A 57671-nucleotide genomic window follows, 5' to 3' on the forward strand; every position below is an offset into this window, starting at 1 on the left:
AGACCTCCATCGTCTCCATACGGGACAGAGCGCCTGTGCTGAGCACACCTTCCTGTTCGTGGTGGAAGACAAGAGCCTGGGCAAGGCCGTGCATGTCCTCGTGGCCAGGAGGTGCGGGTGAGGCGGTGATACGGCAGCCCTCGGTGTCCGCTCCCTGGCTGATGTGCTCGATGGTCGAGTGGAGAGCTTCCGGAGCCGGGGGCGAGTCACTGTCATGCCACAGGTAGATGTGTTCGATCCGTCGGCCCACACCTTCTGTCCGCTGCAGCACATGCGGTGCGCCGTTCCTGGCCGCGAGGTCCCGGTCGTAGATCATCACAGCCTCAGGACACCCGCACTGCTGGCAGGCCTTGACGACGGGCTTGTTGTGGACCGGGCGAGCAGCCTCGCACCCGGCGGAGACCCGCCTCCAGCACCTCACGGCCACTTCCCTCCCTGACCCATGCCAGGCGCACCCACCGAGCAAACTCGAAGGCGTCGACACACCCGTCGTTGGCCCGGTTGCGGAAGGTCTGAATGGGGTCGGCTTGAGCGGCTGCCGACGCTGTCCCGGCAGTAGTGCTGGCGATCAGGCAGAGCGCGGCCACCGCGCCCATGCGGCGCAAGGTGCGATACATCCGGCAAATCTGCCAGGTGGCAGTGCGTCTGGGCAGAGTTGCGTTCGTCGCGCAGCAGGCCGAATTCACAGGCGGTCACCGACAACAGGAGCGATGCCGTACAGGCGCCGTAGGTGGCGGTGCCGTACAGCAGGGAGGCGAGCCGGTCGGCACGATCGACCGGGTGAGGTATTCGACGATTCACCCCAATATGCGGCCTTCCGATCGGCACATTACCTTTGGTGTCGTTATGTGATAGTTAGTCCACGGAGAGTGAGTGTCCATGACTGAGCAACCTAAGAGGTTCGGACTGATCGGCGAATTGTCGGCTGAGTTCGTGGGCACGATGATCCTGATCCTCTTCGGCTGCGGCGTGGTGGCCCAGGTAGCAGCAGGAGGAGCCCTCACGGATCCAGCAGGCGGCCTCGGTGACCACGACAGCATCGCCTGGGCCTGGGGCCTTGGCGTCACCCTCGGCGTGTACGTGGCAGCCCGGCTGAGCGGTGCCCACCTCAACCCCGCAGTGACCGTCGCCCTCGCCACGTTCAAGGGATTCCCGTGGCGCAAAGTGGCGCCCTACGCGCTGGCCCAGACCCTCGGTGCCTTCGTGGCAGCGCTGCTGGTCCGCTGGAACTACAGCGAAGCGCTGGCCAAGGCTGACCCCGGCCACACCATCAAGACCCAAAGTGTCTTCTCCACCCTCCCGGCCAACGGCAACCCCGGTCTCCCCGTCCATGAATGGGGCGCCTTCCGCGACCAGGTCATCGGTACCGCCATCCTCCTCCTGCTGATCCTGGCCATCACAGACCTGCTCAACACACCGCCCGGCGCAAACCTGGGCCCCTTCATCACCGGCCTGATCGTTGTCGCGATCGGCATGGCCTGGGGAACCAACGCCGGCTACGCGATCAACCCGGCACGTGACTTCGGGCCCCGTCTGGCCAGCTTCATCACCGGATACGACGGAGCATGGCGAGACCAGTACGGGAATCTCTACTTCTGGGTTCCCATCGCCGGACCGCTGGTCGGCGCCCTGCTCGGCGCCGGCCTCTATAAGGGCTTGATCGGACGGTTCCTGCCGTCTGCGGAGCCCGAACCCACGGGACGCATCCCCGCATCCAAGACCTGACGACACCAGCTGGAGAGGTGGCACACCATGGCGGACTTCATCGGCGCGGTGGACCAGGGCACCACGAGCACCCGGTTCATGATCTTCGATCACGGCGGCAACGAAGTCGCCAAACACCAGCTGGAGCACGTCCAGATCCTGCCCCGCTCCGGATGGGTGGAGCACGACCCGGTAGAGATCTGGGAGCGCACCAACTCGGTGATGCAGAACGCTCTGCGCCACGGCGGACTCTCGGCCAGTGATCTGGCCGCCATCGGAATCACCAACCAGCGTGAGACCACAGTCGTCTGGGACCGGCGCAACGGACAGCCTTACTACAACGCCATCGTGTGGCAGGACACCCGTACCGACGCCATCGCGGCGAACCTCGAACGTTCAGGGCGCGGCGACGTCATCCGCCGCAAGGCCGGTCTGCCGCCTGCGACCTACTTCTCCGGCGGCAAGATCCAGTGGATCCTGGAGAACGTCGACGGCGTACGGGCGGCAGCGGAGGCAGGTCATGCCCTCTTCGGCAACACCGATGCCTGGGTTCTGTGGAACCTGACCGGCGGCCCCGAGGGCGGCATTCACGCCACCGACGTGACCAACGCAAGCCGCACCATGCTGATGGACCTGGAGACCCTTGACTGGGACGACGAACTCCTGAGCTTCTTCAACATCCCGCGGGCGATGCTTCCCAAGATCAACCCCTCGTCGCACCCGGAGGCCTACGGATCAACCCGCACCTCCCGTCCGCTGCGTGCCGCCGTTCCCATCGGCGGTGTCCTCGGCGACCAGCAGGCCGCCACCGTCGGGCAGGTCTGCTTCTCCCCCGGAGAAGCCAAGAACACCTACGGAACCGGTAACTTCCTGCTGCTCAACACCGGCACGGAACTGGTCCGCTCCCAGCACGGGCTTCTCACCACCGTGGCATACCAATTCGGAGACAGTCCCGCGGTCTACGCGCTGGAGGGATCCATCGCGGTGACCGGCTCAGCGGTCCAGTGGCTGCGCGACCAGATGAAGATCATCAAGACCGCCGCCGAGAGCGAGGATCTCGCCCGCACCGTCGACGACAACGGCGGCATGTACTTCGTTCCCGCCTTCTCGGGCCTTTTCGCGCCGTACTGGCGTTCCGACGCCCGCGGGGCAATCGTCGGACTGGCAAGGTTCAATGACAACGCGCATCTCGCACGAGCGACTCTGGAGGCCATCTGCTACCAGAGCCGTGACGTCGTCGAAGCGATGGAACAGGACTCCGGAGTCCACCTCGACGTTCTCAAGGTCGACGGAGGGGTCACTGCCAACGACCTCTGCATGCAGATCCAGTCCGATGTCCTCGGTGTCCCCGTCAGCCGTCCCGTCGTCGCGGAGACAACCGCCCTCGGCGCCGCCTACGCCGCGGGGCTGGCAACAGGGTTCTGGGAGAACACCGATGAACTGCGCACCCACTGGGCCGAATCCAAGCGCTGGTCGCCCCAGTGGTCCGAGGACCAGCGCGAAGAAGGCTACGCGGGCTGGAAGATGGCCGTGGAACGCACCCTCGACTGGGTGAAGGTTCCCTGAGGCCTGCGGCTCCTCAAGCGCCTGGGTGGCTACATCCATGCGCTGCGCGGAATGGCAACCGCGGAAACAGCCACCCAAGGACGGCCAGACAAGGCTCGTCGTATACCCGGCAGTTGGCGACCTCCGCGCCGTTCACTGCCGGGTATCTCGTCAAGTTCCTGCGACCGAACAGCCCTTCCCCACGGCATCATGGGACTTCGGCGCCGCCACGGACGTCGACCTGGACCGAGTTCGCGGTTCGTTACGGCCGGTGGTTGCCCTCGGCTGGACTGCTAGGCGTCGGTGCGGGCTCGGGCCGAGGCGAGGAGGCTCGGGTCGTGGGCGTTGACGAGCATGAGGTCGGGGTCGCCGGCCTGCCACAGTTCGGCGAGTCGTTGGTGGTTGGCCCGCACCTTGCTCCAGTCGTGTGCGAAGGCTCGTTCCATCGCGAGCAGTGACTTCGGTGCCTTCGCCGAGCCGTCGACCTGGCCGTGGTGGTAGAACGCGTCACCGGTGTGGAGCACCCAGTGGTCGCCGGCATCGACGGCGACCGCCGCGTGCCCTCGGGTGTGTCCGGGAAGGCTGATCAGCACGATGCCCGAAGAGATCTCGGTGAGCTCGGTGGCGGCCTCGAACCCGCGCCATGACTCGCTTCTCCCGGGCGTGTGGCGAACGAGTGTCGGACCGTGCGCGCGTTGGGCGGGCTTGTAGCGTCCCTTCTCGATCCGGGTGGCCGGTCGGAGCGCTGCTGTGGCTTCAGCATGGGTGAGGTGTACCCGCGCCCACGGGAAGTCGGCCAGTCCCCCGACATGGTCGGCGTCGAAGTGGGTCAGTACGACGTCGCGCACGTCCTTCGGGTCAAAACCCAGCGACTCCACCTGCCGGACGGCCGCCTCGGCCTCGTCGAACGCCGGGCGCACGACATGCCGGGCCGGTCCGAACCGTCGGCCGGGTGAGACCCGGTCAAGGAGGCCGAGACCGGTGTCGCAGAGCGCGAGTCCGGTGTCGGTCTCGATGAGCAGCACGTGGCAGACCAGCCCCTCAGGCGCACCCCAGGGACGCATGCTGCCGCAGTTCACATGGTGGACCTTCACTCGAATCCCTCCGTCATATCGGCCATGCCAGGGCGAAGTGTGCGAACGCACCGGTGGTGATCCCCATGACGCGGGCTCCCGCGGGCAGGTGCGGCGACGGCGGACTCCCGGCCTCGACGACGCCGGCGACCTCCATGCCGGCGGTGAACGGACCTTCGCTCTGAGAGGTGGCGCGGCCTCTTGCAGGTTCCGGTCGGCGCCACGGCCGCCGATGCGTGTGCGCGTGGTGGCCGAAGCCGACGTTGTGGTCGGCGAGTTCACGGACCGCCTGCCTTGATCAGTGGTCGTCAACGGACGAAATCAGGTGGTGTGGTCTCCGCCAGGCGTGGGTCAGGCGCGCTCCCGGACATCGCGAGGAGACCTTTGATGACGCGACCGAGCTTGAGCAGACCCCTCGGGCCGCGTTTGTCGATGCCGTCGACGAGCTGCTTGACGATGGTGAGTTGATCGAAGTAGATCCGCTCGGTGACGAGGTTCTCCTGCTCGTCGAAAATGAAGTACGCCGTCATGCGGGTGCGGTGCTTCGACCCCGTCGGCGGTATCTTCCCGAGCGGCCCCTTGTGGGTGCCCAGCAGCCAGAACTCCACGATCACGGCATCGACGCTGTGCCGGAACGCGATGATCTCGTGGTCTTGGTCGGGGAACGCCACGCGCGTGTCGTGGTAGTACTCGCGGACCTCTCCGTCGCCGTCGTGGACGGTCATCTGGGCGATCAGTTCGTAATGCGGGTGCGGGAACGTCTCCAGGGCGGCGTCCCAGTCCTGGCGGACCTCGTCGCGGAAGTGATCGAGCACGAGCTTCTCGCGGGCACGCAGAACGTCCTCGGGCGGCAGAACGAATCGCGACATGGTGCGCCTCCTCAAACCGGCTGGATGCCGTGGGTGATGTGTCCGTGGCTGAACGTGGGGGTGGTGCCGGGGTTCGTCCAGGCGCCGGTCAGCTCGCTGGAGGGGAAGAACTGCACGAACCGGGAGTCGGCCTGGCTGCGGTCGGCCAACGTCTTCTCCAGGACGACCGAGTTGTACTGATCCGCGGTCGTCTCGATCGTGTTGGCGTTGAGCACCACCTCCTGCTGCCACTGCCGCGACCACCTGGCGATGCCCGGAAGTCCGGAGTGCTCGGGGGCGAGGGCTTCGGCGGCGATGACGTTCTCGCTGCTGACCCACATGCCGGTCGAGGTGTTGACGACAAGACTCTGGTTTCCGAAGACGTGCCCCGGCGTCTTGATCACCGCCACGCCCGGGCCGAGGACGACGGAACCGCTGATCGGCAGGAACGCCTCGGGCGGGACATCGCGGTAGGCGGCCGGCTGGTACCAGGGTTTCTGCAGCGGGTGCAGCTCAGCCATGCCGGCAAGCTCGTCACGCTGGACGATGACCTTCGCGTTGGGGAACGCGGCTCGCGGGTGTGCGTCGAGGTCGTCCTGGTGCGCGGTCGTGCCGACCCAGCGGCGCAGGTCCTGAGTGTGCAGGTGGTCGAACATCAGGTAGTCGACGTCGCTCGGCCGGATACCGAGACCCGCGAGGTGCCCGAGCACGGTGCCGTGCTCGCGGACCATCCGGCGCTGGAGGACGCCCGGTGTCTTCTGGGCGAGGTTGTCGAAGTACGGGGTGTAGCGGCCCAGTTCGACGTCACTCGGCTCGAAGAGCAGCACCCGCGGGCACCCGTCGCTCTCGTGCCATCGGATCACCAGCATGCGGTTGGTGATCGACAGGAACGGGGCGATCGCGCGCGACGCGCGGAACAGGCCGAACCGCGTGGGGTACGGCAGCGTGACCAGATCGCGCGTGACAATGCTGTCCGGCATGCCCGTCAGGGCGAACTCCCCACGAAACGCGAGGGCTTGGGCACGGGCCGTCCGTAACCGGACACCCGGCGGCTCGTCCGACCTCGACAGGTCGGGCAAGGTATCGACGCCGACACCGATCGTCGGCAGGTCGGCCACCTCCACGGAACCCCACGGAAACCGCATCGCCGATCCCTCCTTTACCCACGCCGTGGGTATTCACCGAGGCCAACCAATATACCCACGTTGTGGATTAACACAAGGGCGGGCATCATGAGGTCATGACCGCGAAACGAGAACCCCGACGGGGCCGCCCCCCCAAGGGGGCGCCGCAGCTGAACCGCGACGCGATCGTCGCGGCCACCCTCAAGGTCATCGACCTCGACGGCATCGACGCGGTTTCCATGCGCGCTGTCGCCGCTGTCCTCGGCGTCGATCCGAAGAGCCTCTACAACCACGTCGCGGGCAAGGACGGCCTTCTCGACGCGGTGGCCGAGCAGATCCTCGGATCGATGCGTCTGCCCGAGCCCACCGGCGACGTGCGCACCGACCTGCCGGCCATCGGGCACGCGTTCCGCGACAGCGCTCTGGCCCATCCCCGGGCCGCACCGCTCGTACTCACCCGCCAACTCACCTCGTTCAAGGCACTCGCCCCGGTCGACGCGGTCCTGAACGTGCTCCGCGCCGCAGGCTTCCCGCAACACGACGCGGTCCCGATACTGCGCGTCCTCGTCGCCACCCTGATCGGCACTCTGCTCCGCGAGGTGCAGGCGGGACCCACCTACGGCATGACCGACGCTCCCGGCATCGCACAGCGCCGAGCCGTGCTGGAGCAGTCAGGTCTCCCGCGGCTCGCCGAAGCAGCCACCGACCTCGCGCACTTCGACAGGGACGCCGAGTTCGCGTTCACCCTCGGCTTCACCCTCGACGCCGTCATGGCACGGCTCGCCACGCGGTAGCCGAACGCGACGCATTCCGCTCCGAGGGGACCGGGGATTCAGTCCGTGAGCCTTCCGGGACGGCCCCGGTGTCGGCGAGTTCGGCCGAAGCGACGCCTTGGCCGCCGGGCTCGCCGGCACCGTGTCAGCCCGTGAAACGTGTCTCGATGCGTGATGCGTTCGAGGTGTGGCTGTGGGCCCTCATCAGTTCTTCGGCCCGGTCTCCGTCACCTGAGGCGATGGCGTCGTAGATGGCGCGGTGCTGCTTGAAGCGCTCGTCCACGACCTTTCGGTCCTCACCTCGGACCTGGGCCAGAACGCTGCTCTGCCGCTCGTCCGAGCCGAAAGCGTCGACGGTGCTCAGCATTTGAACGAGTGTCGCGTTACCGCTGGCCTGGTCCACGAGCGAGTGGAAGTGCCGCATGAGCTGTTGGATCTCGATGACGAGATGCCGCTCCTCGTCGCTTCCGGCGACGCCGTTGTGCAGGTCGCCGCGCAACTTGTACGCCTTCTCAAGGCAGTTGGACATCTCGCGTCGCTGCGCCGCCGTCGATTTCTCGGCAGCCAGACGGGCGGAGAGAGCTCGGAGCACGTCCTCGATCATGGTGAACTCACGGAGCTCGTCCTTGTCGAACTTCGCGATGCGGACGGTTCGGGGGCCGGTCCGCTCGACCAGACGGTCCTGCTCAAGGCGCCGGAGTGCTTCACGGACGGGAGTCGCGCTGATGTTGAGGGACTCGGCCAGGCCCCGCTCCGTGACCTTCTCTCCACGCTTCAACGTGCCCGTGACGATGGCCTCGCGGATGGCTGCATAGGCTTGATCGCCGAGAGTCGCCGGTGACGTTAGACGGGGTAGCTGACTCATGTGGGGCATGGTATTTGCTACAGCATGACGAGTCAACTAAGGTGCACTCGGCGTGACGGCGCCGGCGCGGACGTGACGGTGCCAGGACGCTGCTGGTCGCGGAACCCCTGTACTGCATTGCGCGGTTGCACGGGGACGGGTCGGCACCCCTCGCCCGGGCACCCAGGACGCGCGGCGCTTGGCGCGCCGCCCTCGAATGCACCCCTGAGCGGCTGCCACATGCACCGCCGTAGACATAGGCGCAGGGCCTGCGTGCGTGTCCGCTCACGACCGCCGGCCCGCGTCACCCCGCAGGGTCCATCACTGACGGCGAGAGCGAGACCATGGACATCAGAGATCGAATAGACCCGCAGGTGCGTGTGAGTCTCGACCGATATCTCGACGTCGTCGGTCCGTCCGGGCTGAGCGGCATCGAGGACGTCGCGGAACGCCGCCGGAGACGGCAGGAGTTGGCGGCATACAGCCCAGAGGCAGCCGCGCCGCATGACGTCACCATCCGCGACGTCTCGATCCCGTCGACCACGGACGCACAACCGGCCGTCCAGGTGCGGGTGTACCGCCCCCATGACCACGGTCCGGCGATGCCCTGCGTGTTGTACATCCACGGCGGAGGCATGGTCTCCGGGAGCGTTGCCGACGACGACGGGAAGGCCATGGAACTGGCTCGGGCGACCGACTCCGTGGTCGTATCGGTGGACTACCGGCTCGCGCCGGAGGACGCCTACCCAGCGGCGCTGGACGACTGCTTCGCGACCCTCACGTGGGTCGCGGACAACCAGCAGGACCTGGGAATCGAAGCGCACCGTATCGCTCTCTACGGCCCCAGCGCGGGCGGATGCCTGGCGGTCGCCACCGCACTGCTCGCCCGGGACCGCGGTGGCCCGGAGATCGCCTGCCTGACGCTCGTGTCACCGATGCTGGACGACCAGCCCGCCACCCCCTCGAATCTCATGAACACCGGCTTCGGGGCGTGGAGTCGGGAGGCGAATCGCCGGGCCTGGCAGGCGTACCTGGGCGACCTCTACGGCACCGGCCTCGTACCGCCCTACGCGGCTCCGGCACGCGCCACCCGCCTCGCGGGGCTCCCGCCGACCTACGTCGACATCGGCGACCTCGACCTCTTCCGCGACGAGGCGATGGACTTCGCCCAGAGACTCATGTGGGCGGGAGTGCCTGTCGAGCTGCACGTCTATCCCGGTGGGATCCACGGCGGGGAATCGCTGGCGCCCGAGGCGGAGTTGAGCGTGCGCACACGGTCCCGCCGGTTCGCCGCCCTGCGGAGGACGCTCGCCGTGCCCCCGCCCGATTCCACCGCCCCATCCGGAGCCTGAAGTACCCCACGCACCCGAACTCCGCCTGATGCTGTCGCAACTGGTTGACAATAATGCTGTAGCAAATAACATACCGTCCAAGTGAGCACAGCCGCCCTCGTCACCCGGTGAGCGCCGACACTCGATCGACGCGCCACCCCTCAAGACCTCGCCAGAGCCAATACCTGATCCAAAAGTGACGTGTCAGCCGCGCACGTCGAGCCCGAGCCGGCTTGCAGCTCTCCGCCATCGCCAGCCGTTCCCACCAGGGCCCCAGACCACAGAGGCGCCCCTTTTTGCAGGTTTTGCGCTATAGCAAATAGTGGAGGATCAATGATGATCTCGCTTTCCAGAGCTTGCGTCCTGACAGCCGCCTGCACGGTTGTTCTGACCGCGTGCGGCGGCTCGACCGGGACGGGCGGGTCGGCGACACCGACGTCCTCGGTCGACGTCGGCAAGGCCTCAGCGGTGACGCCACTCGACTCGGCGACGATCGCCCGAGCCGAGAAGCAGGGCTCGGTCCTCCTCTACACCAACGCCGATGCCGAGCAGATGGCGCCTGTGACCAAGGCGTTCGAGGCGAAGTACAGCGCCATCGATGTGCGCGTGCTGAACATGACCGACCCCCAGACCTTCCAGCGCTACGCCACCGAGACCGCGACGGGCGTCCGTACGGCGGATGTCGTCATGGCCACCGACGCCGTCGGCATGCTGAACTTCGTCAGCAAGGGGAACGTCCTCGACTACAGCGACCCCAATCTCAAGAATCTCCCCGACTACGCACGGCTCGCCCCAGGCGTGGTCGCGATGTCCGAGGACCCGGTTGTCGCCGTCTACAACACCGCGCTGATCCCCAAGGACAAACAGCCCAAGGACCTCAAGTCCCTGGCAGAGCTGTCGAAGTCCATCAAGGGCAAGGTCGGAACAACGGACATCACCAATCCCATGTCGTTCGGGTCCGTCAGCAACTACACCGCCAAGCACGGTGACGCAGGGTGGAAGAACCTCGAAGTGCTCGGCCAGAACAGCGGAGTCGAGTCCGGCAACGGCAACCTGATGCAGAAGCTGGCTCAAGGGCAGTACCAGGCGGCCTACTTCGTCGCCGGCTCGGTCCGGGCACTGATCGAGGGAGAGGAGGCGGCGAAGGTCCTCAACTACACCTATCTGACCGACGGAACTCCCATGCTCCCCCGCGCCGTCGCCGTCACCAAGAAGGCGAGTTCACCGGACGCGGCCAAGGTCTTCGTCAACTTCCTGTTGTCGGCCGAAGGCCAGGAAGCCGCGTGCGCAGGCGGATTCACCCCTTACCGTGACGGTGTCGAGTGCGCCTACGGGCTTCCAGCGGTCGAAGCCGTCGTCGGCGCCGACAACATGATGCTCGGCGGCTACCTCGAAGGCATCGTGAAGAACAAGCCGGAGATCGTCACGAGGTGGAAGTCGGCGTACGACCGATGAGCCTCGTCCGACTGCGACCGCCGCCAGTCCACGCCACCGAACTCGCACCCAGCCCTCGACGCCGGTCACTGTCCACCAACGCGAGCCACTACCTCGTGTGGGTACTGGCGCTCCTGGTCATCGTCGGCCCCGTCGTCCCGGTCGTGGCCGCCTCACTGTGGTCCACAGCCCTGTACGAATCCGGCGGCCACCTGACCCTGGACAACTTCCACGCCCTCCTCACGGACGACGGCTGGTGGACGGCGGTGGTCAACTCGATCCTGTTCGCAGCGCTCAACACCGTCGGCTCCGTACTCGTCGGCGTGGCATGCGCGGTGTTCCTCACGCGCACGAACATCCCTGGGCGCCGGACACTGACCACGCTCCTGCTGGTTCCGATCGCGCTGCCGGGCCTGGTCCTCATCATCGGATGGGCGGCCATGTGGACCCCCGCGGGGTTCGCGTCCTCTTGGCTGAGGACGAACACCTTCCTGGGCATGCCCGTCGACCTCTACAGCATCCCAGGGATGGCCATGGTCGCCATGAGCGTCGCCGCTCCCACCATCTTCCTTCTCTGCCGCGGCACCCTGTTGTCCATCGACCCCGCGCTCGAGGACGCGGCACGCACTCTCGGGGCCGGCCCGCTGCGCAGCCTGGTCTCCGTCAGCCTCCCGCTGCTGCGCCCCGCGATCACCAACGCGGCACTCCTGGTCTTCGCCCTCTCCATGGAGGTTCTCGGCCTGCCCCTCATCCTGGGATTCTCGAACAAGATCAACCTGATCTCCACCTACCTCTACGACCACTGGGTCAACGAGGCACAGCAGGGCCTGGTCTCCGCCGGCGCCGTGTTCCTCCTCGTGGCCGTCTCCGGACTCCTCGTCCTGCGCAACCGCCTCGTCGGAGACACCGCCCGGTTCACCACCACGACCGGCAAACCCACCGGTGTCCGGACGCTCAGGCTGGGACCGTCGCGCTGGATCGTCGCGGCCCTGATCGGGCTCTTCCTCCTGGTCTCCGTGGTCGTCCCGCTGGCCGGCGTCTTCCTGACGGCGTTCACCTCCATCCTGTCGCCGTTCATCTCCCCGTGGAGCGTGCTGACGCTCGGCAACTTCTCCGCGGTCTTCGAGAATCCGCTCTACACGAACTCGATCGTCAACAGCCTCCTCATCGCAGCGATCGGCGGCGCCCTGACGACCGTCGCCATCGCCGTGCTGTCGGTGATCGCGCACCGGTCCCGCTTCAGATTCCGCGGCTCGCTCCAACAGGGAATGATGTGGCCCCGCATGATGCCGGCTCTCGTGACCGGCATGGCGTTCTTCTGGAGCTTCGCCCTGCTCGACAAGTCCGGGGCCGTACGCGCCAGTTTGTGGGGCATCGGCATCGCGTTCGCCGTACGGAGTCTCGCTCTCGGGTACAGCGCCTTCTATCCCGCGCTGACCGGAATCGGCGCGGACCTCGACAACGCCGCCCGTACGTCGGGCGCCACCTGGTGGAAAGCGATGCGGACCGTCATTCTCCGCCTCGTGACTCCCGCCATGGGCGCGTCCTTCGTACTGCTCTTCGTGGCCATGCTCAACGACGCCGAACCCGCGGTCTTCCTCGTCACCGACCAGACACCCGTTCTCGGTCTCACCATGCTGCAACTCGCGGCGACAAGCATCGGCGGAAGCGTCGCCGCCTTGGGAGTCATCCAGATGGTCATCACCCTGGTCGTCCTGGGTGCCGGACGTGCCCTGCTGGGGGTGCGTCCCCGTGCCTAGCCTTCACCTCGAAAAGATCACCAAGAAGTTCGCCGAGCGAACCGTTCTCCACGACCTCTCGCTGACCATCAAGGACGGCGAGATCTTCACCCTCCTCGGGCCCAGCGGCTGCGGCAAGTCGACCACCCTGTGGTCCATCGCGGGACTGCACGAGCCCGACTCGGGAAGCATCGCGTTCGGCGACCGGGTCATGTTCGACCACGGCCGCGTCAACGTCGGCCCCGAGCACCGCAACTGCGGCGTCGTGTTCCAGTCGTACGCCATCTGGCCCCACATGTCGGTCGCGGACAACGTCGCCTACCCCCTGAAACTGCGCCGGACGGCGAAAGCCGAACGCGACCACCGGGTGCAGGAGGTCCTGGACCTGGTCGAACTCGGCGACCACGCCCGCAACTACCCGCACGAACTGTCAGGCGGTCAGCAGCAGCGCGTCGCCATGGCCCGTGCTCTCGCCCACCCGCCCGACCTGCTGCTTCTGGACGAGCCGTTCTCGAACCTGGACGCGAAGCTCAGAGACCGGTCCCGCCAGTGGCTCAAAGCGCTCCAGGAACAGGTCGGTGTCACCACCGTCTTCGTGACCCACGACCAGGACGAGGCACTGTCCTTCAGCGACCGGGTCGCCGTCATGAACCGCGGCAGGGTCCACCAGATCGGCACCCCCCACGAGATATACGAGAACCCGGCGGACCTGTTCGTGGCCGACTTCGTCGGCACGGCCAACATCCTCGCCGCCACCGTCACCGAGGCCGACGGCAAACACGCGCTGGTACGCGTCGACGGCATCGGCGCACCCCTCACGATCCCCCACACCGACAAACGGTCGGGCCGCGTGAAGATCTGCATCCGGCCCGAGAACATCAGCGTTCACCGCGTCGGCGACACCAGCCCGCCGGCGCACGCGCTGACGGCCAGGGTGGAGAACCGCGCCTACCTCGGCGACCACTACCGCTACATCATCCGCATCGCCGACACGCCTGTGGTGGTGACCACCACACGCCCCGTCACCGACGGCGAACTCGTGGTCAGCCTTGCCCCGGACGACATCCGGATCTTCCACGAGGAAGCCACCCCGAACGAGGAGAACCCGCATGCCCCCGTCCAGTGACGCGGCCGCCCGCGTCGGAGTCCTGACTCCCTCCGGCATGCTCGGTGCCGGCTTCACCCCGGAGAGCATCGAGCGAGGCCTGACTCTCGGCCCCGACGTCATCGCCATCGACGGCGGCTCCACCGACTCCGGCCCCTACTACCTGGGCGCCGGTCTCGCGAAGACCACAGCCGCCGCAGTACGCCGAGACCTGCGCATCCTCCTCAAAGCGGCCGCCACCGCACGCATTCCGCTCATCGTCGGTTCCTGCGGGACCAGCGGAACGGACTCCGGAGTCGACTGGGTCGCCGAGATAGCCGAGGGCGTCATGGCGGAGGAAGGCCTGGATCTGAAGGTCGCCCGCATCTACAGCGAACAGGATCCCGGATTCCTCAAGGAGCAGCTGAGCGCCGGACGAATCCGGCCGCTTCCACCGCACGGCCCGCTCCAGCCGGAGACGCTCGAAAGCTGCACTCACATCGTCGGCATGATGGGCCACGAACCGATCGCCGAAGCGATTCGGGACGGCGCGCAGGTCATCCTCGCCGGACGGGCCACCGACACCGCTCTCGCGGCAGCCGTCCCGCTGATGCTCGGCATGCCGGCCGGCCCCACCTGGCACGCCGCCAAGATCGTCGAATGCGGTGGACAGGCGACCACGGACCCACGGCTCGGCGGAGTCTTCGCCACCATCGACCACGACGGCTTCGTCATCGAACCCCTCGACCCCACCAACATCTGCACACCCATCTCCGTCGCGGCACACATGCTCTACGAGACGGCGAACCCCTACCGGATGCGCGAACCCGCGGGCACACTCGACGTCTCGGACGCGACCTACACCGCCGTCGACGAACGTCGCGTACGCGTCGAGGGTTCCCGCTTCGAAACGGCCGAACAGCACACCATCAAACTCGAAGGCGCACGCGTCACCGGCTACGAGACCGTCTCCTTCACCGGCATCCGCGACCCCCGCATCACCGCCGGAATCGAGACTTGGGCCTCCTACCTGCGCACCGTCCTCACCGACCGCATCCAGCAGACCCTGGGCCTGAGCGACGACGACTACGGCCTGGACATCCGCCTCTACGGCCACAACGCCATCCTCGGCGACATCGACCCCGATGCCACGCCACCCCGGGAGGTCGGCGTCATGCTCCTCGTCAACGCCTCGACGCAGAACGCCGCAACCGCGATCGCCAAGGTCGCCAACCCGCTGATGCTGCACCTCCCGCTCCCCGACATGGCGTACCTCCCCAGCTTCGCCTTCGCCACATCCCCGGCCGAGATGGAACGCGGGGCGGCCTACGAGTTCGTCCTCAACCACGCCGTGGACGTCGACTCACCCGCCGGCATGTTCCGCACCCATCACTCCCGCGAGGTTTCCCATGTCTGAGAGCACCACCGCCCCACCCGAGCTCGGTGACTACGCCATCGAGGTCCGTTCCAAGAACGCCGGCCCCTTCTGGGTCACCATGGAGACCTTCATGAGGGACGCCGCCGGATACGCCATCGCGGCGGACGACACCTTCCTCAACGAACAGGTGATCGCGAACCTTTACAAGGTCGATGCCGCGCAGGTGCAGATCTTCCGCATCCCCGCGCTGAACGTCGTGAAGATCTCCTTCCCTCGCCCCGTCACTCAGGCCAGCCTCCGGGACCGGGACATCCACGCCGGGCAGCACCACGTCCCTCTGGCCACCCTGCGCGTTCCTTCACGGCATCTCACGGCCGACGCGTGAGCGCGCCTCCGTACGTCGGCACACAACGGCAGAGCTGACCACACCCGGCCCCACGACCCGCCGTACCCCATCCGGATTCCCGACCTCAGACGACGAGGAGAACGCTGTGATCCATGAAGTGAGCCGATCGGACGACACCATTGCCGAACCGCTGGCCCTGAAGGACCTCGTGCCCATTCCCGAGGAGAAGCTGATCTTCCGTCTCCCCGCCCCTTTCACCGATCCGGCCATCGAACGACGGCACCGCAAGGAACGACTCGCGGGCGCTCTGCGTCTCTTCGGACGCTTCGGTTTCGAGGAGGGCGTGGCGGGCCACATCACGGCACGCGACCCCGAGTTCCCCGACCACTTCTGGGTCAACCCGTTCGGCGTCTCCTTCAAGCACGTGAAGGTCAGTGATCTCCTGCTCGTCAACCACGACGGCGACGTCGTCCAGGGCCGTCACCGGGTCAACCGTGCCGCCTTCGCCATCCACTCGGCCGTTCACGCGATGCGACCGGACGTGGTGGGGGCTGCCCACAGCCACTCCGTCTACGGCAAGGCGCTGTCGGCGACGACCCAGCGGCTCGAACCCCTCACGCAGGACGCCTGCGCCTTCTACGAGGACCACGGCTGCTACGAGAACTACTCGGGCGTCGCCAATGATCCGGAGGAAGGCCGACGTATCGGTGAGGCGCTCGGGACACACAAGGCGGTCATCCTGCGCAATCACGGCCTGCTGACCGCCGCCGGGTCGGTCGACGCCGCCGCGTACTGGTTCATCACGATGGAGCGCTCGGCGCAGGCTCAGCTCGCCGCGAAGGCAGCGGGTCCCACCGTCCAGATACCTCACGAGGAGGCGAAGTCGACCTACGAACAGGTGGGTTTCGACCTGGCCGGCTGGTTCCAGTTCCAGCCCCTCTTCGACCAGATCTCCCACACGGATCCCGACCTCTTCGACTGAGCGTCGGCGGGGCCCCGCTGAAGGCGGCGGGCGGGGCAACGCCGCCTTCGGTGCCAGGCCCTTGAACCAGGTGAGGCCGCCGGTCCCGTTCTCACGGACGGACCGGCGGCCTCGCGTGGTCGTGTGTTCTCAGGTGACCGCGAACCGAGGGCGTCCCTCCAGGGCGGCGACGAGTTCCTCGGCACCGGCGAGGCCTGTCGCACGGCGTGCCTGCGCGGTCTGGCCGGCGAGGTGAGAGCAGACGGTGATTCCCTTGATCCCTCGCAACGGGCTCTCCGCCGGCATCGGTTCCTCGGTCACCACGTCGAGGGCCGCGCCGGCGATGGTGCCCGACCTGACAGCGGCGGCGAGCGCGTGCTCGTCGACGATGGCCCCTCGCGCGGTGTTGATGAGGATGGCCGTCTTCTTCATCCGCGCGAAGGCGCTCGCGTCGAAAAGTCCCCTCGTCCTGTTGGTGAGGGAGCTGTGGATCGAGACGTAGTCAGCTGTGGCGAGCAGTTCGGCGAAGGACACGAAACGGACTCCGGTGGCGTCGCGCTCACTCTCTGGGCTCCTGGTGGTGCACACCACGTCCATGCCGAAGGCCTGGGCGAGCGGCAGGACGGCACGTGCGGCCGCGCCGAAGCCGAAGAGACCGAGTGTCGCGCCCCGAAGTTCGTTGCCGTCCTCCCGTGGCCAGGTCCCGGCGGCCACGCCCGTCGCGCTGTCGATGAGGCGGCGCGCGGAGGTGATCAGCAGGCCCAGCGTGTACTCGGCCACGGCGTTCGCGTTGACGCCGGGCAGGTTGCTCACCGTGATCCCCAGCCCGCGTGCGGCCTCGACATCGACGGAGTCGTAGCCGACGCCGGTGCGGACCACGACTTTCAGCTGTGGAGCGCGGGCCAGGAGGTCGGCGCTGAAGGGCTCGTTCGCGATGAGGGCCGCGTCCATACCGGCCAGCGCGGACACCAACTGTTCCGGATCGCGGGGGCCGGTCATCGGGTCGTGTCGTGTCGTCAGCCCGGCGGACCTGAGGTACTGGTCCACCTCGTCGCCGGGGCGCAGATAGTCGGTGGTGATCAGGACGCGTGACACGTACTTCCCTCTTCCTTCCGCGAGGTACCGGTGATCCGCCTCGCGATGGCTGTTCCCAGTGCTTCCGTCGTCGCGGTTCCACCGAGGTCCGGGGTGAGCACCTCTGGCTGCCGCTCCAGGACCGACTCGATCGCAGCGATGATCCCAGCCGCGGCCGCGGTCTCGCCCAGGTGGTCCAGCATCATCGCCCCGCTCCAGATCTGCCCGACCGGGTTGGCGATGCCCCGCCCGGCGATGTCAGGAGCCGATCCGTGCACGGGTTCGAACAGGCTGGGGTGGCTGCGCTCGGGGTTGATGTTCGCACTGGGCGCCACGCCGATCGTGCCCGTGCAGGCCGGGCCGAGGTCGGAGAGGATGTCGCCGAAGAGGTTGCTCGCCACGACCACGTCGTAGCGGTCGGGCCGCAGCACGAACTTGGCCGCCAGGATGTCGATGTGGTCCTTGTCGGCCCGCACCTGGGGATAGCGCGAAGCCATCTCAGCGGCCCGTTCATCCCAGTAGGGCATGGATATCGAGATCCCGTTGCTCTTGGTCGCCCAGGTCAGGTGTCCGGCGGGCCGGGCGGAGGCCAGTTCGAAGGCATAGCGCAACACCCGGTCGACGCCGATTCGGGTCATCACCGTCTCCTGAAGCACGGTCTCACGGTCGGTGCCCTCGAAGATGCGTCCGCCGATGCTGGAGTACTCGCCTTCCGTGTTCTCCCTGACCACGTAGAAGTCGATGTCGCCCGGCTCGTAGTCACGCAGCGGGCTCCGAACTCCTCGCAGGAGACGGACCGGCCGCAGATTCACGTACTGGTCGAAGCCACGTCGCATCTGCAGGAGGCTTCCCCACAGGGACACGTGGTCGGGCACCACCTCGGGCCACCCGACCGCGCCGAAGAAGATCGCGTCGAAGCCGCCCAGTACGTCGCGCCAGTTCTCGGGCATCATCCGGCCGTGTCGCGTCCAGTAGTCGGCACTGGCGAAGTCGAACTCGTCGACTTCCAGAGTGAAGCCGTGTGCGTCGGCAGCGGCGCGGAGACATCGCAGTCCTTCCGGAACGACTTCCTTGCCGATGCCGTCCCCCGGTACGGCGGCGATGTGGTATCGCTGTGGCACGACTTCGACTCCTTGCTGGTCGGGCTGCTGCACCGGCCCGGCCGGCTCGCACGGCTCTCCACTCTGGTCCGCCGAGACGCCCACCACAACGCGCGAACAGGCAAGCTACCCTTTCCAGTTTGGAAAACCTCCCGCAGATCGAGGACCCGATGAAGACCTCCGTCGACGACTTGCAGTTCTTCCAGGTCATCGCGGCCAGCGAGACGCTCACGGAGGCATCACGCCGGCTCGGCTGCTCGCTTCCCGTGATCAGCAAGAGATTGAGCGCCCTCGAAAAGCGCCTCGACGTCCGGCTCGTTCAGCGCGGCAGCCGACGACTCGTCCTGACGTCAGAGGGCACCTTGTACGCCGGAAGACTCAACGCCATCCTCGACCAGCTCCGCGAACTCGAGGATCTCGTCACCCATGGCTCGGGGGAACTGCGCGGCTCCCTGGTCGTACAGTCGACCCTCGGTCTCGGCAGGGCCCACGTCGCTCCCCTGCTGGCCGAGTTCGCGGCGCTCCATCCTCACCTGCAGGTCGTGCTGAACACCTCGGCGCTGCCGCTTCGCTCACACCGGCAGGAGTTCGACGTCGCCGTTCACGTCGGCAGTCCGCCGGACTCCTCGCTGCGGATGCGCCGACTGGCGGAGAACCGCCGCGTGCCGTGCGCAGCCCCGTCGTACCTCGAACGACGTGGCGCTCCCGCCGAGGTGGACGACCTCGCGCTCCACGACTGCATCGTGCTGCGCGAGAACGGAGGGGACTTCGCCCTGTGGCGGTTCGGGGATGCCGGTGATCCGAGACATGTGCACGTGCGCGGCTCTCTGTCGAGCAACGACGGGGACATCGTCATGGGTTGGGCCCTGGAGGGCCGCGGAGTGATCATGCGCTCGGAGTGGCACGTCCGGCCGTACATCGAACGAGGTGAGCTCGTACGTGTACTCCCGCACGTCTCGACACCCGCGGCCGACATCTACGCCCTGCTGTCGGACGCCGGTCATGTACCTCGTCGTGTGACCGAGCTGATCGAGCACCTCGCGGCCCGCATGCCTGGGCGCCTCGTCCGGCCGATCGGGTCTGATGCACCATGACCGACCACCGCAGCCGCGCCACCTCGGTTGCTTCTCGCCGAGTGAGACGATCATGTTGCGGTTGGTGTGATCACGGTGTCGGTGCCGTCCCGGACAGGGTTCGTACCGGTGTTCGGTGGCGGGACGTGGCCGTCGAGTACGGGCCAAGGGGCAGGGTCTACGACCTGTTTCGCCAGTGACAGCGGGACGGCACCCGGCGCCGCATCGGCTTGGAGCAGACCGGTCAGGTGCCGTGGACGGTGGTGAGGCTCGCAAGGCCGGAGATGGTCAGGACGGGTTGCAGGAGGGGGTTGGCGATCAGCTCGATGCGGTCGGCGTGCGGAAACAGCGCACTGAGACCGGCGCTGTCGAGGTACTCGACACCGGTGAGATCGAGGACCAGGGGGCCTGGGGTGCCGGCGAGAGCCGCGGCCAGGTCATGGGTGTTGCTCATGTCGATCTCGCCGACAGCGGTCAGCAGCGCGGTTCCGTCGGGCCGTCGTCCGGAGGTGAGTGTCAAAGGAGTTGGCATCAGGCGATCCTCGTATGCATGTCGACGGTGGTGCCGGACGGGCCCGGGGTGATGGTCACCTGCTGCATCAGTGCACGCATCAGACCCATCCCGCGACCGCGGTGGGTGTTGACCTCTGGTTGCGGGGTTTTCCACCGGCCGGTGTCGGCGATGGTCAGGTGCAGATTGTCGACGTAGGCCTCGGCCCGGAAATAGATGGTGCTGCCAGGGGCGTCACGATGGCCGTGCTCGATGGCGTTGGCACACGCCTCGCCTGCGGCGACCAGGATGTTCTGCACGGTGTTGGGGGGCAGGCCGCACTGGTCGAGCCAGCCCCGCAGTGTCTTGCGGACCGGGGCGAGCTGGGACGACTCGGCGGGGAAGGACATCTCCAGCGGGGCCGGGTGACGATAGAGCAGCAGCGCGACGTCGTCGTCATAGCCGCCGGCTGGGGCCAACCGGGACATGACGTCGGTGGCGAGGTCATCGACTGCGATGCCCCGGCCGTCCTGCAGAGCTTCGCTCGCCTGCTCGATGCCCACGGTGAGCGGGCGGCGGCGGCGCTCGACGAGCCCGTCGGTGTAGAGGAGAAGGGTGGACCGGGCCGGGATCGTACAGGTGTCCTCGGGGCGTGGATGGCCAGGACGGACGGCCAGCGGCAGGGAGCGTCCACCCTCGAGGAGCCGGGTGGGGCCGTCCGGATGGACCAGGATGCCGGGCGGATGGCCGGCGCTGGAGTACGTCAGCTGCCCCGTGTCGGTGTTGAGGACTCCGCAGAAGACGGTGGTGCAGGCCGCGCCCGGGACACCGGCGGCGAACTGGTCCAGGGCCATCAGCGTCTGGGCGGGACTGGCGTCCTGGAGCAACAGGGCGCGGCAGGCGCTGCGCAGTTGGCCCATGACGCTGGCGGCTTCGAGGCCTCGGCCCACGCAGTCGCCGACGACGATGCCGATCCGGCCGTCGGGCAGGGTGACGGTGTCGTACCAGTCGCCGCCGACCTCCAGGGGCTGGGTGGCGGGTTCGTAACGCACGGCGAATCCGGCCGGGAGCCGGGCGGGGCCGAGGATGGCGCGCTGGAGGGCGATCGCGGTCTCGCGCTGTTGGTCGATCTGGTGTGCGCGGTGCAGTCCTTGGGCGAGGTGGCCGGCCAGAAGGGACAGCAGCAGCTGGTCCTCGCCGGTGAAGGGCCGGTGCTCGCCCAGGTCGATCCAGAGAGCGAGCGGGCCGGTGGGGAACTCAAGGAGGAGACCGGCCCCGGTGTGGTCGGCGACAGGGGTCAGAATCGGTGCTTGCCGCAGGTTCTCCAGCGCCGCACGTCGTTCGGCGGACAGCTCCGGCCAGGCGAGCGACGTCTCGGTGGAGGTCAGGGTGGGTTCGTCACCGTGGTCGAAGACCGCTGCCAGGACGCTCCGGGCACGCCACAGCTTCTTCAGTTCGTTCAGCGCGCCGGCCAGTGCCTCGGCCAGGCTGGTTGACCGTGACAGGCCGGTGCTCAGGGCCGCCAGGGCGCTATCGCGCTGGATGGCGTAGTGCTCGGCGGTGACATCGCGGAATGTGCCGACGGTCACGCGGCGCCCGGTGTCGGCATCGTCCACCTGGTTGAAGGTGGCGGTCACCCATAGCCGGCGTCCGTCGTGGTGGGTGACCGGAATGGTGTAGGAGCCCCGGGTGTTGCCGAGAAGCTGGGCGAACGCGTCACTGACCTGCTGATGTGCCGCGGGGTCGGTGACGGCGTCGGGCCACCACGGGTGGATCGGCTGGTAGGGCAGGCCTTCCGGTCCGTACCCGAGGACGTCGGTGAACGCCGTGTTGATTTCGATGACGGCGCCCTCCTCGTCACAGACGAAGAAGGCTTCCTGCAGCGAGTCCACCAACGCGGTGCGCCAGCGGGCGTGGTGGCTGCGCAGCCGGGACAACTCGATGTTCGCCCGGACCCGGGCGAGGAGTTCGGCTGCCGCGAACGGTTTGACGAGGTAGTCGTCCGCCCCGGCCCGCAGGCCTTCGATGGAGGCCTCCTGCCCCGCGCGGGCGGACAGGAGCAGCACGGGAACCGAGGCGGTGCGTGAGTCGGCTCGCAGCGCAGCGACCAGGCCGAGGCCGTCCAGGTGGGGCATCATGACATCGCTGACGACGAGGTCGAAGGCCTTCGCGCGGATTGCTTTCAGGGCCTGACGACCGTCGTTGACGGCACTGACCTCGTAACCGGCGCCCCACAGAAGGCGGATGAGGTAGTCGCGCATGTCGGCGTTGTCGTCGGTGACCAGTACGTGTGCCGGGAGCGCGGGGCCGGGAGTCGACACATCGGCACCTCCGTCCGTGACGGCCCGGACCGCGGCGGGTTTCGTCGCGGTCCGCTCGTCAGGCAGCCAGCGAAGGGCTTCCTGTACGAAGGGGTCGGTCGCGCGGGGGGCCACCCCGGTGCTTGCCTCCGAGAGGACGGCGTCCGCGGGCAGGTGGGTGAAGCCGTAGGGCAGCCGGATGGTGAATCGGGTGCCACGGCCTTCGGTGGAGGTGGCGTTGATCTCGCCTCGGTGCAACTCGACGAGTTCCTTCACCAGGGCCAGGCCGATGCCGCTCCCCTCGTTGGATCGGGACCGGGCGTTCTCGATGCGGTGGAACCGTTCGAACAACCGTGGCATCTCGGTCGCCGCGACACCGATCCCCGTGTCGTCGACAGTCACCACCGCCGCACCGTCCTCGGCGCCCACGGAGATGCTGATCGATCCGTCGAACGTGAACTTCAGTGCGTTGCTGAGCAGGTTGAGGACCACCTTCTCCCACATGCTCCGGTCGATGTAGACCGGTTCGGGCAGCGTGGAGCAGTCGACCCGGAAGTCCAGGCCGGCCCGGTCGACGGCGGAGCGGAACACGCTGGCGAGTTCGCCCGTGACCATACCGAGGTCGACCGGCTCGTAACGGGCCTGCATCCGGCCGGCCTCAAGGCGGGAGAAGTCCAGCAGGGTGTTGACGAGTTTGCCCAGCCGCAGGCCGTTGCGGTGGACGACGTCCAGTTCCTCACGCACGTCCGCGTCCGCGTCGGCGAACCGGTCCCGCAACTCCTCCACCGGCCCCATGATGAGTGTCAGAGGAGTACGGAACTCGTGGCTGATGTTGGAGAAGAACGCCGTCTTCGCCCTGTCCAACTCCGCGAGATCTTCCGCTCGCTGCTGCTGCGTCTGGTAACTGCGGGCGCTGGCGATTCCGTTGGCGACATGCCCGGCCACCAGTTCCACGAAGCCGCGGTAGACGTCGTCCAGGTCGCGATACCGGTTCAGGCCGACCACCATGAATCCGTACGGGGCCCCGCCCTGCTGCCTCAACGGCGCCACCAGCGCCTGCACAGGGGCTCCGGCCCACTCCCCCGTCGGCAGGTCCGCGAACACGGCGCCCTCCAGCCGCACCAGCGTGGACTCACCCAGAGCCGGAGAGGCCGTAGGCCAGACCGTCTCGGAGTCCGGCGGAAGCAGCTTCGGAGCGGCCGGATGATCAGGCTGAATCCCGGTGGTCGCGGCCAGACCGGCGCTGCCGTCGTCCTGGAAGAGGTAGGTCAGCGTGAACGGCAGGTCCTGCGGGTTGCGGCTCAGCTGTCGGCGGGAGAAATCGAGCATCTCCTGCTCCGTGCGCACCACGCTGGGGTCGGAGCCGAGGTCGCGCAGGGTTGCCATCCGGCGTTCACCGATGACCCGTTCGGTCTCCTCGCTGACAACGCACAGCATGCCGACCACGTCGCCGGCGTCGTCCCGCAGCGGGCTGTAGGAGAACGTGTGGTAGCTCTCCTCCGGGTACCCCGAGCGCTCCACGAACAGCAGCAGGGCCTGGTCCCAGGTCGCTTCGCCGGTGGTGAGCACCGTGTCGATGCGGGGGCCGATGTCGTCCCAGATCTCCGCCCAGACCTCGCTGGCCGGCCGGCCCAGAGCCCAGGGGTATTTCCGGCCCAGCGTGTCGCGCCGGTAGGCGGCGTTGCAGAAGAACGTGAGTTCCGGTCCCCAGGCCATCCACATCGAGAACTTGGACGACAGCAGGACACTGACGGTCGTCTTGAGGCTCTGCGGCCAGTGCTCCGGGTCACCGAGCGGCGTGGTCCCCGCCCAGTCCACCAGGGCCAGATCCCGTCCGACCTCCGCGTCGGCGGCGAACACGTCGGCACCGACCGCCGTCGATTCCCTCTCGGCATCCTCGGAACGCGTCACTGCCCTACCTCTTCATCCAAGACGGCCGATGCCCAAGCGCAGTCCAACGGCGTTCACGGTTCCGCACCTCCGCGCCATGCTCCACAAAACAGTGGAGTGCCCGCGGTGCTTTTGGACGGCCCGGGGGAAGTCGTTGACGTGATCCGTAGGATAGGTCAGCCGCGTCTCGGACGAACAGGCACGGTCTACAGGGAGGGCGGGAGGCGAGATGACGGGGGCCGGGTACGCCTTCCAGGAGAAAGCGGAGGTTACTGCGGCGGACGAGCAGCGGCGGCTCACCGCGGTACGTCGTTATGCGGTGCCGGACACCCCTCCCGACGGCGCAATCGACAAGATCGCTTCGCTCGCGGCCCGCATCTTCGACGTGCCCATGGCCGGCGTGGCGGTCGTGGACAGCGTGGCGGGCATGGCCAGCGACCGGGTGTGGTTCAAAGCCACGCACGGCTTCCAGGGCGTCCAGGAGATATCTCGCGACTCCGCCCTGCGCGCTTTCCCTCCCCGTGCAGACGGACCGTGCGTCGTCACCGATGCCCTCGAAGAGGGCCGCGCTGCTCGCCCTGTCCGTCCCGCACCGCCGCACATCCCCACCCCCCTCAGGAGAACAGGTGACTGACCGCACTCTCACTGCCACCCGAAGCACCCACGCGCACAACGCCATCGTGCTGGTCGTCGCCGGGGAACTCGACCACCACACGGCACCGGAACTCAGCACGCTGATCCAGGAAACGCCCTTCACCACCGATGTCGCCGTACTGCTCGACGTCTCCGAACTGACCTACTGCGACTCCACCGGCATCACCGTGTTCATCGGCGCCTACCAGCGTGCCCAGCAGACGGGGACTTCCTTGATCCTTGTCGGCCTCAACGGCCACCTGATGAATGTCTTCCGTATCATCGGCCTCGATCACCTCTTCACCTTCCGGCCCACTGTCGAAGACGCCATCAGAGGCCTTCAGGCTTGAGCGCTTCGAGTCGCGACGCACGAGGGAAGCGGGCGACGCGTCCGCGTCCTTCACCCCGCATGAACATGGGGTTGGACAACGCTCGGTGCGCGGGCTCCCGTTGGGGTTACCGGGCGTCACGCCGCCGACGCGCGCGCTCGAACTCGGCGACATCCGAGATCCAGGGACCGTGCTGTTCGAGTGCGGCGTAGCCGCCGCGGACGAAGACGCTCACCAGGTTCCGGTACCCACTCATGCCGTCGACCAGGCTGTACTCGACCCGGTACTCCGGATCCGACCCGCCTTCACCCTGGCGCAGCGTCGTGATCCGGGCGATGGAGTTGGCGTAGAAGTGGAGCTGAATCCCTTCGCCCATCTCCTCGTCCTCGATGGTGAACACTTCGTTGTCCGCGGCAGAGCGATGGCCGACGAACTCCCAGAACTCCGCGGCGGCAGTGCGGGGACTCTCCCGTAGCCACTTCTTCTCGACACCCTTGTCGTCGGTGAACAACAGGACCGTCTTCCTCGCGCTCCCGCCGGAGTCGGCGCGGTGGTCGGCAGCCTCCTCGTCATCCTCCACGGGTGTGCTCCTGGAGCGGTCCGCGGCCTCCGAGCACATCAGGAAGCTCACGGTACGCACCGCGTCATCGACGAGCTCAGGGTGTGCACGGCGCACGGCCGCTTCGACCGTCGTCTCCATCCGGTCCCAGTCGCGTCTGTCCGTGGCGCGGTTTCCCCGCCGCGGATCGCGGCCGATCCGTATCCCGGCGCACGCCTGCTCCGCGGTGGCGATCACCCGCATGACCTCCGGGAGCAGCCTGGGATCGACGGCAGCGGGCACCCTCCTCGGAACCGTCGCGCCGTGCACATACTGGCCCGTGAACCTCAATATCGCGGCGTCGAGTGGACCGAGTACTGCTCCGCGCTCGGCGCGACGGCGGTCCGCCTGGTACTCCTGAGCTCGTTTCGCGTTTGACGTCTCCGTCGCCGCGCGCATCGCCGCGTACACCTGACCGCGCTCAAGCAGACCGATGTCGGCCCCGTGGGCGATGAGCCGGCTCCTGTCCCACCGGATGCGTTGGAAGAGCGCGTCGACGTCCGCGGGCGCGGCGAGGAGGATCGGGTCCAGGAGCGCGGCGGCAGCGTTCTCGTCGAGTCGTCCTCGGGTTCCGGCGGCGTCGCACAGCGGAAGGACCGCGCTCCACAGCAGCAGGTGTCTGGCCAGGTCCTCCCGGATCACCGCGAGATGGGCTTCGCTGATCGAGAACGCGAACGTGCGGGGCTCGTGGTTGGCGTCGGCCCCGGCACCGAGCGTCAGTTTCAGCTCGCCGCCCTCGCGGATCACGCCCGGGATCCAGCCGCTCGTGCGCGTGAAAACGATGTCGCTCATGAACTCACTATGGTCACCTGACATCGGCCGCGTCATCGTGATCCGACCAGTGGGCGTCTGGAGCGGAGTGGCCGCTTCGGAGGTGGGTGTGACTGTCGAGGCGGGTGAGGAGTTCCGTGCGGAGGGGGTCTGTGTCTGCCAGGCCCAGTTCGTCGGTGATGGTCAGAGCTCGGGTCCAGGCCGTGCGGGCGGCGTCGAGGTGGTTGTCGGCCTGGTGGATCTCGCCCAGGCACAGGAGGGCGGCGGCCTCACTCTGGCGGGCGCCGGTGCGGTGGAAGAGGTCGATGGCCTGCCGGTAGCAGTCGACGGCTTGTGCGAGGCCGCCGAGGTGATGCTGGATGTAGCCGAGGCTGTCCCAGGTGTGGGCCTGGCCGTTGAGGTCTCCGGTCTCCTGGGCGAGTTCGAGTGCTTGGCGGCAGTGTGCAAGGGCTTCGTGGAGGTCGCCGAGCTGGGCGTGGAGCCAGCCGATGTGGTTGAGGGCGGCGGACTGCCCGGCCCGGTCGGCGGCGGCCCGGTAGTGCTTGAGGCTGTGGCCGGCGTGGTCGAGTGCCTGCTGTGAGTGGCCTTGCACGGCGGACATCCGGGCGAGGTGCTGGTGAGTGCGGGCCTGCCCTGCGTCGTTGCCGAGTTCGGCGAAGAGTTCCAGGGCGAGCAGGTAGTGACCGCGGGCGTCGTCGGTACGGTCCAACCGGTCCTGGGCGAGGCCGAGTCCCCGGTGAGCGCCCGCCTGGCCGGTGCGGTCGCCCTGTCGGCGTGCTGCTTTCACGGCGGTCGTCTGCACGGCGGCGAGTACGCGGGCGTATCCGTGCCGGTCGAGGAAGGTGGTGAGGGCCGCGGCGAGCCGCCAGCTGTGGCTGTCGAAGCCACTGGCGGAGGCCTGTTCCAGTGCGGCGACGAGAACGGCGTGTTCCGCGGTGAACCAGGCCTGTGCCTGCTCGTGGTCCGTGAGGATCTCGGGCGCGGCGCCGGGCTGGGCGGGAGGCAGCGGGACCGGATTCGGTTGCGGGGTGAGCAGCACGTCGGCGGTGTGAGCGGTGTGCAGGTAGTGGTCGAGGAGCCGGTGCAGGGCTGTACGCCGGTCCAGGTCATTGTCGAGAGAGGCGACCAGTTCGGCGGCGTACACGCGGAGCAGGTCGTGAAAGCCGTAGCGGCCCGGGGTGTCTTCGGTGAGGAGGTGTCCGTCGACGAGTTCGGTGAGCAGGGCGGCGGTGCGCGTGATCGGTGTCCCCGCGAGTGCGGCGATGGCGGGCAGCGCGGCGTCGGGGCCGGGGTGCAGGCCGAGGAGCCGGAAGAGTCTGGCCGCTTCGGGGCTCAGCGCGTCGTAGGACCAGGAGAACACCGTACGTACCTGGCTGTTCGTCTCCCCGCCGTCCAGGGCGTTCAGGCGGTTGTCGGCCCGGCGCAGTTCCTCGGCGAGTGCGGCGAGCGGGAGTCGGGGCCGGCCGGCTCCGCGGGCTCCTACGATCGCCAGTGCCAGGGGCAGTCCCGCGCAGCGTCCGACGATCTCCGCGACGGCTGTGCGTTCCGCGTTCACCCGGTAGGCGCCCAGTCGGCCGGTCAGCAGGTCTTGTGCCTGGTGGGAGGTGAGGAGGCCGACGGTCAGCAGATGGGCACCTTCGGCCACGGCGAGGCTGGTCAGGAGCTTCCGGCTGGTGACCAGCGCCAGACAGCCCGGGGCTCCGGGCAGCAGTGGACGGACCTGTTCGGCGTCGCGGGCGTTGTCGAGCACCACCAGGACCCGCCGTCCGGCCAGCAGACTGCGGTAGAGGCCGGCCTGTGCTTGCAGGCCGGCCGGGATGCGGGCGGGTGGAACTCCGAAGGCGTCCAGGAAGCCGCGTACCGCCTCGGCCGGGTGCATCACCGATCTGTCGGAGCCGAATCCGCGCAGGTTCACATACAACTGTCCGTCGGGGAAGGCCTGTTGTGCGTGGCGTGCCCAGTGCACGGCCAGTGTGGTCTTGCCTACTCCCGCGGTGCCTGACAGTGCTGAGATCACCACGGCTGACGGCTGGAGAGCCGTTGACGCGAGGATCGTGTCGAGTTGCGCCAGCTCTTCGCCTCGGCCGGTGAACACCCTTACACCCATGGGCAGTTGAGCGGGTGCCGTCCCTGGCCAAGGTGCTGTCGCCGGCAAAGGCGGCGCCGGGGAGGGGACGGGCGGGGCAGGAGCGGGCTGAGTGGGGACGGGCTCGGGCCTGTGCTGAACTGCCGGTCGCCGAGTGGGGGTGGGTGGGGTTCCTCGCAGGATCGTCCGGTGGGCATCGCGGAGTCCGGGACCGGGGTCGGCGCCCAGTTCCTCCGCCAGGCTTCGTCTGACGGCGGCGAAGCGGTCCAGCGCCTCCGCGCCGCGACCGGCGGTGTGCAGGGCCCGTATCAGGGCCTCAGCCAGGGGTTCCACCAGGGGAAACTCGTCCAGGAGGTCGGTGAGCGGGCCGATCACGGCACGGGGGTCGCCGGCGTGTGACTCCGCGGCTGCCCATCCGACGGTGGCGTCCACGTGCTGGCGCCGGCACGCCTCGCGCACCCGCTCCGCCCACTGTCCGCCCACGTCGGCCAGCGGTTCGCCGCGCCAAAGGCCCAGTGCCTCACGCAGGAGCGCCGCCCGTTCGTCGTCCGTCCGGTCCGTCTCCCTGGCCCGGTCGGCCAGGCGGCGGAAGCGGAGCAGGTCCACCTGGTCCGCGAGCGTCTCCAGGAGGTATCCGCCGGAGCGCCGTACCAGGCATAACTGGGCGTCGGCGCCGTCCTTCGCGGTCTGCTCGCACAGGCGGCGGAGCCGGGCGATGTGGGCGTGCAGTGCCCGCCGCGCCCCTTCCGGCGGGTTCACACCCCAGACCCGCTGGATCAGCCGGTCAGCCGCCACGGGCCGGCCGGCGTCGACCGCCAACGCGGCCAGCACGGCTCTGCGTTGAGGCGGTCCGATCTCCACGGTCCGCTCCCCCACCACAAGTTCCACCGGACCCAGCAGTCGCAGTCGAATCACGCGTCCGCACCCCCGTACCGATCGGCCCCGTCCACGCGTGGCGCTCCGGGCGACAACTTATCGGCAACGTTTCCACCCACACACGGAGCCCACGCTGACGGGCACTTCGGTATTCCGTCGACCGGCGCCCGTCGGGGCGGGGTGGCGGTCACCGGAGCTCGACCTATGGGGAGGCACCATGACTTCTGCGGGCAGCGCGGACTCGACGGCGGCGGGTTCGGCGATCTCCCTGCCCCAAGGGGGCGGCGCGGTCGGCGGGTTGGGCGAGAAGTTCTCCCCCGATCTGTTCACGGGGACGGGCAACATGTCCGTGCCACTGACGGTGTCTACCGGGCGCCCGGGGGCGACGCCCTCGCCGGCTCTCGGCTACAGCACCGGCAACGGGAACGGGCCGTTCGGTCTCGGTTGGCAACTGGGCCTGCCCGGTGTCACACGCAAGACGTCGCACGGCGTTCCGCAATACCTCGACGCCGCCGGGCCGAGAGGCGAGCGGGCCGATGTGTTCATGCTGTCGGGTGCCGAGGATCTGGTGCCGGTCGCCGGTACCTATCCGGGCCGGGTGCGCTACCGGCCCCGTACGGAGGGGTTGTTCGCCCGGATCGAGCACATCAGGGACGCGACGGGTGACTACTGGGAGGTCCGGAGCAAGGACGGCTCGCTCAGCAGATACGGGACGCGGCGCCCCGCGCAGGCTCCGGACACCTGGAGGGACCCGGCGGTGACCGCCGACCCGCGCGACGCGGGCCGCGTCTTCGGCTGGAAGATCACCGAAGCCGTCGACTCTCTCGGCAACCTCGTCCGGTACGTGTACCGCGAAGACGCGGGCACCGAGCAGGGGCGGTCGTGGTCCCAGCCGCTCCTGGCCGGTATCTCCTACGGCGACTACGGAGACCGGGCCGACCCGTCGTTCATGGTCTCCGTCGACTTCGTGTACTCCTCGCGCCCCGACGCGTTCTCCGAGTACCGGGCGGGCTTCGAGGTCCGGACGTCGCTGCGCTGCGACACGATCCGGGTGACGACCCATGCCGTGGACGGGGTGGCGCGGGTGGCGCGGGAGTACCGACTCGCCTATCGGCAGGCGGAGTTCAACGGTGTGTCGCTGCTCGCGAGCGTGACCGAGGTGGGGATCGACGCGTCAGGGGCCCCGGCCGGCCAGGGCGATGGAGCAGGTGGAGTTCCCGCCACCGACCCGCCGGCACCGGCACCGGCACCGGCACCGGCGATGGAGGAGATGCTGCCGCCCTTGATCTTCGGGTACTCGGCGTTCGACCCGAGCGGGCGCGGGTTCTCCCCGGTGACCGGTCCCGGTTTCCCGGCGGCCGGGTTGAACAGTCCCACGCTCGCGCTGGTGGACCTGCACGGCGGCGGACTGCCCGACGTCGTGGAACTCGGCGCGGCCGCGCGGGTGTGGCGCAACGCGGGCGGCGGCCGCTTCGAAATGCCCCGCTCGATGGCCCAGGCGCCCCCGTTGTCGCTCGCACAGCCGGGCGTCCGGTTTCTGGACGCCGACGGCGACGGGCGGCCCGATCTGCTCGCGCCCGCGTCGGGCACAGCGGGCAGCGACGGGGGCCCCACGGCGGGCTACTACCCGATGTCCTTCGCGGGCTGGAGCCGCCGCGGCTTCACCCGCTACCCGCAGTCCCCCGCTCTCGGCGCCTCCGACCCGCGGGTGAAACTGATCGACCTCGACGGCGACGGGCTCACCGACGTCCTGCGGTCGGGCACCCGCCTGCAGGCGTGGTTCAACGACCGTGATTCCCGCGCGGCTTGGCGGCGCACCGCGGTGGCTCCCGGCGGCGGGCCTCCGGTCGACCTCGCCGATCCGCGGGTGCGGCTGGCGGACATGACCGGCGACGGCCTTCAGGACCTCGTGCTGCTGCGCAACGGGAACATCTCCTACTGGCCCAGCCTCGGGCACAACCGATGGGGCGCGCGGAAACAGATGAGCAACGCGCCCCGCCTGCCCGAGGGTTACGACCCGCGCCGCGTGCTCCTCGGCGACATCGACGGCGACGGTGCCGCGGACCTGCTGTACGTCGACAACGGGCGGGTGCTGCTGTGGGGCAACCGGTCGGGCAACAGCTGGACCGACGCCCCGATCGTCGTCCGCGGCACCCCGCCGGTGTCCGACGCCGACGCCCTCGAACTGTCCGACCTGTACGGCAGCGGAATGGCCGGACTGTTGGTGCGCGGGACGGTGGGCGTCTCGGGCGGGCCCCAGGTGCGTTTCCTGGACTTCACCGGTGGGGTGAAGCCCCATCTGCTCACGACGATGGACAACAGTCTCGGGGCCGTCACCCGCATCACGTACGCGCCGTCGACGCAGGAGTACCTGCGCGATGTCGCCGACCCCGCCACCCGCTGGCGCACCACGCTGCCCTTCCCGGTGCACGTGGTGACGCGGACGGAGGTGGCCGACCGGATCTCGGGCGGCACGCTGAGCACCGAGTACCGCTACCGCCACGGGTACTGGGACGGCGTCGAGCGCGAGTTCCGAGGGTTCGCGCTGGTCGAGCACGTGGACACGGAGACGTTCGGCACGGCGGCGGGCGCCGGCGTGCCGGACGGGCACCTCGCGCCGCCCGTGCTCACCAGGAGCTGGTTCCACTGCGGTCCGGTCGCCGCCGACGAGGCCGGTGACTGGACCGAGCTCGACCTGCGCCACGAGTACTGGCCGGGTGACGCACCCATGCTGTCCAGACCCGCCGACCAGCTCGCGTTTCTCGCCAGTCTGCCACGGGCCGCCCGTCGCGCCGCGCTGCGCACCCTGCGCGGACAGGCGCTGCGCACCGAGGTGTTCGCGCTGGACGGCAGCCCACTGGCCGACCGGCCCTACTCCGTGACGGAGACCCTGTCGGGCCTGCGGGAGGAGCCGGGCGCGGGAGAGGACGAGGGGGATGGTCGGCCCGAGCGGGAACGCGTCTTCTTCCCGTTCTCCCTCGGCGAGCGCACCACCCGGTGGGAGCGCGGCCCGGAGCCGATGACTCGGTTCACTTTCTCTACCGGGTACGACGCGTACGGGTTCGCGACCGGGGAGATCTCCGTCGCCGTGCCGCGCGGCCGCGATCCGCTGGCGGCCGCCGCGACCGGCCCGGAGCCGGAACCGTACCTGGCTACGTACGCCACCACGGAGTACGCACGCCGGGACGACGGCGACCGCTATCTCGTCGACCGGGTCGCCAGGACCACGAGCTACGAGGTCGTCAACGACGGCCGCCTGCCGGTGCCCGCCCTGCGGGACGCGATCCTGACGGGCCGGGTGGAGGGAGCGGATCCGGCGGAGGGACGGGGTCCGGTGCGAGGAGTGGGCCCGGTGCAAGGAGCGGGCCCGAGGCAGGGAGTGGGCCCGGTGCAGGGAGCAGGTCCGGGGCAAGGAGCAGGCCCGGTGCAAGGAGCGGCCCTGTCCCTGCGTGTGATCGGCCACACCCGTACGCACTTCGACGGTGAGGCGTTCGTCGGGCTCGCCCTCGGAGCGCTGGGCGAGCACGGCCTGCCGATGCGCACCGAGTCGCTCGCATTCACCGACGCCTTCCTCGATGACCTGTACCGGGCCCGCGATCCCCTGGCGGTGGGGCCTCGACCGCCCGTCCTGGGCGCCGGGCCGGTGAGCGGGTGGCCCGCGGAGTATCCGGCCGAGTTCCGTGCCTCGTTGCCTGCCCTGGCCGGATACCGGCGATACGCCGACGGTGACGTGCCGGGATCGCCGGGGGGTTTCTACGTCGTGTCCGGCCGCCACCGCTACGACGTCCATGTCACTGGCCGTGTGCCGCGGGGCATGCCCGTGGCCACCCTCGATCCGCTCGGCGCGCAGAGCACGGTCGACTACGACGAGCACGATCTGCTGGTGGTCCGCACGGTCGACGCCGCGGGCCTGGAGGTCCTGGCGGTCAACGACCACCGGGTTCTGCGCCCGCGCGAGGTGACCGACGTCAACGGCAACACCACAACAGTGACGTTCTCCCCGGCCGGGCTGGTCACCGCCCAGTACGTGCGCGGCAAGGGCGGCGAGGGCGACCGCGACGCGCCGGGTGTGCGCACGGTCTACGACATGCACGCGTTCGCCCGGCGGGGCCGGCCGGCCTCGGTACGCAGCATCCGGCGGACGCATCACGACACCGAGCCCGACGTCGCGGCCGACAGGCGTGACGAGGTGATCGTGTCGGTGGTGTACTCCGACGGTTTCGGCCGGGTGCTGCAGACCCGCTCCCAGGCCGAGGACACGCTCTTCGGCGACCCGGCTCACGGCGGCAACGCCATCCCGGCCGACGTCCTCACACCGGGGGGTGACTCGACCGGCCGCACCAGGGCAACGGACAGCCCGGACAACGTGGTCGTGTCCGGCTGGCAGGTGTACGACAACAAGGGCCGGGCGATCTGGAAGTACGAGCCGTTCTTCTCCACCGGATACGACTACGCGCCGCCTTCCGACGCTCAGCTCGGCCAGAAGGTGACCGTCTTCCACGACCCGTGCGGAAGGGTCGAGCGCACGGTGAACCCGGACGGCAGCGAGCAGCGGGTCCTCTTCGGTGTGCCGGCCGACCTCACGGATCCCGGCCACTGTCTGCCGACGCCGTGGGAGTCCTACACCTACGACGCGAACGACAACGCCGGCCGCACCCATCCGGCACAGGCGCAGCCTTACGCGGGGCACTGGGACACCCCGGCGAGCACCGAGGTCGACGCGCTCGGCCGCACGGTCACCGCGGTGGCGCGCAATGGCAGGGCGCCGGGCGACCGGTTCGTCACGCGCTCGGCGTACGACATCCAGGGCAACCTGGTGGCTGTCACCGACGCGCTGGGCCGGGAAGCCTTCCGGCACTCCTTCGACCTCGCCAAGCGGCGCTGGCGCACGGACAGCATCGACGCGGGCCGCCGCGACACCGTCCCCGACGCCCTGGGCAACGTCATCGAGAGCCGCGACAGCAAAGGCGCCCTCACGCTGGGCACCTTCGACGTGCTGCACCGGCCGACCCGCGTCTGGGCCAGGGACGACGCCGGCGACACGGTCACCCTGCGCCAGCGCGTCGACTACGGCGACGCCGGCACGCCCACGCAGCGTCCCGCCGAACGCAACGGCGCCCGCAGCCGCAACCTCCTGGGCCGAGTAGTCCAGCACCGGGACGAAGCCGGCTGCGTCACCACGGGCTCGGTCGACTTCAAGGGCAACACGGTGCAGAGCACCCGCACGGTGATCGCCGACGCGCCCGTGCTGGCCACCTACGAACGGGCGGCCACGGCCGACTGGCAGGTGCGGCCGTTCCGGGTCGACTGGACGCCCGGCCCCGGCCAGACGCAGGCCCAGCGCGACGCCCAGCTGCTGGAGCCCACCTCCTACGTCACCTCCGCGCAGTACGACGCCCTCAACCGGGTCAAGAGGTGCTTCCTGCCCATCGACGTGGAGGGCAATCGGCATGTGCTCTACCACACCTACGACCGTGCGGGCGCGCTGGAGCAGGTGCAGCTCGACAGCACCGTCCACGTCCAACGCATCGCCTACGACGCCAAGGGCCAGAGGTCGCTGATCGCCTACGGCAACGGCGTGATGACGCGCTACGCCTACGACCCCCACACCGTCCGGCCGGTCCGGCTGCGCACCGAGCACTACACCCTCGTCGGCACGACGGCCTACCGGCCGACGGGACCCGCCGTCCAGGACATCGGCTACGCCTACGACCTGGCCGGCAACCTGACCACCCTGCGCGACCGCACTCCGGGCAGCGGCATTCCCGGCAACCCCCAAGCACTGAGCGGTGACTCCCCCGGACTGCGCGCCCTGCTCGGCAGCGGCGACGCCCTGGACCGGCACTTCACCTACGACCCCACCTACCGGCTGGTGACCGCCACCGGCCGCGAACACCGGACGCCGCCGACCGGGGACCCGTGGAGCGACATGCCCCGCGGCACCGACATCACCAGCGCCCAGTCCTACTCCGAGACCTACCGCTACGACCCGGCCGGCACCCTGCTGCAACTCGCCCACGCCAGTACCGGCGGCTTCACCCGGGACTTCACGGCCGCGGCCGACAGCAACAGGCTGCGCCGGACGACCGTGGGCACCCTGCCCTACGACTACGCCTACGACCCCAACGGCAACCTGACCGCCGAGACGACCAGTCGGCACTTCACCTGGAACCACACCGACCGGCTCGTCACCTTCGCCACGCAGACACCGGGCGCCGAACCGTCAATACACGCCCACTACCTCTACGACGCCACCGGGCAGCGGGTGAAGAAGCTGGTCCGACGACAGGGCGGCGCCGTCGAGGTGACCCACTATCTGGACGGCTCCTTCGAGCACCGTCGCTGGAACGGAACGCAGCCCGGCACGAACAACCTCGTGCACGTCATGGACGAAAGCCGGCGGATCGCTCTCGTCCGCTTCGGCACGGCGCACCCCGACGACCGCGGCCCGGCCACCGCCCTCCACCTCGCCGACCATCTCGGCAGCAGCACCACCGTCGTGGACGGCGCCGGCGCACTCGTCAACCGCGAGGAGTACACGCCCTTCGGCGAGACGAGCTTCGGCAGTTACGCCCGCAAGCGGTACCGCTTCACCGGCCAGGAGCGCGACGAGGAGAGCGGACTCGGCCACCACCACGCCCGCTTCTACGCACCGTGGCTGGCCAGATGGACGTCCTGCGACCCGCTCACTTCTCCGCACGGAGCGTCCAGCTACCGGTATGTGTCGAACAACCCACTGGGGCTGGTGGACCCCGACGGCGCCGACGACAAGAAGCCGTCCGGCCAGGGCAGCCCGCCCGCGAAGGCGGCGGACGGCCCCGCGGGTTCCCTGCGAGAGGACGACATCCCCTACCAGAAGGGGGTCAGCGGATTCTTCAGTTCGATGATGGTCGGTGGACGGGGCGCGGCGGGCAACCGGCGCTACGACAGTCTCGGGCCGGATCAGACCTTCGCTCGCGAGCTGATGGACAAGCGATGGGGGTGCACGCTCTGCCACGTCAGCACCCAGGTGTGGAACACGTGGGGGCCCAGCGGCGTCGACCCGGACAACCACCTTCCTCTCGACTGGACGATCAACACCGCGGGTTTTGAGCGTTTCGCCCGCCTGAGCATGTACTCGCGCGCCGTCGTCGAGTCCACGCTGGGTGCCAAGACGATGGTGGACGCCTTCTCCGGGATGCGGCCGCCACGGCCGACCACCACCCCCACCCCCTCCGCGCCACCCGCCGCGCCCCAGCCGCCCGTGGCGACCATCAACTACACCTCCGCGATGGCGAGCTCCCCCAGCGACGCCCAGTTCGGGCGGTTCAACATCGAATGGGCGCAGACCGACGGGCCGCTGATCCGTGGTCAAAGGCTTCCGAACGACGGCGCGCTCCGCAGAACGGCCAGGAACCACATGGACAAGAGCGGCTTCGACAGAACCGGGCTGCAGGCCATGCATCCGCTCGACTCCGTCGCCAACAAGCACCTGACTCCGGGTGGACCGGTGGGGACCACCTACTACTTCGGCGACGCGAGGGTCAACGCGTCCTTCGGCTCGCAGTTGGGCAACGAGCTGAACCGGCTCGGCGTACGCCCCGGCGACAGCTTCAACGTCAGGTTCGTGGGCTTCCCCGACTACGCGACCGTGCCGCCGACAGCGCCCCCTTCCAGCCCGCCCAACCTCAGAAGAAGTCGCTGACCGGCGAGTCACTGTCCAGCGCTCGAACAAGGAGATGGAGAGAGAAACATGAGCGTGACCGTACAGATCACAGGGCCCGCCGCGAACACGGTGGTGCGTCGCACGATCGTGGTGAGAGCCCAGGTGAACGGGCTCGTCGCACAGAGCGGTGACCACGACCCGTACGACATCCTCAACTCGGTGATGGTGTCCGTCGCCGGGGAGCCCGCGGTCCAGGCGACCAGTTCGGGCGGAGCGTGGACGGCCCAGGTGACGCTGCCGGCGTTCCTCCCGCCGGGCACACCGGTGTCGGTCAAGGTGACCGCCAACTACCACGCGATCGACTTCTACGTCCCCTACCCCGAGCAGTGGCCCGACGTGTGGTCGGCGACGTCCGCCGCGCTCAGCAGCACCCAGACCATCCAGGTACTGGCCGCCCTGCCACCGGCGTTCACCTGGACGGCCCCGGCAGCCGGCAGCACGGTCGACCTGTTCGAGGGAAGCGGTCAGGTCAACGTCCAGTTCAACGTCACCCGGGCCCAGATCACTCCGCTCACCATCTCCGTCACCCGGGACAACACGACCACGCCGGTGACGTACGCCGGCGCCACGTCGTACCAGATACCGGTCAACCTGCTGCCGATGCCGCTCGGGGCTCGACCCGTGACCATCACCTGCACCGATCCCGACGGCCTCACCGCGACGCAGACCCGCACGTTCACCGGCCGCGACGCCTCACCACCCAACCTGCAGGTCGCGGCCGTCACCGTGTTCGGCGACAGCGCGGGCGCCGCCACGGCACCGTTGCAGGGGACGGCTCCCGACGCGCAGAGCGGCATGACCGGCGGCAGCGCGAAGGTGGAGTGGGCGCTGTCCCCGACCGGCACCAGAACCCTGGCGAAACCGGGGGCCGGCAGCGACTTCCGGAACTGGACCGCCGACGTCCCGTTGACCGGGTTCGGCGCGCACACCGTGTACCTGTGGGCGACCGACAACGCGGGCAACGTATCCGCCAAGAACGTACAGGCGACGGTGATCAGTTCGTACGTGCCCCAGACGCTGGAGCAGCGGCTGGACGAGCGGGAGTATCTCGCCGCTCTGCTGTCCTTCGCACACGAGCAGGTGGGCGTGCCCGGCCCGCCCGCCGCGCCGTTGGACACCGCCACCCTGGTCGCCGCGCTCGGCCAGCCGCTCGACCGGCTCAGCCAGCCGTTGTCCGCCGAGGCCGACCTGGGCGGCCACGAGGTCAACCAACTACGGATACCCGTCGAACTCCTGCGGGCCCGCATCGCCGCCACGAGCACCCCCACCACCCCCGGCGCCGCCCTGGAGCTGCGGTACCGCACCACCGCCTACACGTCCCTGCTCGCCGCCGCCGGAACGTCGTACGCGGAACTGCGGCTGGCCCGTGGTGCCGACCCCGCGGTCCGCCGTGCGCTCGCCGGCCGGCTCGGCATCCGGCTCTCGGCGGCCGCACCCGACGAACTCGATCGACTCCTCATCGACGGGCCCGCCCTCACCGAGGCCGCACTGGAGACCCTGTTCGGTCTGCCGTCGACCACCGCCTCCGACCCGCTGCGCGTCCCCGGTGTGCCACTGCTGCTCGGCTGGCGGCTGTCCGCCCAGTCACTGGCCTGGGCCGGACAGGACCAACACCCCGACGTGCCACGGGTGTTCACCGTGCTGGCCGACCCCGACGTGATCAACGCCGGCGATGTGATCGGCGGACCGGTCGGCGACCCCATCCGCAAGCTGCTGACGGACCGGGCTCAGGCGCTCACCACGTACCGGGCGACCCTTGCCGCCCTCAGGACCGACAAGACACCGGCGGCGGCACTGACCGCGATGCTCACACTGGCGCAGCCCGGCCTCGACCTGGCCGCCCTCGCGGCCCAGGACGCGCAGGGCGTCGACATCGACGGCACCCTCGCCGACCGTGGCCTGACCCGGGCCGGCTTCCTGTGTCTGAGACAACTGAGCGCGCTGGCCGAGGCGGGAACCGTCACCACGGCCGAGTGGGACGACGGCCTGGCCGTTCTCACCGGTGCGCACAAGCGTCGGCAGCTGTACCCCACCTGGCGGGCGGCGGAGTCGGGCTTCGTGCTCTCACCGGACTTCTTCATCGCCGGCGGCACCGGCCCCGCACCCGAGCCCCACCGTGCCGAGGGCGAGGCCCGTGCCGAATGGCAGTCGGTGCTGCGTGCCAGGATCGCTCAGCGCGCAGAGCTCGGCGAAGCCACCGCGCAGGCCGTGGCCGCCGCCGAGCAGGCCGCGCTGCCGGTCCTGCGTGACGCCCTGCTCACCGACCTGGCCGCCTCCGCGGCCGCCACCGATGTGGGCGAGTCGATGTCGGCGCGGTTCTTCGTCGACATGCTCGCCGGAGGGACACTGCGGACGACCCGCATCAGACAGGCGGTCGAGAGCGTGCAGTCGCTGCTGTCGGCCAAGCGGTCGGGCGAACTGGCCTCGGACCACCCGGCTGCCGGCTGGACGTTCAAGAACGGGCCTGAGACGTTCGCCGCCGCCTGGGCATGGCTGGGTGAACAGGGCACCTGGCAGGCGGCCACCACCGCCTTCCTGTTCCCCGAACGGCTCCTCGACCCCACCCTGCTCGTCCCGAGCACCAGGACCATGGCGCCCGGCACCCCGACGCTCCCCCTGGACATCCTCTTCGCACAGGTCAGCGGGCCCGGAGCCACCTTCACCGCAGGCACCGCCGTCAAACTGGCGGCCGACTACCTGACGGCAAAGAGAATCACCCTGCCCACCCCGTACACCTACCTGGACCCGCAGCGCAGAAGCGCCCACCAGAACGCGCTCGCGGCGGTGTCGAGCGGCATCGAGACCACGGCCTCCACCGGCCACGCGGACAACCGGGAGATCTTCTGGGCCGTCCCGATGCTGCTCGCACAACGTCTTCAGGCAGCCGGGGACTACCGGGCCGCGCTCGACTGGTACTGGATCGTCTATCCCTACGACCTGACCTCGCCGACCTCGATCTACAGCCGGATCAACAGCGAGACGCTCTCCAGCCCCGACCTGACCTTCCCCGCCAACTGGACCACCGGCCTCGACCCGTTCGCGCTGGCGGACTCGGCGTCCGCGAAGCGCCCGAAACCCCACACCCGGTACACGCTCCTGTCGATCATCCGATGCCATCTCGACTACGCCGACGCGGAGTTCACCCGGGAGACCGACGAATCGGTCGCGCACGCCCGCACCCTCTACGTCACCGCTCGCAGACTGCTCGGCTCGGCGGCGCTGGTCCCGCAGACGCCGACGAACCTGGGGGAACCGGCGCTCCCCATCCCGGAGGTCCGCACGCTGCGCACCAGAGTCGACATGCAACTGGCCAAGCTCCGCCAGGGCCGCAACATCGCGGGCATGCCGCGCACCCAGGGGCTCGCCGCGGCGAGCGTCAGCCAGCCGACCCCCTACCGCTTCAAGGTGCTGCTGGAGCGGGCCGGGCAACTCGTCGCCCAGGCCGCCCAGATGGAGGCCGGCTTTCTCGCCGCACTGGAGAAGTACGACGACCGCAACCTGCGTATCTACGACGCCCTCAAGGCGATCGACCTGAGCGCGGCGCAGACCAGGGTGGCGCAGAGCCGCCTCGACGAGGCCAACGACGCCGTCACGGCCGCCACCGCACAGTTGGCGAAGGCCGACACCATGGCCACGTCCTACGGCGCGGCTCTCGACTCTCCGTCGAACAAGTACGAAAAGGATCTGCTCGACAGCTACGGCGAGATGCGTGACGTCAAGGACGCGATCACCGCGGCGGACACGGCCCTGGCCATCGCCCAGGCGGCGTCGTCCGGGGCCAGCATGATGGACGCCATCTTCAGCGGCGGTGCCCGGCAGGCACTCGCGATCGCGATGAGCGCAACCGCCGCCGTCCGGGGCGGTATCCAGTTCAAGCAGAACCAACTCGAGGCACAGATGCAGGCCAACCAGCTGCAGGCCGGCATCGAGCAGCGCAAGGACGAGTGGCGGCGCCAACAGGTCGCCGCGCAGCAGGACATGCAGATCGCCGCCGCACAGATCACCGTGGCGGACGACCAGGTCACCATCGCCGAACGGGAACAGGACGTCGCAACGCTCCAGCACGACCAGGCGGCGGCCACACTGACCTTCCTCAACGGCCAGTTCACCAACGCCGACCTGTACCTCTGGATGAGCAACACCCTCGGCGGGGTGTACCGGTACTTCCTGCAGCAGGCCACCGCGACCGCCCGTCAGGCGCAGGCCCAACTCGCCTTCGAGCGGGCGGAACCCGCCCGGGTCCTGATCCGCCAGGACTACGGTCAGTCGCCCACCGAGATGACCTCGAACGCCGGGCCCAACCGGCAGGGTCTCACCGGCGCGGAACAACTCGCCCAGGACCTCGCCCGTCTCGACGAGTACGCGTTCAGTTCCGCCCGGCGACGCCTGAACCTCTCGCAGACGTTCTCCCTGGCCCGCCTGATGCCGGTGGAGTTCCTGGAGTTCCGTCGCACGGGCACGCTGGCCTTTGTCACCCCCACTGCTCTGTTCGACACCGACTTCCCCGGCCACTACCTGCGGCTGATCCGTCAGGTGCGTACCAGCCTCGTCGCGCTGGTGCCGCCGGAGCGGGGGATCCGGGCCACCCTCTACTCCAACGGCATCTCCCGCGTCACCACCGGTCGGGACGGTACGTTCCAGGAGGTCGTGGTCCGCAGTGACCCCGGTGTCGTCGCCCTGACATCGCCGGTCAACGCCAGCGGGGTGTTCGAACTCGATGCCCAGTCGGACATGCTGCTGCCGTTCGAGGGCTGCGGGGTGGACACCAGCTGGGAGTTCCGGCTGCCGCCCGCCGCCAACCCGCTCGACTACTCCACCATCGTCGACCTGCTGGTCACCGTGGACTACACCGCCGCCTACGACGAGACCTACCGCGACCAGGTGGTCACCAGGCTCAACGCCGACCGGGAACGGGGCGCCGACTGTGTGTTCAGCCTGGCCAGGGACTTCCCCGACCAGTGGTACGACCTGAACAACCCGGCCGACCCCGCCGCGAGGTCGGTCACACTTCCGCTGCGCGACGTCGACTTCCCGAACGGGATCGGCGAACTCACCACCTCCGCGGTCGCCGTTCGCCTGTCGAGCGAGGTGACGGTTCCCGACACCGTGATCTCACTGTCCCGGGGTGCGACCGGCGGAACGGCAACGGCGACCAACGGCCTCGCCGGCACCCGGCGAGGCAATGCCACGGCCTGGACCGGCTTCCTGGGAACCGGCCCGGCCGGCGAATGGCAGCTCGGCTTCGACGCCGGCGCCAGGGCCCTCTTCGACTCCGGCACGCTCGACGACATCCTGCTCGTCGTGAGCTGGAAGGGAGAGGCTCCGGCCTGGACGCGCTGACTCTCTCCCCCGCGGACGGTTCCCGCCGCAGCGGACACACCTGCGGGTCGATCAGTTCGTCCTGCGTGCCGCCACGGTTATGGCCCCAGACGGAATCATCCCGGAGGGCTGGTCCGTAACCGGCTTTCCCTGGCCTGCCCTGGATCACCTGGGGCCCAGCCCTCGCCACCACGCTCGCGAGGGCTGGGCCCCGCCGACCGCTTGGTGGCCAGCCAACTGCTGGCGGGGCGATCCCGACAACCGGCAGGCAGTTGGCAGCGGCGACGAGTTCGATGTCGTCGCGCCGCTGGGGCCGGAGCCCGCTTGACCTTGACGTTGGGTCAAGCCTTCATCCTTCCGGCAGGGGCGTCCTCGCATTCGCGGGGAGCGGTTCCGCGAAGGAGGCAGATGGCCATGACGGCTCAGACGATCGCCGGTCCGGCGATGCACGTGCGAGGGCTGGCGAAGTCGTACGGGAAGCTCGAAGTGCTGCGTGGCGTGGACTTCGACGTCGCGCCGGGCAGCATCTTCGCCCTGCTCGGCTCCAACGGCGCGGGCAAGACCACGACCGTGAGGATCCTCGCCGCGCTCCTCAGGGCCGACGCGGGGACGGCGAGTGTCCACGGTTTCGACGTCGCCGCACAACCGGCGAAAGTGCGGGAGTCCATCAGTCTCACCGGCCAGTTCGCGGCGGTCGACGAGATTCTCAGTGGTCGGCAGAACCTCGCCCTCATCGCGAGGCTGCGCCATCTCAAGGACCCGGGCGTGGTCGCGGACGACCTGCTGAGGCGCTTCTCGTTGAGTGAGGCGGGCGCGCGGCGGGTGTCCACGTACTCGGGCGGGATGCGCCGTCGGCTGGACATCGCGATGAGCCTCATCGGCAATTCGCCGGTGATCTTCCTGGACGAGCCGACGGCGGGACTCGATCCCGAGGCGCGCATCGATGTGTGGGACGCGGTCAAGGAGCTCGCCGGTCACGGAACGACGGTGCTGCTCACCACGCAGTATCTGGAAGAGGCCGAGCAGTTGGCCGACCGGATCGCGATCCTCCACCAGGGTCGGATCATCGTGAACGGCACCCTCGCCGAGCTCAAGCAGCTCTTTCCGCCCGCCAAGGTCGAGTACGTCGAGAAGCAGCCGACTCTGGAGGAGATCTTCCTCGCGGTCATCGGCGGCGGTAACAAGAGCGACGCCATTGTCACGACAACCGGGGGACAAGAGTGACCGCGTACTTCTTCAGCGACACCGCCGCGCTCACGGGGCGGACACTGCGTCATGTCACACGCAGCGTGGACACCATCATCACGACCGCCCTCACGCCGGTCGCCATGATGCTGATGTTCGTCTACGTGTTCGGCGGCGCCATTGATACCGGGCAGGTTCCGTACGTGAACTACATGCTGCCTGGCATCCTGCTCATGACCATCGCGTCGGGCATCTCCTACACCGCGTACCGGCTGTTCACCGATGTGAAGAGCGGGATCTTCGAACGCTTCCAGTCCATGCCGATCGCGCGGTCGGGGGTGCTGTGGGCGCACGTCGTCACCTCTCTGGTCGCCAACCTGATCGCGCTCGTACTCGTCGTGGGCGTCGCTCTGCTCATGGGCTTCCGGTCAGGGGCAGGGGTGTCCGCATGGATCGCGATCGCGGGCATTCTTCTCCTGTTCACCCTGGCGCTGACCTGGCTCGCCGTGATCCCCGGCATCACCGCGTCGTCGGTCGAGGGAGCGGGCGCGTTCGCCTACCCGCTCATCTTCCTGCCGTTCGTCAGCTCGGCGTTCGTGCCCACCGAGACGATGCCGGGTCCTGTGCGCTGGTTCGCCGAGCACCAGCCGGTGACATCGATCGTCAACACGATCCGTGCCCTGTTCACAGAGCAGCCGGTCGGCGACGACATCTGGATCGCGCTCGCGTGGTGTGTGGGCATCCTGGTCGTGGCGTACGTCTTCGCGATGATCGTCTATCGCCGGAAGATCGCTTGAGGCAGGCTGGGACCCATGCTCACCATCAGCCAGCTGGCGGCGTACGCCGGGGTGACGGTGCGGGCGGTACGCCACTACCACAAGATCGGGCTGCTGCCCGAGCCCGAGCGCGACCGGTCCGGGTACCGCACCTACGGCGCCCCCGCAGTCGTGCGACTCATCCGGATCCACACCCTGGCCTCGGCCGGCGTGCCGCTGGCCAAGGTGCAGAAACTCCTCGACGCAGGCCCGGAGGAGTTCGCCGGGGGTGTCCAGGAGATCGACGCGGATCTGCGCGCCGAGATCCGGCGACTGCAGGACACCCGCAAACGGCTCGCCCGGCTCGCCGCCGGAGAGCACCTGGCCCTCCCCCAGAGCGTCGTGGACTACCTCGACCGGCTGCGCGGTCTCGGCGTCGGAGAGCGGTACATCGAGCTGGAGCGGGATGCCTGGATCATGATCGCCGCGCAGGTGCCGCACCACATCGACTTCGTGATCGCCAAGAAGCACGAGGAACTCGACGACCCGGACATGGTGAGGCTCTACAGCCTCTTCACCGGAGAACTCGACTGGCCGGCCGACGATCCACGGATCGTCGAGATCGCCGACATCCTGGAGCGCCTGATGATCCGCGCCGTGGAGGCCGGCGAGGCGGGTTCCGACGGGTTCGACGATCAGTTCGTCGCCCTGATGGACTCGACCATGCTCGAGTCCGCACCGGGCGCCGAACTGGTGCTGGCGATCCTCCATGAGCGTGGCTGGAGGGGCTGGACCCGTGTCGAGCGAGTGGTTGCCGACAGGGTCGACACTGAGCCGCCGCCACCGTGACGTGGTAGTTCACGAGGCTGTGCGTGTAGTGGACGAGTGGCGGGGTTCAACACGGCACAGCACAGCACAGCACCGTAGACCGCGAGGCCGTGCGTGGCGTATGACGAGTGCCTGCCCCTACGGCCACCTGAGTGCCGTGGCGCAGGCTGTCCGCGGAGTGTGCGCTCAGCCCGAGGAGGGCTGAGCGCACACCTGGTGAGGGGTCAGTCGCCGTACTGGACGGGCCGGTAGGCCCGGTACTCGCTGCCCGCGTTCAGGCCGTAGGTCAGCGTCCGGTGCGAGGTGCCGGGGCCGCCGCGCTGCTCGTAGGCCAGGTAGGAGGTGTGGGCAGCGTCGTTCCACCGTTCGAAGATGACGACGTGTCGGGTGTTGCTGTTGCCGAGGGCGTCGATGACGAGGTCACCGGGCTGGAGTTCGCCCATCGCGATGGGGCGGGTGAGGTTCCGGTTGGTGGCAAGCCCCACGGTGTTGGTGCCCGGCGTCGGCAGGCCCAGCGCCATGGAGGCGTAGCCGGAGCAGTCCTGCCGGTAGCCGTCCCGCCAGTATGCCGCCTGGTTGTAGGGGACGGGGCGACCGCCGTTGGCGGTGAGCCAGGTCGCGGCACGCTCCAACGTCCGCTGCCGCGAGCCCGCCTGGGAGCCGCCGCCGGGATCGCCCTGCACGGGGACACCGGGAAGCCGGTCCTCGGGGATGTCCACGGCGACGACGGTCAGAAAACCCGTGACGGGTGCGGTGATGTGGGCCATGAAGGTGGAGCAGGCGCTGCCTTCGCACACCCGGCGGCCGGTGTCGACCTGGTAGTCGGCGGTGATGCGGTCCTGACCCGCGGAGTTCTGGTTGATCATGCCGACGGACGGCGAGTTGATGTCCGACGTGGCGTGCACGACCCACCGTGTCCCCCAGGTGGGGAAGGAAGCGGCGGCCTGGGAGAGGCTCGCCGTCGACGCGGTCTGAGCTGTCGGGGTCGTGGCGTGGGCGGGCAGGGCGAGTGCCGGGGCCGTCAGGCAGGCGAGGGCGAGGGTGGGCAGGATGCGGCGCAGTTTGGCGGAGCGGGAGGGGGACATGGTTGTTCTCCTTCGTCGAGATGTACGGGACGGCGTGCCGGGCGAGGGGTCGGGATCCGGCGCCCTACTGCCACTGCTGGTTCGCCGAGTTCGTCACGCACGGCAAGGCGACGAGGCGCCTGCTCTCGCCCGGGTCGGCGACGCAGGCACCGGTCTTGACGTTCTTGAAGGCGATCCGGCTCTGGGTGAGCTTCTCGACCGTCCACTGCTGGTAGTCGAGTCCGTTGCACGGCCAGGTGCGCAGGCCGGCAGCGCTGTCGTCCAGGCACCGGCCCGTGGACATGTTCGAGAGCTGCCGGCTGCCGTCGGCGTGCCGAGTGACCACCCACTTCTGATGGTTGAGCCCGTTGCACTGCCGGCCGCGCAGTCCACCGCCGTCGCTGTCGTCCATGCACAGCCCCGTGTGCACGTTCCGGTAGTTCTCCGCGGACGCCGCATGGGCGACGGGCGTCGAGGGGCCGGAGACGGAAGCGGGGAGCACGGGTGCCGCGCCGAGCACGGCCACGGCGGCTGTCAGGAGGGCGGGCAGGAGGGTGCGTACGGGAGTCATGTGGGAGTCCCTTCCAGGGATGGGAGGAGTTGGCCGTGAGCGGCCACAGGAACCGGCATTCGCTCACCGTCGGAGGCGAACCGCGGGGTCGGTGAGATGAGTTTGTGCAGCTCACCGACCCTCGACAACCTGTTCCCGGCTGCTTCAGCCATGTCGGGACGGACACGTTCCTGACCTGCAGGGGCGCACCTGTCCCGGGATGGGAACGGGACGGCGAGACGGCGTCAGCGGGCTGCATGGGTGGCCCGCGGGCGGCGAGTGCTCTTCTGTTTCGAGGGGGGAACACCCTGTTGAGACCCACCGGCAGGCGAGCGGGACTCGCCGGATCGAGGAGTTGCGTATGCGAGCCGACGAAACGGTCGCACTGGGGCGTACGGCACTGCGGATCACCCGGCTCGGGCTCGGGCTCGCCTCCCTCGGCGGCCTGTTCACAGCTGTCTCCGACGAAGACGCGGCAAGGACCGTCGACCGCGCGTGGGAGGTCGGTGTCCGGCTTTTCGACACCGCGCCCGTCTACGGGTACGGCCGGTCCGAGGCCCGTGCCGGGGCGGCGCTGCGCGGCCGCCCGCGCGAGGAGTACACGCTGTGCACCAAGGTCGGCCGCCTGATCGAGCCGGGAGGCAGCGACACCCAGCCCATCTGGGCCGATCCCCCGCCCGGTGTCGGACCGCGGCTCGACTACTCCTACGCCGGGGTCATGCGCTCGGTCGAGGCGAGTCTGGAGCGCCTGGGGCTGGCACGGATCGACGTACTCCATGTGCACGACCCTGACGAGGCGTTTCCCACAGCCGTGACGGACGCCTACCGGGCGTTGGCAGAGCTGCGTCGCCGGGGCACCATCGGTGCGGTGTCGATCGGCGTCAACCACGCGCCGGTGGCGGTTCGCTACTTGCAGGAGGTGGAGGACCCCGGGCCCGACTGCGTCATGCTCGCGGGACGGTACAACCTCCTCGACCAGTCCGGCCTCGACGCGCTGCTGCCGCTGTGCGCCGCGCGCGGCATCGCCGTCATGGTCACGGGCGTCTACCAGTCCGGTCTCCTCGCCGACCCCCGTCCCGGCGCGCCGCACGGTTACACCCGGCTCCCAGCCGAACTCGCCCGGCAGGTCACCGCCTGGCACACCATCTGCGGCAGCTTCGACGTGCCCGCGAAAGCGGTCGCCGTCCAGTTCCCCTTCGGGCATCCCGCGGTGACGAGCATCGTGGTCGGCGCCCGGACACCGGACGAGGTGGACGAGACCGCGCGCATGCTCGCGCACCCCGTCCCGCACGAGTTCTGGACCGCCGCCCGGACAGCTGGGCTACTGCCCGCCGGGGTGCCGCTGGCCGTACGGTGAGCCGAGCTCCGGGCAGTGAATCGGCTGCAACGGCGGACTGTCCAACCGCGAGCAAAAGGGTTACCCCGGAAGCCAGACGACTTCTCGCACACGACCGCCTCACCGCGGCCCGCTGCGCCGCCACGCTCGGCTTCCCCGACGCGTCCAACTTCTCGGGGTCCTTCCACAAGGCCACCGGCAAGCGGCCGGGCGCGTGGCAGGCGACGGTGGCCGCCGAGTGAGGATGTGCCCACACGAACACCCACCGGCGGCAGCTACGACGGGCGGCCCCGCCCACCCACCCGTCGTACTTCAGGCCGGCAGACGCGGCACGCTGTCGATCAGGCGGCGGGTGTACGGGTGTTCCGGGGCGCCCAGCACCTGCTGGGTCTCGCCCTGTTCGACCAGGCGGCCACGCTCCAGCACGGCCGTGCGTTCGCACAGGGAGGCGACGACCGACAGGTCGTGGGAGACCATCACGAGGGTCAGCTGCCGCTCCTCCTTGAGCTCGGCGAGCAGGTCGACGACCTTGACCCGGGTCGTGACGTCGAGGGCGCTGACGGGTTCGTCGGCGAGCAGCACGCGCGGGTCGCAGACGATGGCGCGGGCGATGGCGATGCGCTGGCGCTGGCCCCCGGAGAACTCGTGGGGGTAGCGGGTGGCGGCGTCGGTGGGCAGGCCGACCCGTTCCAGCGCCGCGGTCACCTTGGGCGCGGCGGTCGCGCGGGTGTCGAGGCCGAGCGAGCGCAGCGGTTCCGCGACGATCGCGGCCACGCGTCGGCGCGGGTCGAGGGAGGAGTACGGATCCTGGAACACGCACTGGACGCCGCGCCGGAAGCGGTGCATCTGCCGTCGGTCGCGCGGGGAGAGTGTCTCGCCGTCGAAGCGGACGGTGCCGGCCGTGGGGCGAGCGAGTCCCAGCAGCAGGCGCAGCAGGGTGGTCTTGCCGGCACCCGACTCTCCGACGAGCGCGAGTGACTGACCCTGCTCGACGGCGAGGGACACGTTCTGTACGACGTCGGTGGCGGTGCCTCGGTAGCGCACGGCGACGTCCGCCAGTTCCAGCACGGGTGTCATCGTGTGCTCCTCAGGACCAGGGCGGACTCCAGCTTGCGGGCGCCCGCGACGAGCGTCTTGGTGTACGCGGCTTGCGGCGCGCCGATGACGTCCAGGACGGGGCCTTGTTCGACGGCCCGGCCGTCCTTCATCACCAGGGCGTGGTCGGTCACCTTGGCGATGACGGCCAGGTCGTGGCTGACGAACAGCACGGCCATCTCCCGTTCGCGCACGAGGGTGTCGAGGAGTTCCAGTATCTCGGCCTGCACGGACACGTCGAGCGCGGTGGTGGGCTCGTCGGCGATGAGCAGGCGCGGCTCGCAGGCGAGGGCCATCGCGAGGGCGACGCGCTGGCGCTGGCCGCCGGATATCTCGTGCGGGAACGCGCGGGAGATGCGCTCGGGTTCGGGCAGCCGCACCCGCAGGAGCGCTTCGATGACGGCGGTGCGCAGGCTCTTGCCCTTGAGGCCGGTGCGGCGGGCCAGGGGCTCGGCGATCTGGCGGCCCACCCGCATCAGTGGGTCGAGGGCGGTCAGGGGCTCCTGGAAGACCACGGCCGCGTCCCGTCCCCGGACCGCGACGAGCCGCTTCTCGGGGGTGCCGACGATCTGCGTGCCGGCCAGTTCCACGCTGCCGGTCGCGGTCATGCCGGCGGGCAGCAGGCCCAGTACGGCGAGCATGGTCAGGGACTTGCCGGAACCGGACTCGCCGATCAGGCCGAGCCGTTCGCCGCCGTCGACGGTGAAGGAGAGGTCGTCGACCAGGGTGCGGCCGTCGTCGGTGCGCACGGTGAGGCCGCGTACGTCGAGGAGGGTCATGTCCGCCTCCGGCGGGTCGCCGGGTCGAGGGTGTCGCGCAGGCCGTCGGCGATGAGGTTGACCCCGATGACGAGCACGACCAGCAGGATGCCGGGGGCGAGCGCGCCGGCGGGGGCGGTGGTGAAGGTGGCCTGGGCTTCCTGGAGCATGCGGCCCCAGGAGGCGTTGGGCGGGGGCGCGCCGAGGCCGAGGTAGGACAGGCCGGCCTCGGCGAGCACGGCGAGGCCGAACTGGAGGGCCAGGTTGACGACGAGGGTGGGCCAGATGTTCGGCAGGACGTGCCCGGCGACAGTCCGTGGCCAGGAGGTGCCCGAGGTTCGGGCGGCGGTGACGTAGTCCTGGGACAGGACCCGCTTGGCGAGGATCCGTACCAGCCGGGCCACGATCGCGCTCTGGGCGAGGCCGATCGCGAGGACGGCGGAGCCGAGGGTGGCCGAGCGGGCGGCGACGACGAGCATCGCAAGCAGCAGGGTCGGGAACGCGATGAGGATGTCGAGGAACGCGGCGAGGGTGTCGTCGAGCCAGCCCTGCGCGAACGCCGCGAGCGTACCGAGGGTGACGCCGATGAGCGCGGCGATCAGGACCGAACCGAGACCGGCCTCGACGGCGATACGGGAGCCCGTCATCAGCTGGGTGAACAGGTCCCGGCCGAGTTTGTCGGTGCCGAGCAGGTGTCCGTCGCCGGGCCCCGCGAGCCGGCCGCCGGAGGTGTCGTCGGCGTCGTAGGGCAGCCAGACGAGCGAGACGACGGCGAGCAGGGCGATCAGCGCGGTCAGTGTGCAGCCCGCCAGCAGGGTGACGGAGCGCTTGCCGCGGGCCGCCGCCGGCTTGGACAGGACGTCCGTGTACGTCACCGGGTGCCTCCTGAAAGGCGGCCGCGCAGCCGCGGGTCGATGATCCTCTGGACCAGGTCGGCGGCGAAGCCGATGACCAGGACGGCGAGCGTGGACACGAACAGGACGCCCTGGATCACCGGGTAGTCGTGCTGGGCGATACCGGTGGCCAGCAGCGAGCCGAGGCCGGGCAGCGCGTACACCGACTCCACGACGACGGCGCCGAGCAGCGTGGAGGCGAGCTCGATGCCGAGGACGGAGATCACCGGTACGGAGGCGTTGCGCAGTCCGTGCCGCCACATGGCCCGGGGGAAGGAGGCGCCCAGGGCGCGCGCGGTGCGCAGGTGGTCGCTGCCCAGCACGTCGAGGGTGGCGGAGCGGACGTAGCGGATGAGCGACGCACTCATCACGAGGGCGATGGTGACGACCGGCAGGACGAGGGAGCGTACGGCGTCCGCGGGCGCTGCCCAGCCGTCCAGCGGGAAGCCACCGGAGGGAAGCCAGCCCGCGTTCAGCGCGAACACGGCGATGAGGATCATGCCGAGCCAGAACACCGGTATGGCGATGCCCAGTTGGGAGACTCCGCTGAGCAGGGCGCCGTACCAGGTGTGGCGTTTGTACGCGGCGACGAAGCCGACGGGTACGGCGATGACGACGGCCAGGACGAACGCGGCCAGCGTCAGCGGCACGGTGACGTTCAGGCGGGCGCTGACCTCGGGTCCGACCGGCAGTGAGCTGACGAAGGACGTGCCGAGGTCGCCGCTCGCCAACTGCCCGAGCCAGTGGGTGAACTGCTCGGGCAGCGGCCGGTCGGAGCCGATGGAGTGGCGGGCCGCGGCGATCTGCTGCGGGCTGGCGCCCACCGAGGTGAGCGCGTTGGCCGGGTCGCCCGGGAGCAGGCGCAGCAGGATGAACAGCACCACGCTCGCCAGGGCCAGCGATACCAGGAGGAAGACGAAGCGGCGCAGGAGATAGCGCCCCATCAGCCCTGCTTCTTGATGTCGTAGGCGTAGAACTGGGAGTTGAGGCCGTTGAGCGGGTAGCCGGACAGCTTGCTGTTGGCGACGACGATCTGCGGGTACAGGTACAGCCAGTCGCTGGCCGCGTCCTCGGCCGTCTTCCGGTTGACCTTCTTCAGAAGTTCGGTCTGCTGCGCGGTGGTTGAGGCTTCTTCGGCCTGTGTCACCCACTGGGTGACCTGCTTGTTGTCGTAGCCCCAGTAGAAGTCGGGGTTGCCGTACCAGACGAGGTCACGGTCGTTGACGTGCTCCTGGAGCGTGGCCGTGAAGTCGTGGTTCTTGTAGACCTTCGTGTACCACTCGTCCGGTGTGATCGTGTTGATCTTGACGGTGATGCCGACCTGCGCGAGCTGCGACTTGATGAAGGTCGCGGCGGTGGGGTGCGGGTCGTAGTTCGGGGTGTCGAGAGTGAACGTGAACCCCTTGGCGTAACCGGCCTCGGCGAGCAGCTTCTTGGCCTTGGTGACGTCGTAGGCGTTGACCTTGGTGAGGTCCTCGTACCAGGGGTCGGTGGGCGGCACCATCGAGCCGATGAGCTTGCCGTAACCGCCCCAGACGGACTCCAGAAGCTTCTTGTCGTCGATGGCGGCGGAGACGGCCTGGCGGACCTTGACGTCGGTGAACGGCTTGGCCTTGTCGTTGAAGGCCAGCAGCAGCTTGGTGGTGGAGTCGCCGTCGTTGACCTTGTAGTTCTGGTTGCTCTTGAACTGCTCCAGGGCGTCGGGCGACTGCTCGCTGGTGACCACGTCGACGGCGTTGGTCAGCAGCGCGTTGTTCAGTGCGGTGGCGTCCTTGTAGTAGTGGAGGACGACCTGCTTGTTGGCGACGGCGTCACCCCAGTACCCGGCGAAGCGGTCCAGGCTCAGCGCGGAGCCGCGGGTCCACTTGCCGAGGGTGTAGGGGCCGGTGCCGTCCTCGCTCGTCTTCAGGTTCTTCGCCTCGGAGTTGATGATCCAGACGTAGGAGAGGTTGTAGACGAAGGAGATCGACTTCTGGGACAGCGTGATCTTGACGGTGTGCGCGTCAGGGGTGGCGATGTCCTTGACGACCTCGAGGTTGCTCTTGCGGGCGGACTGCGAGTCGTCCGCGAGGACCTTCTGGAGGCTGTACTTGACGTCGGCGCTGGTGAGTTCCTTGCCGCTGTGGAACTTCACCCCGCTGCGCAGCGTGAAGGTGTAGGTGAGGCCGTCGGCACCGACCTTGTAGTCCTGGGCGAGGAGCTTGTCGACCTTGCCGTCGTCGGTGAGCTTGAACAGGCCCTCGTACACGTTGCCGTTGAGGGCCTCGGTGACGCCTTGGCCGCCGCCGGCGGTGTTGTCGAGGTTCTGCGGCTCGTACAGGGAGCCGATGTTGACGGTGGCGTTCTTGTCCCAGCTGCCGGCCGAGCCGGTCTTCGCGCCGGAGCCGCCGCAGGCGGTGAGCGCGACGGCGAGACCGGCGGTGGTGGCGGTGGCGTAGAGGGTCGACTTGTTGAGTCTCATGGTTCAGGGCGCCTTCGTGCGAGATGACAGGGGAGGTCTGCGGGCCGGGCCGGTCAGTGCTGTGCGAGGAAGCCGTCGCGGAAGACGGGGCGCTTCTCGCCGGCCTGGACCGGCAGGTGGAAGCGGTTCTGCCGCGGCGGCATCGGACAGTTGTACTGATCGGAGAATCCGCAGGGCGGCACGAAGGCCCGGTTGAAGTCCAGCACGACCCGGTTGTCGTCGTCCGTGCGCCGGACGAACAGGAAGCGGCCGGCGCCGTAGGTGGTGTCCCCGTTGGTGGGGTCGCCGAAGACGAGCAGCAGGGTGCCGTCGTCGTCGAAGGCACTGAGGGTGTACTCGCGGCCGTCGACGGTGAGCGTGATGTCGCCCGGCACCACGAGGTCGCGGGTGCCGCCGTTGTCCCGGAGGTGCTCGAAGGCGATGCGGCGGGCGCCGGGCACGGGCGAGTAGGCGGCTTCCAGGACCCAGGCCGGGTCGTACGGGAATGCCTCGACGCCCTCGAAGTGGCGGATGGCGGCCGAGTCCGCGTCCCAGAAGCGCAGGCCGTGCTCGGGGGCGCCGGTGACGAGGTCGACGCGCCGCAGTGTGGTGACGGTCACGGTGTCCGGCTGTCCGGCTTTCGCCGCGTCGACGTCGGGCTCCTCGCCGGCCGGCAGCCAGCGGGTCTCCACGAGGGCGAGGTTTCCGGTCGGCGCGCTGAGCGTGCGCTGACGCTCGGCACGCCAGGCGTTCCACTCCTCCCCGGGACCTGCGGGGTCCTCCGCGGGGCCTGCGGGGGTCGGGGCGGCGTTGGACAGGGACACGGCGGACTCATTCGACTAGGAGGGCACTGCCATCACAGTTCGTGATTTGATGGCCAAAGCACGTTCTTTATCATCCATAAGGCTGCCTAATGTCAAACTTGCGTCTCGGTGGATGAGATGGGTGTCTCGGCGGGGTGTCTGGGGCTGATCTGCAGTCTTTACGCACAGTGACCGCTCGTGGTCGGCAGGCGCGCGCCGCTCGGCGCGGGACACGCGGATACGGGGCAGACGCGTCAAAAGCCCGGCTGGGGCACCTCGGTGCGACAAGCCGAGGGCGGCCGGGCAGGCACCAACCCGGCTTCTGCGCCGACGGGTTGAGCCTTCGAACCCGGCCCGCAAGGACAGGCCGTTGAGCCTGCCGCTGGAGGGCCGGGTGCTGTTGGTCGGGGACGGACGTGGTCAGCGACGGCCGCGGAATTTGCCCAACAGCCTCTTCGCCTGCTGCTGACGACGGGGGTCGGCTGCAGCCCGCCGCGCCTGCTCGACCGCACGACGCCCTTGAGGGCTCCTGGCGAACTGCTTGATACGTTCCAGCATGCGTGGCATGCGACTCCATCCGTCGGTACCGGCGAGTGCCTTCTTCGGCTCGTCTACCCATAGGGGGACGACTCAGGCCTCCGCTGGGATGCGGTCCGCGTACTCCTGCAAGCCGTTCCAGCGACAAGGGCCGCGCACCCCGCCAGATCGGGTCACCCCAGAGTCCGTGTGAGGGGCATGACGGGACCCCTCGGTGTCACAGCAGGCGGCGGATTTCTCCGCGGACGCGGTAGAAGCCGCCCGCTGCCGGGTGCAGGGCGTCGACGACGTAGCGGGCTCCGGGCTCTCGTACGGTGCGCGGGAACTGGACGTTCCAGGAGGGTTCGTAGCCCTCGGAGACCACGTGGACGCGCAGACGGCCGGGTGTCTGGACGCACTCGACGACGATGGATCCGGCGGGAGCCTGGGAGACGGTCGTCAGCGCGGACGAGGCCGCGGCGGGTGCGTAGGTGGGAAGGGCCGCCGCGAGTTTGACGTCCCGGGCCACCGGGACCGTGCCCTGCTGCGCCGCCGCGATGGCCGCTTCGCTCGCGTCCACACAGACCAGCGAGCCGTCCGTGGTCACCAGGTAGAGCCGTTCGTCGCGGTACTGCATCGACAGCGCCGAGCCGCCGCCGGTACCGAGCTTCCACAGGCGGGTGCCGTCCCGGTCGAAGCAGTAGACCGACGAGGCCGCGTCGCCGGCGAAGACGAACCGGCCGCCGGGCGAGGTGGCGCACGAGTAGACCGCGCCGTCGCAGGCGTAGGTGGCCTCGACCGTGCCGGTCGCCTTGGACAGCCGCTGGACCGCACGGTGCGCGGTTCCCGCGAACACGGCGCCCTGCTCCTGCCAGCCGAACAGGACACCGCCGCGGGTGGGCGTGTGCCACAACTCGCCGCTCCCGTCGGGCGCGTACGCGGTCACTCCCCTGTGGTGTCCGTGGTAGACGGCCGTGTCGTCGGCGCGGACCATCCAGGCGTGCTCACCCTGGCTGCGGCGGGCCCACTGGTGCTCGTCCTCGTGGTCGATGACGGTGAGCCGTCCGTCGCGGTCCGAGACGTTCAGAACGCCCTCGTGGATGTCCAGCCAGAAGATGTCGACGTCCGCCGCGACGTCGTACGCCGCGAACGGCAGCTTCGAGGAGAGGTCGTAGACCCGGCCGTCGTCGCAGCCCGCGTAGATCCAGAAGTCGTCGGCGACCAGGCACTTCACGCCGTCCGGCAGACTGAAGCGCGCCAGGACGCCACCGTCGTGGTCCAGGGTGAAGACGTCGCCGGCCTGGTTGCCGACCCAGCAGCGGTCGTCGTCGACGTGGATGCCGAACGCCGAGGACCCGGTACGAAAACGCCACAGCACGGGGGCCACCGAGCGCGCGGTCGAAGGTGCCGAAGCCACCTGTCGCCGGGTCACCGCGCGCGGCGGGCGCTGTCCGGCGACCGCCGGGGCGTAACCCTTGCGGACCTTCTCCCCCACCTTCTTCGCCGCGGCGGAGCGTGCCTTGTCCGCCGTGGGGAAGGTCGTCGTCTGCGTCTGTCCCGCGGCGCCGATCCGTCCGTAGCGCACCGTCACCACCAGCCCGTCGACGGCCACTTCGTAGAACTTGTGCGCGGCACCGTCCTCCTGCGACAGCTCCAGATACGTCGTCGACGCGGACCCGGTAGACATGACAGACCCCTCCCAAGGTGGGCCCGAGGTCTCTCCCGCGGGCCCCACTGATCAAACCGTAGAGGGAGCCACTGACATCGACGCTCCGGCCCCGCAACCGAGGCATGCGGAACAGCGCGACTGGAGTCGGGAGCGCCAACCGGCCAGGGATCCAGTGGCGTTGAGCAGTCCGGCAAAGAGCTGAGGCTGTTCCTCAGCCCTACGGAGTACTACGGCAGCCGTGCGACCGGCAGCGCGTCCAGCCCGGTCGCGGGGTGCCAAGTCAGCTTGGTACTTCCTCCCGTCGCCGGTCGTCGCCGGATGTGGCGGGGATGGCGTTGTCGATGAGGACGGCGGCGATGGCGGCAGCCGTGGGGAAGGCGTCGGCGTTGAGGACACGGGTCCGGGCCGCGGCGCCGTCGATGAGCAACGCGAGCTGCTCGCCGAGCTGTTCGGGGTCGGCGGCGCCGGCTTCGCGGGCGGTTTCGGCCAGCCGCGTGGCGACTGCCTTCTTGTAGTCGCGTGCGTACTGGGAAGCGGGGTGCTCGGCGTCGTGGAGTTCGACGGCGGCGCCGATATACGGACACAGAGGGGTGGTGGGAGGGACGTCAAAGGCGGCGAGGAGCCGTTCGCGGGGCGTGAGGTCGGTGCGGTCGAACACGCCGGACAGAACAGAGGGGTCGAACTGCCGCAGGTACTCGGCGACGAGTTCGTCCTTGCCGGCGAAGTGCTGGTAGGCCGTGCGCTTGGACACCTCGGCCGCCGCGCAAAGCTGGTCCATGCCGGTGCGGTTGATGCCCTGAGCCCGAAACAGTTGCTGGGACGCGCCAAGAATTCGCTCGCGGGCGCCCCGGCCGCGGCGGCGACCCGTGGGCCCCTTCTCCAACTCCGTCATGGACCCATCATACCCCGGCCGGGTAACGACCGGTGTACATAGCTTGCGCCCCACCCGTCTCCCCGATACGTTAAGCACACCAAGCGGTGTACATAACACCGCCGCCTCAGGTGTGCACATGGCACCACCGACCCGAAGGAGCAACTGTGGGCAAGCTGGACGGCAAGGTAGCGGTCATCACCGGCGGCACCACGGGCATGGCACTGGCCGGCGCGAAGCTGTTCGTCGACGAGGGAGCGCATGTCTTCATCACCGGCCGCCGCCAGGACGCCTTGGACGAGGCTGTGAAGCAGATCGGCCGCAACGTCACCGGCGTCCAGGGCGACGCCGCCGACCTGGACGACCTGGACCGCCTGTACGACACCGTCAAGCGGGAGAAGGGAAGCCTCGACGTGCTGTGGGCCAGCGCCGGAGTGGGCGAGCCCGCGCCGCTCGGCGAGATCACCGAGGCCCACTTCC

Annotated in this window: 41 protein-coding genes and 1 pseudogene (2 of these 42 only partly in view); 21 read left to right on the plus strand and 21 right to left on the minus strand. The window is 69.1% G+C overall.

The annotated features are described in order from the left end of the window. A protein-coding gene (locus ACIP79_RS38990) for a hypothetical protein (protein WP_401231794.1) crosses the window boundary here: on the minus strand, window positions 1-319 show its 5' portion. 62 nt of this gene lie to the left of the window's left edge; only the first 319 of its 381 coding nucleotides appear in the window; its start codon is at window positions 317-319; the stop codon falls past the left edge of the window. A 560-nt stretch (window positions 320-879) separates the two neighbouring features. On the opposite strand from ACIP79_RS38990, the gene ACIP79_RS38995 reads away from it, so the two are divergent. After that, complete coding sequence (locus ACIP79_RS38995) at window positions 880-1725, plus strand: MIP/aquaporin family protein (protein WP_401231797.1); 846 nt, start codon at window positions 880-882, stop codon at window positions 1723-1725. 27 nt (window positions 1726-1752) lie between these two features. Beyond that, window positions 1753-3270 (plus strand): glycerol kinase GlpK, encoded by a 1518-nt coding sequence (gene glpK, locus ACIP79_RS39000; RefSeq protein ID WP_401231800.1) that lies wholly within the window; start codon window positions 1753-1755, stop codon window positions 3268-3270. A gap of 272 nt (window positions 3271-3542) precedes the next feature. On the opposite strand, the gene ACIP79_RS39005 is transcribed toward glpK, so the two are convergent. The 3 genes from ACIP79_RS39005 to ACIP79_RS39015 form a co-directional block, all read right to left on the minus strand. After that, complete coding sequence (locus tag ACIP79_RS39005) at window positions 3543-4343, minus strand: MBL fold metallo-hydrolase (RefSeq protein ID WP_401231803.1); 801 nt, start codon at window positions 4341-4343, stop codon at window positions 3543-3545. A gap of 287 nt (window positions 4344-4630) precedes the next feature. Beyond that, window positions 4631-5191, minus strand: a complete 561-nt coding sequence (locus ACIP79_RS39010; protein WP_401231806.1) for an ester cyclase — start codon at window positions 5189-5191, stop codon at window positions 4631-4633. Between the two features lie 11 nt (window positions 5192-5202). Beyond that, window positions 5203-6315 carry a hypothetical protein gene (locus ACIP79_RS39015; RefSeq protein WP_401231809.1) on the minus strand — a complete coding sequence of 371 codons (1113 nt, stop codon included), beginning with the start codon at window positions 6313-6315 and terminating at the stop codon, window positions 5203-5205. 95 nt (window positions 6316-6410) lie between these two features. Between ACIP79_RS39015 and ACIP79_RS39020 the strand changes: the two genes are divergently transcribed. Next, a complete protein-coding gene (locus ACIP79_RS39020; protein WP_401231811.1) occupies window positions 6411-7088 on the plus strand; it encodes a TetR/AcrR family transcriptional regulator in 678 nt (225 codons plus the stop codon). A 124-nt stretch (window positions 7089-7212) separates the two neighbouring features. Here ACIP79_RS39020 and ACIP79_RS39025 read toward each other — a convergent pair whose 3' ends face one another. Then, window positions 7213-7932, minus strand: coding sequence for a GntR family transcriptional regulator (locus ACIP79_RS39025; protein ID WP_401231814.1), 720 nt, complete (start codon window positions 7930-7932; stop codon window positions 7213-7215). 359 nt (window positions 7933-8291) lie between these two features. Between ACIP79_RS39025 and ACIP79_RS39030 the strand changes: the two genes are divergently transcribed. The 7 genes from ACIP79_RS39030 (at window position 8292) to ACIP79_RS39060 (ending at window position 16205) form a co-directional block, all read left to right on the plus strand. Then, a complete protein-coding gene (locus ACIP79_RS39030; protein ID WP_401231817.1) occupies window positions 8292-9263 on the plus strand; it encodes an alpha/beta hydrolase in 972 nt (323 codons plus the stop codon). Window positions 9264-9575: 312 nt separating this feature from the next. Next, entirely contained in the window at window positions 9576-10697 is a 1122-nt protein-coding gene (locus ACIP79_RS39035; protein ID WP_401231819.1) for an ABC transporter substrate-binding protein, read from the plus strand. After that, a complete protein-coding gene (locus ACIP79_RS39040) occupies window positions 10694-12436 on the plus strand; it encodes an ABC transporter permease (protein ID WP_401231822.1) in 1743 nt (580 codons plus the stop codon). The genes ACIP79_RS39035 and ACIP79_RS39040 overlap by 4 nt, the downstream gene beginning before the upstream one ends. Further along, window positions 12429-13541 (plus strand): ABC transporter ATP-binding protein, encoded by a 1113-nt coding sequence (locus ACIP79_RS39045; protein ID WP_401231825.1) that lies wholly within the window; start codon window positions 12429-12431, stop codon window positions 13539-13541. Before ACIP79_RS39040 ends, ACIP79_RS39045 begins: the two co-directional genes overlap by 8 nt. Then, entirely contained in the window at window positions 13525-14916 is a 1392-nt protein-coding gene (locus ACIP79_RS39050) for an acyclic terpene utilization AtuA family protein (RefSeq protein WP_401231828.1), read from the plus strand. The genes ACIP79_RS39045 and ACIP79_RS39050 overlap by 17 nt, the downstream gene beginning before the upstream one ends. Then, the gene (locus tag ACIP79_RS39055; protein ID WP_401231830.1) at window positions 14909-15262 is read left to right on the plus strand and encodes a DUF4387 domain-containing protein; all 354 of its coding nucleotides are present in this window, start codon (window positions 14909-14911) and stop codon (window positions 15260-15262) included. The genes ACIP79_RS39050 and ACIP79_RS39055 overlap by 8 nt, the downstream gene beginning before the upstream one ends. Window positions 15263-15419: 157 nt before the next feature. Next, window positions 15420-16205 carry a class II aldolase/adducin family protein gene (locus tag ACIP79_RS39060; RefSeq protein ID WP_401231923.1) on the plus strand — a complete coding sequence of 262 codons (786 nt, stop codon included), beginning with the start codon at window positions 15420-15422 and terminating at the stop codon, window positions 16203-16205. 129 nt (window positions 16206-16334) lie between these two features. Here the strand turns inward: ACIP79_RS39060 and ACIP79_RS39065 are convergent, their stop codons facing one another. Beyond that, window positions 16335-17279, minus strand: coding sequence for a phosphoglycerate dehydrogenase (locus tag ACIP79_RS39065; RefSeq protein ID WP_401231833.1), 945 nt, complete (start codon window positions 17277-17279; stop codon window positions 16335-16337). Next, a complete protein-coding gene (locus tag ACIP79_RS39070) occupies window positions 17264-18379 on the minus strand; it encodes a tartrate dehydrogenase (RefSeq protein WP_401231836.1) in 1116 nt (371 codons plus the stop codon). Before ACIP79_RS39070 ends, ACIP79_RS39065 begins: the two co-directional genes overlap by 16 nt. 119 nt (window positions 18380-18498) lie before the next feature. Between ACIP79_RS39070 and ACIP79_RS39075 the strand changes: the two genes are divergently transcribed. Further along, on the plus strand, window positions 18499-19452 hold the full coding sequence (locus ACIP79_RS39075) for a LysR family transcriptional regulator (RefSeq protein WP_401231838.1): 954 nt from the start codon (window positions 18499-18501) through the stop codon (window positions 19450-19452). A gap of 223 nt (window positions 19453-19675) precedes the next feature. Here the strand turns inward: ACIP79_RS39075 and ACIP79_RS39080 are convergent, their stop codons facing one another. Both ACIP79_RS39080 and ACIP79_RS39085 read right to left on the minus strand, forming a co-directional pair. Further along, window positions 19676-19963: an STAS domain-containing protein gene (locus ACIP79_RS39080; protein ID WP_401231840.1), complete on the minus strand. Its 288-nt coding sequence runs from the start codon at window positions 19961-19963 to the stop codon at window positions 19676-19678. Beyond that, window positions 19963-24132 (minus strand): SpoIIE family protein phosphatase, encoded by a 4170-nt coding sequence (locus ACIP79_RS39085; protein WP_401231843.1) that lies wholly within the window; start codon window positions 24130-24132, stop codon window positions 19963-19965. Before ACIP79_RS39085 ends, ACIP79_RS39080 begins: the two co-directional genes overlap by 1 nt. 208 nt (window positions 24133-24340) lie before the next feature. On the opposite strand from ACIP79_RS39085, the gene ACIP79_RS39090 reads away from it, so the two are divergent. Further along, window positions 24341-24745: a hypothetical protein gene (locus ACIP79_RS39090; RefSeq protein ID WP_401231845.1), complete on the plus strand. Its 405-nt coding sequence runs from the start codon at window positions 24341-24343 to the stop codon at window positions 24743-24745. After that, window positions 24738-25094 carry an STAS domain-containing protein gene (locus ACIP79_RS39095; protein ID WP_401231847.1) on the plus strand — a complete coding sequence of 119 codons (357 nt, stop codon included), beginning with the start codon at window positions 24738-24740 and terminating at the stop codon, window positions 25092-25094. The genes ACIP79_RS39090 and ACIP79_RS39095 overlap by 8 nt, the downstream gene beginning before the upstream one ends. 106 nt (window positions 25095-25200) lie before the next feature. Here ACIP79_RS39095 and ACIP79_RS39100 read toward each other — a convergent pair whose 3' ends face one another. Continuing rightward, window positions 25201-26463, minus strand: a complete 1263-nt coding sequence (locus tag ACIP79_RS39100) for a DUF6357 family protein (RefSeq protein ID WP_401231850.1) — start codon at window positions 26461-26463, stop codon at window positions 25201-25203. A 13-nt stretch (window positions 26464-26476) separates the two neighbouring features. Next, entirely contained in the window at window positions 26477-29443 is a 2967-nt protein-coding gene (locus ACIP79_RS39105; protein WP_401231852.1) for an AfsR/SARP family transcriptional regulator, read from the minus strand. A 178-nt stretch (window positions 29444-29621) separates the two neighbouring features. Here ACIP79_RS39105 and ACIP79_RS39110 point away from each other — a divergent pair, with 178 nt between their 5' ends. The 5 genes from ACIP79_RS39110 to ACIP79_RS39130 all read left to right on the plus strand — a co-directional run bounded on the left by ACIP79_RS39110 (window position 29622) and on the right by ACIP79_RS39130 (window position 45217). Further along, complete coding sequence (locus ACIP79_RS39110) at window positions 29622-37088, plus strand: SpvB/TcaC N-terminal domain-containing protein (protein ID WP_401231855.1); 7467 nt, start codon at window positions 29622-29624, stop codon at window positions 37086-37088. A gap of 48 nt (window positions 37089-37136) precedes the next feature. Further along, window positions 37137-42449, plus strand: a complete 5313-nt coding sequence (locus ACIP79_RS39115; protein ID WP_401231858.1) for a hypothetical protein — start codon at window positions 37137-37139, stop codon at window positions 42447-42449. Between the two features lie 393 nt (window positions 42450-42842). Further along, window positions 42843-43652, plus strand: a complete 810-nt coding sequence (locus ACIP79_RS39120) for an ABC transporter ATP-binding protein (protein ID WP_401231861.1) — start codon at window positions 42843-42845, stop codon at window positions 43650-43652. Beyond that, window positions 43649-44410, plus strand: coding sequence for an ABC transporter permease (locus ACIP79_RS39125; RefSeq protein ID WP_401231864.1), 762 nt, complete (start codon window positions 43649-43651; stop codon window positions 44408-44410). Before ACIP79_RS39120 ends, ACIP79_RS39125 begins: the two co-directional genes overlap by 4 nt. A gap of 15 nt (window positions 44411-44425) precedes the next feature. Continuing rightward, window positions 44426-45217 (plus strand): MerR family transcriptional regulator, encoded by a 792-nt coding sequence (locus ACIP79_RS39130; RefSeq protein WP_401231867.1) that lies wholly within the window; start codon window positions 44426-44428, stop codon window positions 45215-45217. A 203-nt stretch (window positions 45218-45420) separates the two neighbouring features. On the opposite strand, the gene ACIP79_RS39135 is transcribed toward ACIP79_RS39130, so the two are convergent. Both ACIP79_RS39135 and ACIP79_RS39140 read right to left on the minus strand, forming a co-directional pair. Beyond that, complete coding sequence (locus ACIP79_RS39135; RefSeq protein ID WP_401231869.1) at window positions 45421-46281, minus strand: hypothetical protein; 861 nt, start codon at window positions 46279-46281, stop codon at window positions 45421-45423. 64 nt (window positions 46282-46345) lie between these two features. Then, window positions 46346-46831, minus strand: a complete 486-nt coding sequence (locus tag ACIP79_RS39140) for an RICIN domain-containing protein (RefSeq protein WP_401231872.1) — start codon at window positions 46829-46831, stop codon at window positions 46346-46348. A 340-nt stretch (window positions 46832-47171) separates the two neighbouring features. Between ACIP79_RS39140 and ACIP79_RS39145 the strand changes: the two genes are divergently transcribed. Together ACIP79_RS39145 and ACIP79_RS39150 are read left to right on the plus strand one after the other, a co-directional pair. Beyond that, on the plus strand, window positions 47172-48167 hold the full coding sequence (locus tag ACIP79_RS39145; RefSeq protein ID WP_401231875.1) for an aldo/keto reductase: 996 nt from the start codon (window positions 47172-47174) through the stop codon (window positions 48165-48167). Beyond that, window positions 48146-48388, plus strand: a pseudogene (locus ACIP79_RS39150) (helix-turn-helix domain-containing protein); the annotation flags it as partial. The gene ACIP79_RS39145 and the pseudogene ACIP79_RS39150, both read left to right, overlap by 22 nt. 70 nt (window positions 48389-48458) lie before the next feature. Here the strand turns inward: ACIP79_RS39150 and ACIP79_RS39155 are convergent. From ACIP79_RS39155 to ACIP79_RS39190, 8 genes are all read right to left on the minus strand, one after another. Beyond that, the gene (locus ACIP79_RS39155; RefSeq protein ID WP_401231879.1) at window positions 48459-49223 is read right to left on the minus strand and encodes an ABC transporter ATP-binding protein; all 765 of its coding nucleotides are present in this window, start codon (window positions 49221-49223) and stop codon (window positions 48459-48461) included. Continuing rightward, window positions 49220-50020: an ATP-binding cassette domain-containing protein gene (locus ACIP79_RS39160; protein WP_401231881.1), complete on the minus strand. Its 801-nt coding sequence runs from the start codon at window positions 50018-50020 to the stop codon at window positions 49220-49222. The genes ACIP79_RS39155 and ACIP79_RS39160 overlap by 4 nt, the downstream gene beginning before the upstream one ends. Continuing rightward, on the minus strand, window positions 50017-50874 hold the full coding sequence (locus tag ACIP79_RS39165) for an ABC transporter permease (RefSeq protein ID WP_401231884.1): 858 nt from the start codon (window positions 50872-50874) through the stop codon (window positions 50017-50019). The genes ACIP79_RS39160 and ACIP79_RS39165 overlap by 4 nt, the downstream gene beginning before the upstream one ends. Further along, complete coding sequence (locus ACIP79_RS39170; RefSeq protein ID WP_401231887.1) at window positions 50871-51836, minus strand: ABC transporter permease; 966 nt, start codon at window positions 51834-51836, stop codon at window positions 50871-50873. Before ACIP79_RS39170 ends, ACIP79_RS39165 begins: the two co-directional genes overlap by 4 nt. Beyond that, complete coding sequence (locus ACIP79_RS39175) at window positions 51836-53353, minus strand: ABC transporter substrate-binding protein (protein WP_401231890.1); 1518 nt, start codon at window positions 53351-53353, stop codon at window positions 51836-51838. Before ACIP79_RS39175 ends, ACIP79_RS39170 begins: the two co-directional genes overlap by 1 nt. Before the next feature lie 53 nt (window positions 53354-53406). Next, window positions 53407-54150: a DUF1684 domain-containing protein gene (locus ACIP79_RS39180; protein ID WP_401231926.1), complete on the minus strand. Its 744-nt coding sequence runs from the start codon at window positions 54148-54150 to the stop codon at window positions 53407-53409. Window positions 54151-54889: 739 nt separating this feature from the next. Further along, window positions 54890-56338 (minus strand): WGR domain-containing protein, encoded by a 1449-nt coding sequence (locus tag ACIP79_RS39185; protein ID WP_401231892.1) that lies wholly within the window; start codon window positions 56336-56338, stop codon window positions 54890-54892. Between the two features lie 262 nt (window positions 56339-56600). Further along, window positions 56601-57212 carry a TetR/AcrR family transcriptional regulator gene (locus ACIP79_RS39190; protein WP_401231893.1) on the minus strand — a complete coding sequence of 204 codons (612 nt, stop codon included), beginning with the start codon at window positions 57210-57212 and terminating at the stop codon, window positions 56601-56603. A gap of 146 nt (window positions 57213-57358) precedes the next feature. Here ACIP79_RS39190 and ACIP79_RS39195 point away from each other — a divergent pair, with 146 nt between their 5' ends. Then, window positions 57359-57671: the 5' portion of an SDR family NAD(P)-dependent oxidoreductase gene (locus ACIP79_RS39195; RefSeq protein WP_401231896.1), read on the plus strand. It continues 422 nt past the right edge of the window; 313 of the gene's 735 nt are visible here — the first part of the coding sequence; the start codon lies at window positions 57359-57361; its stop codon lies beyond the right edge, outside the window.

Source organism: Streptomyces sp. NPDC088747 (genome assembly GCF_044751025.1).
Taxonomy (GTDB): Bacteria; Actinomycetota; Actinomycetes; order Streptomycetales; family Streptomycetaceae; genus Streptomyces.

Bases quoted from the DNA above. Each gene is read 5' to 3' on its own strand.
- ACIP79_RS39135 (WP_401231869.1), bottom strand. From the start codon at position 46,281: ATGTCCCCCTCCCGCTCCGCCAAACTGCGCCGCATCCTGCCCACCCTC.
- ACIP79_RS39055 (WP_401231830.1), top strand. From the start codon at position 14,909: ATGTCTGAGAGCACCACCGCCCCACCCGAGCTCGGTGACTACGCCATC.
- ACIP79_RS39130 (WP_401231867.1), top strand. From the start codon at position 44,426: ATGCTCACCATCAGCCAGCTGGCGGCGTACGCCGGGGTGACGGTGCGG.
- ACIP79_RS39080 (WP_401231840.1), bottom strand. From the start codon at position 19,963: ATGCCAACTCCTTTGACACTCACCTCCGGACGACGGCCCGACGGAACC.
- ACIP79_RS39100 (WP_401231850.1), bottom strand. From the start codon at position 26,463: ATGAGCGACATCGTTTTCACGCGCACGAGCGGCTGGATCCCGGGCGTG.
- ACIP79_RS39110 (WP_401231855.1), top strand. From the start codon at position 29,622: ATGACTTCTGCGGGCAGCGCGGACTCGACGGCGGCGGGTTCGGCGATC.
- ACIP79_RS39160 (WP_401231881.1), bottom strand. From the start codon at position 50,020: ATGACCCTCCTCGACGTACGCGGCCTCACCGTGCGCACCGACGACGGC.
- ACIP79_RS39015 (WP_401231809.1), bottom strand. From the start codon at position 6,315: ATGCGGTTTCCGTGGGGTTCCGTGGAGGTGGCCGACCTGCCGACGATC.
- ACIP79_RS39035 (WP_401231819.1), top strand. From the start codon at position 9,576: ATGATGATCTCGCTTTCCAGAGCTTGCGTCCTGACAGCCGCCTGCACG.
- ACIP79_RS39120 (WP_401231861.1), top strand. From the start codon at position 42,843: ATGACGGCTCAGACGATCGCCGGTCCGGCGATGCACGTGCGAGGGCTG.
- ACIP79_RS39090 (WP_401231845.1), top strand. From the start codon at position 24,341: ATGACGGGGGCCGGGTACGCCTTCCAGGAGAAAGCGGAGGTTACTGCG.
- ACIP79_RS39185 (WP_401231892.1), bottom strand. From the start codon at position 56,338: ATGTCTACCGGGTCCGCGTCGACGACGTATCTGGAGCTGTCGCAGGAG.
- ACIP79_RS39190 (WP_401231893.1), bottom strand. From the start codon at position 57,212: ATGACGGAGTTGGAGAAGGGGCCCACGGGTCGCCGCCGCGGCCGGGGC.
- ACIP79_RS39025 (WP_401231814.1), bottom strand. From the start codon at position 7,932: ATGAGTCAGCTACCCCGTCTAACGTCACCGGCGACTCTCGGCGATCAA.
- ACIP79_RS39050 (WP_401231828.1), top strand. From the start codon at position 13,525: ATGCCCCCGTCCAGTGACGCGGCCGCCCGCGTCGGAGTCCTGACTCCC.
- ACIP79_RS39010 (WP_401231806.1), bottom strand. From the start codon at position 5,191: ATGTCGCGATTCGTTCTGCCGCCCGAGGACGTTCTGCGTGCCCGCGAG.
- glpK (WP_401231800.1), top strand. From the start codon at position 1,753: ATGGCGGACTTCATCGGCGCGGTGGACCAGGGCACCACGAGCACCCGG.
- ACIP79_RS39170 (WP_401231887.1), bottom strand. From the start codon at position 51,836: ATGGGGCGCTATCTCCTGCGCCGCTTCGTCTTCCTCCTGGTATCGCTG.
- ACIP79_RS39115 (WP_401231858.1), top strand. From the start codon at position 37,137: ATGAGCGTGACCGTACAGATCACAGGGCCCGCCGCGAACACGGTGGTG.
- ACIP79_RS39175 (WP_401231890.1), bottom strand. From the start codon at position 53,353: ATGAGACTCAACAAGTCGACCCTCTACGCCACCGCCACCACCGCCGGT.
- ACIP79_RS39040 (WP_401231822.1), top strand. From the start codon at position 10,694: ATGAGCCTCGTCCGACTGCGACCGCCGCCAGTCCACGCCACCGAACTC.
- ACIP79_RS39145 (WP_401231875.1), top strand. From the start codon at position 47,172: ATGCGAGCCGACGAAACGGTCGCACTGGGGCGTACGGCACTGCGGATC.
- ACIP79_RS38995 (WP_401231797.1), top strand. From the start codon at position 880: ATGACTGAGCAACCTAAGAGGTTCGGACTGATCGGCGAATTGTCGGCT.
- ACIP79_RS39140 (WP_401231872.1), bottom strand. From the start codon at position 46,831: ATGACTCCCGTACGCACCCTCCTGCCCGCCCTCCTGACAGCCGCCGTG.
- ACIP79_RS39155 (WP_401231879.1), bottom strand. From the start codon at position 49,223: ATGACACCCGTGCTGGAACTGGCGGACGTCGCCGTGCGCTACCGAGGC.
- ACIP79_RS39020 (WP_401231811.1), top strand. From the start codon at position 6,411: ATGACCGCGAAACGAGAACCCCGACGGGGCCGCCCCCCCAAGGGGGCG.